The sequence below is a fragment of the Pseudomonas sp. G5001 genome, from assembly GCF_013385475.1.
Classification (GTDB): Bacteria; Pseudomonadota; Gammaproteobacteria; order Pseudomonadales; family Pseudomonadaceae; genus Aquipseudomonas.
Map to the genome: position 1 here is coordinate 119,569 of NZ_JACAPZ010000009.1, position 56,400 is coordinate 175,968.

The 56,400-nt window shown below is 59.9% G+C and carries 55 protein-coding genes and 1 pseudogene (1 of these 56 only partly in view); 17 read left to right on the forward strand and 39 right to left on the reverse strand.

Annotation, left to right across the window (positions count from 1 at the left end; translation table 11 throughout):
* Positions 1-135: 135 nt before the first annotated feature.
* From HX805_RS08685 to HX805_RS08810, 26 genes are all read right to left on the reverse strand, one after another.
* The gene (locus tag HX805_RS08685) at positions 136-483 is read right to left on the reverse strand and encodes an Hpt domain-containing protein (RefSeq protein ID WP_003214564.1); all 348 of its coding nucleotides are present in this window, start codon (positions 481-483) and stop codon (positions 136-138) included.
* Between the two features lie 30 nt (positions 484-513).
* A complete protein-coding gene (locus tag HX805_RS08690; protein ID WP_177116767.1) occupies positions 514-2,232 on the reverse strand; it encodes a fused response regulator/phosphatase in 1,719 nt (572 codons plus the stop codon).
* A complete protein-coding gene (locus tag HX805_RS08695) occupies positions 2,229-2,534 on the reverse strand; it encodes an STAS domain-containing protein (protein WP_003214569.1) in 306 nt (101 codons plus the stop codon). Before HX805_RS08695 ends, HX805_RS08690 begins: the two co-directional genes overlap by 4 nt.
* Before the next feature lie 88 nt (positions 2,535-2,622).
* Positions 2,623-3,072, reverse strand: a complete 450-nt coding sequence (fliJ, locus tag HX805_RS08700) for a flagellar export protein FliJ (RefSeq protein ID WP_008434833.1) — start codon at positions 3,070-3,072, stop codon at positions 2,623-2,625.
* 3 nt (positions 3,073-3,075) lie between these two features.
* A complete protein-coding gene (gene fliI, locus HX805_RS08705) occupies positions 3,076-4,434 on the reverse strand; it encodes a flagellar protein export ATPase FliI (RefSeq protein ID WP_087694334.1) in 1,359 nt (452 codons plus the stop codon).
* A complete protein-coding gene (gene fliH / locus HX805_RS08710; RefSeq protein WP_008434837.1) occupies positions 4,424-5,188 on the reverse strand; it encodes a flagellar assembly protein FliH in 765 nt (254 codons plus the stop codon). Before fliH ends, fliI begins: the two co-directional genes overlap by 11 nt.
* Positions 5,189-5,198: 10 nt before the next feature.
* Positions 5,199-6,218 carry a flagellar motor switch protein FliG gene (gene fliG / locus HX805_RS08715; protein ID WP_003214577.1) on the reverse strand — a complete coding sequence of 340 codons (1,020 nt, stop codon included), beginning with the start codon at positions 6,216-6,218 and terminating at the stop codon, positions 5,199-5,201.
* Positions 6,211-7,986, reverse strand: coding sequence for a flagellar basal-body MS-ring/collar protein FliF (gene fliF / locus HX805_RS08720; RefSeq protein ID WP_008434839.1), 1,776 nt, complete (start codon positions 7,984-7,986; stop codon positions 6,211-6,213). The genes fliG and fliF overlap by 8 nt, the downstream gene beginning before the upstream one ends.
* 14 nt (positions 7,987-8,000) lie before the next feature.
* Positions 8,001-8,333, reverse strand: coding sequence for a flagellar hook-basal body complex protein FliE (gene fliE, locus HX805_RS08725; protein WP_003214581.1), 333 nt, complete (start codon positions 8,331-8,333; stop codon positions 8,001-8,003).
* 129 nt (positions 8,334-8,462) lie between these two features.
* The gene (locus tag HX805_RS08730; protein WP_087694335.1) at positions 8,463-9,845 is read right to left on the reverse strand and encodes a sigma-54 dependent transcriptional regulator; all 1,383 of its coding nucleotides are present in this window, start codon (positions 9,843-9,845) and stop codon (positions 8,463-8,465) included.
* Positions 9,846-9,851: 6 nt separating this feature from the next.
* A complete protein-coding gene (locus HX805_RS08735) occupies positions 9,852-11,063 on the reverse strand; it encodes a PAS domain-containing sensor histidine kinase (protein WP_102604700.1) in 1,212 nt (403 codons plus the stop codon).
* A 110-nt stretch (positions 11,064-11,173) separates the two neighbouring features.
* A complete protein-coding gene (locus HX805_RS08740) occupies positions 11,174-12,649 on the reverse strand; it encodes a sigma-54 dependent transcriptional regulator (protein WP_003214588.1) in 1,476 nt (491 codons plus the stop codon).
* Positions 12,650-12,820: 171 nt separating this feature from the next.
* A complete protein-coding gene (locus tag HX805_RS08745; RefSeq protein ID WP_003214590.1) occupies positions 12,821-13,117 on the reverse strand; it encodes a hypothetical protein in 297 nt (98 codons plus the stop codon).
* 24 nt (positions 13,118-13,141) lie between these two features.
* The gene (gene fliS / locus HX805_RS08750; protein WP_003214591.1) at positions 13,142-13,537 is read right to left on the reverse strand and encodes a flagellar export chaperone FliS; all 396 of its coding nucleotides are present in this window, start codon (positions 13,535-13,537) and stop codon (positions 13,142-13,144) included.
* Positions 13,538-13,666: 129 nt separating this feature from the next.
* The gene (gene fliD / locus HX805_RS08755) at positions 13,667-15,058 is read right to left on the reverse strand and encodes a flagellar filament capping protein FliD (RefSeq protein ID WP_032899335.1); all 1,392 of its coding nucleotides are present in this window, start codon (positions 15,056-15,058) and stop codon (positions 13,667-13,669) included.
* Positions 15,059-15,138: 80 nt separating this feature from the next.
* Complete coding sequence (locus HX805_RS08760; RefSeq protein ID WP_008434852.1) at positions 15,139-15,498, reverse strand: flagellar protein FlaG; 360 nt, start codon at positions 15,496-15,498, stop codon at positions 15,139-15,141.
* 74 nt (positions 15,499-15,572) lie between these two features.
* Positions 15,573-17,030 carry a flagellin gene (locus tag HX805_RS08765; protein WP_008434854.1) on the reverse strand — a complete coding sequence of 486 codons (1,458 nt, stop codon included), beginning with the start codon at positions 17,028-17,030 and terminating at the stop codon, positions 15,573-15,575.
* Between the two features lie 266 nt (positions 17,031-17,296).
* Positions 17,297-18,226, reverse strand: coding sequence for a ketoacyl-ACP synthase III (locus HX805_RS08770; protein WP_003214601.1), 930 nt, complete (start codon positions 18,224-18,226; stop codon positions 17,297-17,299).
* Positions 18,227-18,529: 303 nt separating this feature from the next.
* Positions 18,530-20,113, reverse strand: a complete 1,584-nt coding sequence (locus HX805_RS08775; RefSeq protein WP_008434857.1) for a flagellar hook-associated protein 3 — start codon at positions 20,111-20,113, stop codon at positions 18,530-18,532.
* A gap of 14 nt (positions 20,114-20,127) precedes the next feature.
* Entirely contained in the window at positions 20,128-22,164 is a 2,037-nt protein-coding gene (flgK, locus tag HX805_RS08780; protein WP_008434859.1) for a flagellar hook-associated protein FlgK, read from the reverse strand.
* 10 nt (positions 22,165-22,174) lie between these two features.
* Positions 22,175-23,437 (reverse strand): flagellar assembly peptidoglycan hydrolase FlgJ, encoded by a 1,263-nt coding sequence (gene flgJ, locus HX805_RS08785; RefSeq protein ID WP_177116768.1) that lies wholly within the window; start codon positions 23,435-23,437, stop codon positions 22,175-22,177.
* A gap of 4 nt (positions 23,438-23,441) precedes the next feature.
* On the reverse strand, positions 23,442-24,530 hold the full coding sequence (locus HX805_RS08790; RefSeq protein WP_032899355.1) for a flagellar basal body P-ring protein FlgI: 1,089 nt from the start codon (positions 24,528-24,530) through the stop codon (positions 23,442-23,444).
* Between the two features lie 27 nt (positions 24,531-24,557).
* Positions 24,558-25,253, reverse strand: a complete 696-nt coding sequence (gene flgH / locus HX805_RS08795) for a flagellar basal body L-ring protein FlgH (RefSeq protein ID WP_003214607.1) — start codon at positions 25,251-25,253, stop codon at positions 24,558-24,560.
* Positions 25,254-25,306: 53 nt separating this feature from the next.
* Positions 25,307-26,092: a flagellar basal-body rod protein FlgG gene (flgG, locus tag HX805_RS08800; RefSeq protein ID WP_003214609.1), complete on the reverse strand. Its 786-nt coding sequence runs from the start codon at positions 26,090-26,092 to the stop codon at positions 25,307-25,309.
* 63 nt (positions 26,093-26,155) lie between these two features.
* Positions 26,156-26,896, reverse strand: a complete 741-nt coding sequence (locus HX805_RS08805) for a flagellar basal body rod protein FlgF (protein WP_003214611.1) — start codon at positions 26,894-26,896, stop codon at positions 26,156-26,158.
* Positions 26,897-27,203: 307 nt separating this feature from the next.
* Positions 27,204-28,769, reverse strand: a complete 1,566-nt coding sequence (locus tag HX805_RS08810; RefSeq protein ID WP_003214613.1) for a sigma-54-dependent phenylalanine hydroxylase transcriptional regulator PhhR — start codon at positions 28,767-28,769, stop codon at positions 27,204-27,206.
* 266 nt (positions 28,770-29,035) lie between these two features.
* Here HX805_RS08810 and phhA point away from each other — a divergent pair, with 266 nt between their 5' ends.
* The 3 genes from phhA to HX805_RS08825 all read left to right on the forward strand — a co-directional run bounded on the left by phhA (position 29,036) and on the right by HX805_RS08825 (position 31,484).
* Positions 29,036-29,827 carry a phenylalanine 4-monooxygenase gene (gene phhA, locus HX805_RS08815; RefSeq protein WP_177081031.1) on the forward strand — a complete coding sequence of 264 codons (792 nt, stop codon included), beginning with the start codon at positions 29,036-29,038 and terminating at the stop codon, positions 29,825-29,827.
* Between the two features lie 104 nt (positions 29,828-29,931).
* Entirely contained in the window at positions 29,932-30,288 is a 357-nt protein-coding gene (locus tag HX805_RS08820; RefSeq protein WP_010166022.1) for a 4a-hydroxytetrahydrobiopterin dehydratase, read from the forward strand.
* Positions 30,288-31,484 carry an amino acid aminotransferase gene (locus tag HX805_RS08825; protein WP_177081032.1) on the forward strand — a complete coding sequence of 399 codons (1,197 nt, stop codon included), beginning with the start codon at positions 30,288-30,290 and terminating at the stop codon, positions 31,482-31,484. The genes HX805_RS08820 and HX805_RS08825 overlap by 1 nt, the downstream gene beginning before the upstream one ends.
* A 141-nt stretch (positions 31,485-31,625) precedes the next feature.
* On the opposite strand, the gene HX805_RS08830 is transcribed toward HX805_RS08825, so the two are convergent.
* Positions 31,626-32,435, reverse strand: a complete 810-nt coding sequence (locus HX805_RS08830) for a UDP-2,3-diacylglucosamine diphosphatase (protein WP_003214618.1) — start codon at positions 32,433-32,435, stop codon at positions 31,626-31,628.
* Between the two features lie 133 nt (positions 32,436-32,568).
* On the opposite strand from HX805_RS08830, the gene HX805_RS08835 reads away from it, so the two are divergent.
* Both HX805_RS08835 and HX805_RS08840 read left to right on the forward strand, forming a co-directional pair.
* A complete protein-coding gene (locus HX805_RS08835; RefSeq protein WP_177081033.1) occupies positions 32,569-33,360 on the forward strand; it encodes an AraC family transcriptional regulator in 792 nt (263 codons plus the stop codon).
* A 154-nt stretch (positions 33,361-33,514) separates the two neighbouring features.
* On the forward strand, positions 33,515-34,405 hold the full coding sequence (locus HX805_RS08840; RefSeq protein ID WP_003214622.1) for a DMT family transporter: 891 nt from the start codon (positions 33,515-33,517) through the stop codon (positions 34,403-34,405).
* Here the strand turns inward: HX805_RS08840 and HX805_RS08845 are convergent.
* Positions 34,399-34,686 carry a SelT/SelW/SelH family protein gene (locus HX805_RS08845; protein WP_003214624.1) on the reverse strand — a complete coding sequence of 96 codons (288 nt, stop codon included), beginning with the start codon at positions 34,684-34,686 and terminating at the stop codon, positions 34,399-34,401. The two genes, HX805_RS08840 and HX805_RS08845, sit on opposite strands and share 7 nt — an antisense overlap.
* Positions 34,687-34,769: 83 nt before the next feature.
* Between HX805_RS08845 and HX805_RS08850 the strand changes: the two genes are divergently transcribed.
* Positions 34,770-36,959 (forward strand): patatin-like phospholipase family protein, encoded by a 2,190-nt coding sequence (locus HX805_RS08850; RefSeq protein WP_177027712.1) that lies wholly within the window; start codon positions 34,770-34,772, stop codon positions 36,957-36,959.
* A 132-nt stretch (positions 36,960-37,091) separates the two neighbouring features.
* On the opposite strand, the gene HX805_RS08855 is transcribed toward HX805_RS08850, so the two are convergent.
* The gene (locus HX805_RS08855) at positions 37,092-37,526 is read right to left on the reverse strand and encodes a MarR family transcriptional regulator (protein ID WP_004371158.1); all 435 of its coding nucleotides are present in this window, start codon (positions 37,524-37,526) and stop codon (positions 37,092-37,094) included.
* A gap of 121 nt (positions 37,527-37,647) precedes the next feature.
* Entirely contained in the window at positions 37,648-39,774 is a 2,127-nt protein-coding gene (gene recQ, locus HX805_RS08860) for a DNA helicase RecQ (RefSeq protein ID WP_004371161.1), read from the reverse strand.
* Between the two features lie 276 nt (positions 39,775-40,050).
* On the opposite strand from recQ, the gene HX805_RS08865 reads away from it, so the two are divergent.
* Together HX805_RS08865 and HX805_RS08870 are read left to right on the forward strand one after the other, a co-directional pair.
* On the forward strand, positions 40,051-40,638 hold the full coding sequence (locus HX805_RS08865; RefSeq protein ID WP_004371163.1) for a YecA family protein: 588 nt from the start codon (positions 40,051-40,053) through the stop codon (positions 40,636-40,638).
* 20 nt (positions 40,639-40,658) lie between these two features.
* On the forward strand, positions 40,659-41,051 hold the full coding sequence (locus HX805_RS08870) for a YbaN family protein (RefSeq protein WP_004371165.1): 393 nt from the start codon (positions 40,659-40,661) through the stop codon (positions 41,049-41,051).
* A gap of 117 nt (positions 41,052-41,168) precedes the next feature.
* Here HX805_RS08870 and HX805_RS08875 read toward each other — a convergent pair whose 3' ends face one another.
* Positions 41,169-41,855: an HAD-IA family hydrolase gene (locus HX805_RS08875; protein ID WP_177116769.1), complete on the reverse strand. Its 687-nt coding sequence runs from the start codon at positions 41,853-41,855 to the stop codon at positions 41,169-41,171.
* Positions 41,856-41,959: 104 nt separating this feature from the next.
* Positions 41,960-42,808, reverse strand: coding sequence for an oxidoreductase (locus HX805_RS08880; RefSeq protein ID WP_087692746.1), 849 nt, complete (start codon positions 42,806-42,808; stop codon positions 41,960-41,962).
* Between the two features lie 97 nt (positions 42,809-42,905).
* On the opposite strand from HX805_RS08880, the gene HX805_RS08885 reads away from it, so the two are divergent.
* Both HX805_RS08885 and HX805_RS08890 read left to right on the forward strand, forming a co-directional pair.
* The gene (locus tag HX805_RS08885; RefSeq protein WP_004371170.1) at positions 42,906-43,802 is read left to right on the forward strand and encodes a LysR family transcriptional regulator; all 897 of its coding nucleotides are present in this window, start codon (positions 42,906-42,908) and stop codon (positions 43,800-43,802) included.
* Positions 43,803-43,826: 24 nt separating this feature from the next.
* Positions 43,827-44,183, forward strand: a complete 357-nt coding sequence (locus tag HX805_RS08890) for a DUF2784 domain-containing protein (protein WP_177008389.1) — start codon at positions 43,827-43,829, stop codon at positions 44,181-44,183.
* On the opposite strand, the gene HX805_RS08895 is transcribed toward HX805_RS08890, so the two are convergent.
* The gene (locus HX805_RS08895; RefSeq protein WP_177035129.1) at positions 44,170-45,138 is read right to left on the reverse strand and encodes an SDR family oxidoreductase; all 969 of its coding nucleotides are present in this window, start codon (positions 45,136-45,138) and stop codon (positions 44,170-44,172) included. The genes HX805_RS08890 and HX805_RS08895 overlap by 14 nt on opposite strands.
* A 96-nt stretch (positions 45,139-45,234) precedes the next feature.
* On the opposite strand from HX805_RS08895, the gene HX805_RS08900 reads away from it, so the two are divergent.
* The 5 genes from HX805_RS08900 (at position 45,235) to HX805_RS08920 (ending at position 48,366) form a co-directional block, all read left to right on the forward strand.
* A complete protein-coding gene (locus tag HX805_RS08900) occupies positions 45,235-46,119 on the forward strand; it encodes a LysR family transcriptional regulator (protein WP_032899338.1) in 885 nt (294 codons plus the stop codon).
* Positions 46,120-46,173: 54 nt separating this feature from the next.
* Positions 46,174-46,752, forward strand: a complete 579-nt coding sequence (locus HX805_RS08905; protein WP_008434886.1) for a DUF4337 domain-containing protein — start codon at positions 46,174-46,176, stop codon at positions 46,750-46,752.
* 68 nt (positions 46,753-46,820) lie between these two features.
* A complete protein-coding gene (locus HX805_RS08910; RefSeq protein WP_177041414.1) occupies positions 46,821-47,483 on the forward strand; it encodes a M24 family metallopeptidase in 663 nt (220 codons plus the stop codon).
* Between the two features lie 17 nt (positions 47,484-47,500).
* Positions 47,501-47,854: a gamma-glutamylcyclotransferase family protein gene (locus HX805_RS08915; protein ID WP_177081034.1), complete on the forward strand. Its 354-nt coding sequence runs from the start codon at positions 47,501-47,503 to the stop codon at positions 47,852-47,854.
* A gap of 242 nt (positions 47,855-48,096) precedes the next feature.
* A complete protein-coding gene (locus HX805_RS08920) occupies positions 48,097-48,366 on the forward strand; it encodes a short-chain dehydrogenase (protein ID WP_087692753.1) in 270 nt (89 codons plus the stop codon).
* A 75-nt stretch (positions 48,367-48,441) separates the two neighbouring features.
* Here HX805_RS08920 and HX805_RS08925 read toward each other — a convergent pair whose 3' ends face one another.
* On the reverse strand, positions 48,442-48,900 hold the full coding sequence (locus HX805_RS08925) for a DUF2442 domain-containing protein (RefSeq protein WP_087692754.1): 459 nt from the start codon (positions 48,898-48,900) through the stop codon (positions 48,442-48,444).
* Positions 48,901-48,903: 3 nt separating this feature from the next.
* Positions 48,904-49,137, reverse strand: coding sequence for a DUF4160 domain-containing protein (locus HX805_RS08930; RefSeq protein WP_169385986.1), 234 nt, complete (start codon positions 49,135-49,137; stop codon positions 48,904-48,906).
* Positions 49,138-50,098: 961 nt separating this feature from the next.
* Between HX805_RS08930 and HX805_RS08935 the strand changes: the two genes are divergently transcribed.
* On the forward strand, positions 50,099-50,377 hold the full coding sequence (locus HX805_RS08935) for a hypothetical protein (protein ID WP_177116770.1): 279 nt from the start codon (positions 50,099-50,101) through the stop codon (positions 50,375-50,377).
* Positions 50,378-50,632: 255 nt separating this feature from the next.
* Here HX805_RS08935 and HX805_RS08940 read toward each other — a convergent pair whose 3' ends face one another.
* The 4 genes and pseudogenes from HX805_RS08940 to HX805_RS08950 all read right to left on the reverse strand — a co-directional run bounded on the left by HX805_RS08940 (position 50,633) and on the right by HX805_RS08950 (position 56,180).
* On the reverse strand, positions 50,633-52,567 hold the full coding sequence (locus HX805_RS08940; protein ID WP_177116771.1) for an ATP-binding protein: 1,935 nt from the start codon (positions 52,565-52,567) through the stop codon (positions 50,633-50,635).
* Between the two features lie 274 nt (positions 52,568-52,841).
* Positions 52,842-53,305, reverse strand: a pseudogene (locus HX805_RS32215) (Presumed portal vertex protein); the annotation flags it as partial.
* 65 nt (positions 53,306-53,370) lie between these two features.
* Positions 53,371-54,423 carry a phage portal protein gene (locus HX805_RS08945; RefSeq protein ID WP_177116772.1) on the reverse strand — a complete coding sequence of 351 codons (1,053 nt, stop codon included), beginning with the start codon at positions 54,421-54,423 and terminating at the stop codon, positions 53,371-53,373.
* A complete protein-coding gene (locus HX805_RS08950) occupies positions 54,423-56,180 on the reverse strand; it encodes a terminase ATPase subunit family protein (protein WP_177116773.1) in 1,758 nt (585 codons plus the stop codon). Before HX805_RS08950 ends, HX805_RS08945 begins: the two co-directional genes overlap by 1 nt.
* Positions 56,181-56,331: 151 nt before the next feature.
* Between HX805_RS08950 and HX805_RS08955 the strand changes: the two genes are divergently transcribed.
* Positions 56,332-56,400, forward strand: partial view of a GPO family capsid scaffolding protein gene (locus HX805_RS08955; protein ID WP_177116774.1) — the 5' end (the start) only. 810 nt of this gene lie beyond the right edge of the window; 69 of the gene's 879 nt are visible here — the first part of the coding sequence; the start codon lies at positions 56,332-56,334; its stop codon lies beyond the right edge, outside the window.

Consider the following 56,400-nt stretch of genomic DNA (forward strand, 5'->3'; position numbering starts at 1 on the left):
GCAGCTCTGCTTTCGCTCTGGTTTTTGATGGGGCAGAGCGCTTTGGTTACTGTGCCGCTTTTGCAAAATGACTCGCTGCAAGAGCGAAACCATAAGCCGCCGTTACCGAAGAAACGGATATACACACCAAAAGCGTCAGAGCTGAAACCGCCCCCGCTCATGCTCATACAACGGCCGCACCAGCGCGAATTCATGGTCAATCTCATCCACCAACTGCGCCAAATCCGCAACCACAGGCTTGGCGGACTTATCCTCGAGCAACTGACAAAGCTCAGCCAACCGCACCGCCCCAAGATTACCGCTACTCCCCTTGAAGCTATGCGCAATCCGCCCAAGCGCCTTGGCATCATCCCGAGCCCGGCGCAACGCCTCTACCCGCTTTTGCGAGTCATCGAGAAAAGTGTCGAGCAGCTTCGGATACTCGCCCTCCATGACCTCCTGCAAGCCAGTCAGCACATCGGGGTCCAGATGAATCTCTGCCACTTGTTCGCTCCTTGATCAAGAATCGGCGGATTATGCCAGAGCCTTCCATGAAAACTCCACGCACACACACCGCCCGCCGTCAGACCAGCCTACATCGCTGCTCAACTGGCGCACCAGGCTCAATCCCCTACCAGACAGACGGTCAACATCCAGCGGCCTGGCCAGCACCTTATCCACATCAAACCCGGCCCCACTGTCCTCGATCCGCAGCGTCAGACACCCCCCCTCCCCGGTCGGCACCACATCCAGGTGCACCCGCACATACCCGCTATCCAACCGCGCCAGCCGCTCATTACGCTCGCGGTAATACGCAGCAAACCCCTGTGCATCCCGCTTGAGCCGCGAATCCAGCCCCAGCACACCATGTTCAAGCGCATTGGAATACAACTCTGCCATCACGCTGTACAACGCCCCGCTCTGCTCCCGCAGCCCATGAATCTCCAACAGCAACTGCAACAAATACGGCAAAGGGTTGTAGGACTTGAGCGTCTCGGCACGAAACTCAAAACTTACCGACCAATCCAGCGGCGACGACTGCCCACTGTCGGAATACACCACCGACGACGAACGCAACGGCTCATCCGCCTGCAGGCTGATCTCCACCATGCTGATGTCATCGCGCACCTCACCGCGAAAACCCGCCAGGGCCTGTTCGATCTCCTCGAACAACCGGTCCGGCTCGCGATTGGCCGCAAACACCTGCTGCAACCGCTCGGCGCCAAACAACTGTTCATGGGCATCGGCGGTATCCAGCACACCATCCGACAGCAAAAACACTCGGTCACCCAGCGCCATCGGCCAGACTTCAGTGCAGTCATCAAACGCCTCGGCCGCCAGCACGCCCAATGGCAAATGCCGCGACACCAGCGGCGTGCGCTTGCCGGTGGTGACGTCATGCACGTAGCCGTCGGGCATGCCGCCGTTCCACACCTCTACCACCCGTCGCTGGGCGCTGAGGCACAGCAAGGTGGCACAACAGAACATGTCCACCGGCAGGATGCGCTTGAGCTTGGCGTTCATCTCCCGCAGGGTTTGCGCCAATCCGTAGCCCTTGGCAGTCATGCCGTAGAACACTTCCGCCAGGGGCATGGCGCCGACCGCCGCCGGCAAACCGTGGCCGGTAAAGTCCCCCAGCAGCACATGCATATCGCCCGACGGCGTGTACGCGGCCAACAGCAAATCGCCGTTGAACAGCGCGTAGGGCGACTGCACATAACGAATATTCGGCGCGGCGTTGATGCAGCCCGAGTGGGCCACCTTGTCGAACACCGCCTTGGCTACTCGCTGCTCCTGCAGCAGGTAGTCGTGGTGCCGGGCGATCAGGTCGCGTTGCTGCAAGACCGTGGCCTGCAAGCGGCGCAGGCGGTCCATGGCGTTGATCTTCGCGGCGAGGATCACTTGGTTATAGGGTTTGGCCAGGAAGTCGTCGCCGCCGGCATCCAGGCACTGGGCCAGGGCTTCGCTCTCGCGCAGGGAGGTGAGGAAGATGATCGGCACCAGCGCCTCCCCCGCCAGTTGCTTGATCTGCCGGGCCGCCTCGAAGCCGTCCATCACCGGCATCAGGGCGTCCATCAACACCAACTGCGGCCGTTCACGGGTAAACACATCGACCGCTTCCTGGCCGTTGCTGGCGGTCAGCACCTGGTGGCCCTGGCGGCGCACGATGGTCGACAGCAACAACAGGTCGGCGGCGCTGTCTTCGGCGATCAACACCGTCAGCGCCTCGAGGACCGGGGCCAGGACGCTCAAGTGAGGTCGAACAGTTTGTCGAAGTTGGAAATGGCCAGGATCTTGCGCACATCGGAGTTGGCGTTGACCACCTGCACTTCGGCATTGTCGCCTCCGGCATGGTCACGCAACAGCAGGAGCATGCCCAGGGCCGAACTGTCCATGTAGGTGGTTTCCTTCAAGTCCACCACGTAGATCTCGGGCACCTTGTAGAACCGCTCGTAGGCATCACGAAAGGCCTGGTGGCTACCGAAATCGAATCGCCCCCTGACGGTGATCGTCAACTTCGTCCCGTCCAGGGACACTTCTGATTCGACTGACATACGACTGCTTCCTTGTCATTGGCAATGTGCAACAAGGTGTAGCAGGTGATAGGGAAGTGGGCAAATCCGTGTAGGAGCGAGGCCGTGGTTAATAGGGGTTTTGGCGGGGAAGACGCTGGGACAATTCATCCAGCAGTTTCTGCTCGCGCTTGTCTTCCAGTGCACGGGCTTCGTCGATGTAGCGCTGCACCAGTTTGCGCAGGCCTTCGACCCGGGCATAGGCCTGTTGCCAGCTGTCGCGGGCCTTGTCGACGTTGGCCTGGTGCCAGGCCAGGCTCTGGCGCTGCTGGCCGACGGCGGTTTCCAACTGGTTGAGAAAGCCCTGGTAGCCCATCAGCCACTGCCCGGAGACGCCCTTGCTGCCACGCTCGATCCACTGCTGCTGATACTCGCCGCGAAAGCGCTCCAGGTCCCCCAGCTTGCTTTCCGCCAGGCGAACCTGGCCCTGGAAGTACCCCAGGCGCTGGACGGCGGTCTTTTCAGCTTTTTCGGCCATGTCCACCACCGGGGCAAGGCGCGCGGCGCGAGTGTTGGCCATGGTTTATCCGCCCGGCGCCGGCGCGAAGATGGTGCCCAGGTGTGCCTCGCTTTCACCCATGCTGATCTTGTCGTTGAGGCCCTGGCGCAGGTACGTCACCAGTTGCGGTTGCAGGGCAATCGCCAGGTCGGTCTCGCGATCGCCGCCGGCCACGTAGGCGCCGACGCTGATCAGGTCGCGGCTCTGTTGATAACGCGACCACAGTTGCTTGAACTGCTGCGCGCGCATCATGTGCTCCGGGGTGACCACCGACGGCATCACCCGGCTGATGGAGGCTTCGATGTCGATGGCCGGGTAGTGCCCTTCTTCGGCCAGGCGCCGGGACAGCACGATGTGCCCGTCGAGCACGCCCCGCGCCGAGTCGGCAATCGGGTCCTGCTGGTCATCGCCCTCGGAGAGTACGGTGTAGAACGCAGTGATCGAACCACCACCGGCTTCGGCGTTACCAGCACGCTCCACCAGCTTGGGCAGCTTGGCGAACACTGACGGCGGATAGCCCTTGGTGGCCGGCGGCTCGCCGATGGCCAGGGCGATTTCCCGCTGGGCCTGGGCGAAACGGGTCAGGGAGTCCATCAGCAGCAGGACGTTCTTGCCCTTGTCGCGAAAATATTCGGCGATGCGTGTGCAGTACATCGCGGCACGCAGGCGCATCAGCGGCGCGTCATCCGCCGGTGAGGCCACCACGACCGAACGCTTGAGGCCTTCTTCACCGAGGCTGTGCTCGATGAATTCCTTCACCTCGCGGCCCCGCTCGCCGATCAGTCCGACCACGATGATGTCGGCCTCGGTAAAGCGCGTCATCATCCCCAGCAACACCGACTTACCCACGCCGGTACCGGCAAACAGGCCCAGGCGCTGGCCGCGGCCCACCGTCAATAAACCGTTGATGCTGCGAATGCCCACGTCCAGCGGCACGCTGATGGGGTTGCGCTTGAGCGGGTTGATGGTCGGGCCGTCCATCGGCACCCAGTCTTCGGCCTTCATCCCGCCCTTGCCGTCGAGGGCGCGCCCGGCGCCATCCAGCACGCGGCCGAGCATGCTCATGCCCATCGGCAGGCGGCCGGTGTCGGCCAGCGGCACCACGCGAGCGCCGGGGGCAATGCCGGCAACGCTGCCGACGGGCATCAGGAATACTTTGCTGCCGGAGAACCCCATCACTTCGGCTTCGACCTGCACCGGGTGGTAGCTGTCGTCGTTGATCACCATGCAGCGGCTGCCCATGGCGGCGCGCAGGCCTTCGGCTTCCAGGGTCAGGCCCACCATGCGCAGCAGGCGGCCCTCCAGGATCGGCTGGCCGGGCAACTCGGTGACTTCGGCATAGCCACCCAGGCGCTTGGCGAAGCTGGTGCGGTCAAGGCGCATCGGGGGTGTCCAGCTCGACGCTCAAGTCCGGCTCTGCCGGGTGCAGCGCCTGCTCGTGCAACTGATCGAACAGCTTGGCCATAATCTGCGTGATGCGCGTCTCCACCGTGGCATCGATGCGGCTGTGCTCGGTCTCGACCCGGCAACCACCGGGCAGCAGCGCAGCGTCTTCGACGATGCGCCAGGTTTCTTCATGGCGCTCGCGCAGGGCTTTGACCTGTTCGAAATCCTGCGGGTTGATGTACAGCCGCACGTTGCCGACGCCCAGGGGCAGCAGCTTGAGGGCTTCGCGCATCACGCTTTCGATTTGCGTGGAGTCCAGGGCCAATTCGCGCTGAATGACCTGGCGGGTGATGTGCTCCACCAGCCCGACCATGGCTTTTTCAATCTGCGAGTCCTGCTCGGCGATGGGCTCGAACAGGCTGCCCATCAGGGTTTCCAGGCTGGCCAGCTTGACGCTCAGCGCGGCCTCGGCTTCCTGGCGGACCTTGAGGGTGGTGCTGCGAAAACCGTCCTTCTCGCCGGTGGAGAAACCTTCGTTGTAGGCTTCCTGGCGAATGCTTTCGAGCTCTTCCAGGGTCAGTGGCTGGACTTCCTCCAGCGGCACTTCTTCCATCTCGGCCGGGGGTTCTTCTACCGGCTCCGGCTCAGGCTCCGGGCGATGCGGGTCGAAACTGGGCAGCGACCAGACGTCGAACCCTCCGACGTCCCGTGCGCGAATCAGATCGCTGGGCGTCTCATCTTTGTTCGACATGCGCGGCGCCTTAAATCATTTCTTCGCCGCCCTTCCCACCGAGAACGATTTCTCCGGCTTCGGCCATACGGCGGGCAATGGTGAGGATTTCCTTCTGTGCAGTTTCCACGTCGCTGACGCGCACCGGGCCCTTGGCCTCGAGGTCGTCGCGCAACAGTTCGGAAGCCCGCTTGGACATGTTCTTGAAGATCTTTTCCTTGACGCCCTCGTCGGAGCCCTTGAGCGCCAGCACCAGTACGTCGGAGGACACTTCCCGCAGCAACGCCTGGATGCCACGGTCGTCGACGTCGGAGAGGTTGTTGAACACGAACATGAGGTCTTCGATCTGCACCGACAGGCTGTCGTCGATCTCGCGGATCGAGTCCATCAACTGGCCTTCCACCGAGCTGTCGAGGAAGTTCATGATGTCGGCCGCACGCTTGATGCCGCCCAGGGTGGTGCGCGAAGCGTTGGAATTGCCCGAGAACTGCTTCTCGAGAATCGTGTTCAATTCTTTCAGGGCCGCCGGCTGTACGGTGTTCAACGACGAGACGCGCAGGATGATATCCAGGCGCACCTTATGGTCGAAGTGGCCGAGCACTTCACCGGCCTGGTCGGGGTCGAGATACGCCACCACGATCGCCTGGATTTGCGGGTGTTCGTAGCGGATCACATCGGCCACGGCCCGCGGTTCCATCCACTTCAGGCTGTCGAGGCCGCTGGTGTTGCCACCCAGCAGGATGCGGTCGATCAGGCCGTTGGCCTTGTCTTCGCCCAGGGCCGAGGTGAGCATCTTGCGAATGTAGCTGTCGGAGCCGACGCCCAGGCTGGTCTGGTCGCCGACGATCTCGACGAACTCGCTCATCACCTGCTCGACTTGCTCGCGGTGCACATTGCGCATTTGCGCCATGGCCACGCCGACACGCTGAACCTCTTTGGGCCCCATGTGGCGCAGCACTTGGGCGGCGTCGGTTTCTCCGAGGGACAGCAACAGCACGGCGGCTTTGTCGACCCGGGAGAGTTTGGCTACTGCAGCTCGGCTATCACTCATCTGCGTTAATCCACTCTTTCACGACCTGGGCCACACGACCCGGGTCTTCGGCCACCAGGCTCTTGATTGCGTTCAACTGAGCGTCATACCCCTCGCTCGGGCTCGGCAACAGAATGCTTTGCGGGCCACCGAGGCTCACGCGGTCGTTGGCCAGTTCGCCATCGAGGCCGCCCATGCCACCCAGCTCGACGTCGCCGCCGGCCAGGGCCAGTTGCTTCTTGCCGTGGCCGGTGATGTTGTTGAGCACCGGGCGCAGTACGCCGAACACCAGCAACAGGATGAACAACACCCCCAGCACTTGCTTGACGATGTCCCAGAACCACGGCTGAGTATAGAACGCTGCCTCGGCGATGACTTCGCCACGCTCGGCGGAGAACGGCATGTTGATCACGCTGACGCTGTCGCCACGGCTGGCATCGAAGCCCACCGCGTCCTGCACCAGGCGAGTGAAGCGCGCCAATTCATCGGCGCTCCATGGGGCGCGGGTAATGGCGCCGTCTGCGGCATTGACCTTGACCTGGTCATCCACCACCACCGACACCGACAGGCGATTGATCCGGCCCTGTTGCTGCTTGGTGTGGCTGATCGAACGATCAAGCTCGAAGTTCTTGGTGGACTGGTTGCGCTTGTCGGCCGGGTACGGCGCGAGCATGGGCTGGCCGGTGGCCGGGTCCATGATCTGCTGGCCGTTGGCGTCCAACAGCGGCTGGCCAGGCTGCACCGCGCCTGCGGTAGCGGCAGCGCCACCGGTGGTTTGCGGGGCAGTGGCCGGGGTGGGTGGCTGGTTGCTCAGGGCACCCGGCACGCCTTGCGGGCCATTGCTGGCGGTACGTTGTTCGGTGGTCGATTGCTCGCTGCGCAAGGCCGGCTGGTCCGGGTTGAACTGCTCGGAGGTCGATTCGACGGCGCTGAAGTCGACGTCGGCCGACACTTCAGCCTTGTAGCGATCATTGCCCAACACCGGTTGCAGGATGTTGTGCACCCGCTGGGTCAGCATGCTTTCCATACGGCGGCTGTAGTCGAACTGCTTGCCGGCCATGGTCAGCGAAGAGTTTTCCGCGAGGTCCGACAGCAGGTTGCCCTTCTGGTCGACTACGGTGATCTGCGACTTGCTCAATTCAGGAACGCTGGTGGCCACCAGGTTGATGATCGCCAATACCTGGCCAGGCTCGAGGGAGCGGCCGGCAAAGAGTTCGACCAGGACCGAGGCGCTGGGCTTGCGTTCATCGCGCACAAACACCGAGCTTTTCGGAATCGCCAGGTGCACGCGGGCGCCCTTGACGTTGTTCAGGGCAGAGATGGTGCGCGCCAGTTCGCCTTCCAGGCCGCGACGGTAGCGGGTGGCTTCCATGAACTGGCTGGTCCCCAGGCCCTGGTCCTTGTCGAGGATTTCAAAGCCGATATTCGCGTCGGACGGGGTTACGCCGGCAGCCGCCAGCTTCATCCGCGCACGGGCCACATCGTCGGCCTTGACCAACAGGGCGCCGGAATTCGGTTCGACGGTGTAGCTGATGTCTGCCGCCGCCAGGGTTTCCATGATCTGCTTGGAATCCATGCCGGCCAGGCTGCCGTACAACGGACGGTAATCCGGTTGCTGGGACCACAGCACCACGGCAAAACCAATCGCCACGCTGGCAGCCAGGCCGACCATCAGGCCCACCTGACGCAACATGGTCATCTCGGAGAGGTTTTCCAGGAACGACAGGCCAAACAGCGGCGGCTTGCCGTCTGCCTTGGCGGGTGCGTTATCCACGAGTGCTTCTGCCATGACTCAAATCGTCCTTAAACCGGCATCTGCATGATGTCTTGATAGGCTTGAACCAGTTTATTGCGCACCTGGGTCAAGGCCTGGAATGAAACGCTGGCTTTTTGCGAGGCGACCATCACGTCGGTGAGGTCCACGCCGCTCTTGCCGATCTCGAAGGCGGTCGCCAACTGATTGGATGCCTGCTGGGTGTCGCTGACTTTGTTGATGGCCTGGCCGAGCATGTCGGCAAAGCTGCTCTGGCCCAATTCCGGTACGGCTTGCGCGGCGGATTTCGGTTGAGCCATGGCATCCATTTGCATGGACCGCATATCCAACATCAACCGATTGAACTCAACACCTTGGCTCATGAACTTTCTCTCCGACGACCCGCAATTTTTTGACACTACACAGCGATTACAGGGGTGGTAGCAACAAGGGTGCCAGCTCCGTGGCATTCTGTAAGAAAAGGCGACTGGCCCTGTCGGCTTTGAGAATTTTCAGGTGGCGTAGAGGTAGGCTTCCACGTCCATCCCGGCGTCACGCATCTGCGCCAGCTTGTAGCGCAGGGTGCGCGGGCTGATGCCCAGGCGCTCGGCGGCTTCTTTGCGGCGCCCCCGCTCGGAGCGCAGGGTGTCGATGATCATCTGGAATTCCCGGCGACGCAGGTCGTCGCCCAGGGCGCCGGCGGATTCGGCAGGCACGGCTTCGACCTGTGGCGCCGCAGCCAGGCTCGGCTGCGGGGCTGCGCCCGCGCCCATGGCCAGGCAGAAATCCTGGGGCTGGATCAGGCCGCCCTGCTGCAAAATCAACGCACGCTGGATCGCATTGTCCAGTTCCCGCACGTTGCCGGGCCACGGGTAACTGATCAGACAGGCCTGGGCCTCGGCCGACAAGCGCGCCTGGGCATGCTTCATTTTATTGACGTGTTTGCCCAGCAGGCGCTCGGCCAGCGGGATGATGTCGGCCGGGCGCTCGCGCAACGGGCGCCAGGCCAACGGGAACACCGAGAGCCGGTAGAACAGGTCCTCACGGAAGCGCCCCGCCGCCACTTCGCCCGCCAGGTCGCGGTTGGTGGTGGCGACCACACGGATATCCAGCTGGATCGGCTTGCGTGCGCCCACCCGCTCCACTTCGCGCTCCTGCAATACCCGCAGCAACTTGGCTTGCAGGCCCAGGGGCATTTCGGAGATTTCGTCGAGCAGGATGGTGCCGCCGTCAGCCTGCTCGAACTTGCCGGCCTGCGCCGCGATGGCGCCGGTGAACGAGCCCTTCTCATGGCCGAACAAGGTGGCTTCGAGCATGTTGTCGGGAATGGCCGCGCAGTTGATCGCAATGAACGGCTGGCTGGCACGATGGGATTGCTGGTGGATGTAGCGCGCCAGTACTTCCTTGCCGGTACCGGACTCGCCGGAGATCAGCACGGTGGAATCGCTGCGGGCAACACGGGCCGCCAGTTCCAGCAATTGCGCGCTGGCCGGTTCGAAGGCAATCGGACCTTCACCCTCGGCAGCGCCCAGGGTGCCAAGGGCATGCCGGGCGACCAGTTCGATCAAGGCTTTGGGTTCGAAGGGCTTGACCAGGTAATCCGCAGCGCCCTGGCGCATGGCGTCGACGGCACGCTCCACGGCGCCGTGGGCGGTCATCAGCAGCACCGGCAGTTGCGGCTGGCGCGCACGCAACAGGCCGAGCAACTGGTGTCCGTCCATGCCCGGCATGTTGACGTCGCTGACCACCAGGCTGAAGGACTCCTGCTCCACCGCGTCCAGGGCTTCTTCGGCAGAACCGACCGCCCGATAGTCATGGCCCGCCAGCAACAGCGTGTCAGCCAATGCTTCACGCAGGGCGCGATCGTCTTCAACCAATAAAACCTTGATAGCCATGACCTTTTACTCCGCGCTGACGGCGCATGAAAACAGCGGCAGCGTGATCAACGCGCACGTGCCACGACCCAACCGGGAATGCAGCTGCAATTCTCCCTGATGTGCACGGGCGACTGCCTTGACCACGGTCAGGCCCAGGCCGGTCCCGTTGGTCTTGGTGGTAAAAAAAGGCTCGCCGAGGCGCTGCAGCACTGCCGGGTCAATCCCGCTGCCGCTGTCGCTGATGCTCAGGCGCAGGGTCTCGCCACGGTTGTACAGGTGCACCTTGAGCCGCGCCCCGGGGCCGCTGGCCTGGGTCGCGTTTTCGATCAGGTTGAGCAGCGCGCCCACCAGGGTGTCGCGGTTGCACAGCAACTCGCCGTAATGGCTGTCGCACTGCCAACGGACTGACGCTTCCTGGATATGAGTGGCGGCCGCCGCTTGCAGGGACTGCATCAAGGCGGCCGGGGTGACGCGATCGGTCAGCGGCAATTCGCCGCGGGCAAACACCAGCATGTCGCGCACCTGATGCTCCAGTTCATGCAGGCGCTCCTTGAGGCGGCCGGCAAAACGCTGGTGGGTGGCGGCGGGCAATTGCTCATCAGTCAAATGACTGGCGTAAATCAGCGCGGCCGACAATGGCGTACGAATCTGGTGGGCCAGGGAAGCGACCATTCGCCCCAAAGACGACAAGCGCTCATGGCGGGCCAACTGGTCTTGCAGGTGCCGGGTTTCAGTCAGGTCGTTGAGCAACACCAACTGGCCGGGCTCGGCATCCAGGGAACGCGTGGCGATGGACAGGCGGCGCCCATCCTTGAGGGAAATTTCGTGGCCGTCGTCTTCCCGGGGGGCAAAGCAGCGGGTGATGACCTCACGCCACAGCTCGCCCTCCAGCGGCAGGCCAAGCATGTTGCAGGCCGCCGGGTTGGCTTCGCGCACACGGCCCTGCTCGTCGATGACGATCACGCCACCGGGCAACAGGTCGAGGAGGTTTTGCAGACGGTTGGCCAGTCGCTCTTTCTCGGCCAGCTCTTCCATGCGCTGGGCACTGACCACGGCCAACTCGCCCTTAAGCTCGGAAACCCGGGCTTCCAGCAGGCTGTAGGAGTCAGTCAACTGGCTCGACATCTGGTTGAACAGGGAAAAAGCCTGTTCAAGCCCGAGGCGGCTGATCTGCTCTACGGAGGGGGCCGGCCCCTGAGTGTCAGGGACCGAAGATAGTTGGGCGGCGTGGGGCATCATGCTCTCTCGCTTGGCTGACCGTCAGTTAAACGGAACGTTGCGAGTGCTGTAGCAATACCCGTGCCTAAAAAAATAGGCTTAGTTTTCAGTCAGTTGAAAAACAGGTGTCAATCATCCGCCTGTTCATCACCTTCCTTGCGGCTCATGCCGTACTTGCGCATCTTTTCCACCAGGGTGGTACGACGGATGCGCAGGCGCTCGGCGGCACGGGCGACGATACCGTTGGCGTCGTCGAGTGCCTGCTGGATCAGGCCTTGTTCGAGGCTGCCGAGGTAGTCCTTCAAGTCCAGGCCTTCCGGCGGCAGCATGGCGGTGGAGCCGAAGTCCGGCGTGTGGCCGTTGATGGCCACGCGCTCTTCCAGGTCGCTGCGCAGGCTGTCCACCAATTGCTCGTCTTCGTCGTCGACGTAGCGGAATTTCTTCGGCAGCTCGACCACGCCGATCACCCCGTACGGGTGCATGATCGCCATGCGCTCCACCAGGTTGGCCAACTCGCGGACGTTGCCCGGCCAGCCGTGGCGACACAGTGACATGATCGCCGCCGAGTTGAAGCGAATCGAACCGCGCTTTTCGTGTTCCATGCGCGAGATCAGCTCGTTCATCAGCAGCGGGATGTCTTCGACGCGCTCGCGCAGGGGCGCCATTTCGATCGGGAATACGTTGAGGCGGTAGTACAGGTCTTCGCGGAAGCTGCCGACCTCGATCATGCTTTCGAGGTTCTTGTGGGTGGCCGCGATGATGCGTACGTCGACGCTCTGGGTCTTGTTGCTGCCCACGCGCTCGAAGGTGCGCTCCTGCAATACCCGCAGCAGCTTGACCTGCATCGGCAGCGGCATGTCGCCGATTTCGTCGAGGAACAGGGTGCCGCCGTTGGCCAGTTCAAAACGCCCGGCACGGCTGGTGATCGCCCCGGTAAAGGCACCCTTCTCGTGGCCGAACAGTTCGCTTTCCAGCAGTTCTGCCGGGATCGCCCCGCAGTTGACCGGCACGAACGGCCCGTCACGACGCTTGGAATGGTAATGCAGGTTGCGTGCGACCACTTCCTTGCCGGTGCCCGACTCGCCGAGGATCAGCACACTGGCGTCGGTGTCGGCCACTTGCTGCATCATCTGGCGCACGTGCTGGATCGCACGACTGGTGCCGACGAGGCTGCGGAACAGGTTGGGTTCGCGGTGACGGCCGCGCTCGCGGGCCTGGTCGTACATCTCGCGGTAGACCTGGGCACGGTGCAGGGAGTCGAGCAATTTGCTGTAGCTGGGGGGCATTTCAAGGGTGGAAAGCACGCGGCGGCGCTGGTCTTCCGGAAGGTCCACGGAAGAAATATCGCCCATCAGCAACACCGGAAGGAACTCATCCCAGGTCGACAGTGTCTTTAACAAGCCCAGAACTGCACCAGGAGCGTTTACCGTCCCGATCAGCACACAAATGACTTCGCGGCTCGACGACAAAGAGCTGACCGCCTGCTGCCAGTCGTGGCTGCCACAGGGTAGATTTTCTTCGCCAAGAAAATTCAGGATCACCGCCAGATCGCGGCGCCGAACGCTATCGTCATCGATCAGCAGAATTTTGGTTTCACGCCACATGCAATAGCAACTTCCCTAGTAAAACTCTAATGCCCTCGAGTTGGGGCAATCTAGATTGCTGTAGGCATTTTCTGCGCTACGGCTTTCTGACGTCTGAAAATAGCACTAGTTAAGTCAAAAAATCGTGCACAGTCAAATTTATGACGCGCGGTGTTCGGATTAACTGAGCCTTCAGCCGAACATATGGTAAACCTTTGACGCATGTTTAGCTCGGTTGAACTGCGACATCTCTTCGAAAATAGCCTGTCGCTCCCCTGTCGTCGCCTCCAGCAACTGCTGGTAGACCGAAAGCAAGTCTTCCAGTTTTGCCCGAATGGCTGCCTCATCCGCCGATTCCTCGTTGAGCGCAGCATCGATCAACGCGCGGCAGCCCAAATCCAGTTCGCCGATCGCACCCCAGTTGCGTTCAGCCAACGCCTCGGACAGCGCCTCACGGGTCTCGTCGATTTTTTGCAATGCTTGGCTCATGACATCGTCCTCAGGCCTTACGGCCTACTGTACCTCTGTGGCAATACCGTCCCAGCCTTCCTTGAGCGTAATCATCAGACCTGCGACCTCATCGATCATCGCAGCGTCATTCTGACGGTTGGCTTCCAGCAGGCGCATGGTCATGAAGGCATACAGGTTATCCAACTGCTGCAGTGCAATCGGGTCCGGGGTCTTCTCGGGGTTCAGGCCGTCACGCAACCCGACGAGGATGTCCACCGCCTTGCCCAGCATCAACCCCTTCTGCGCGATATCACCGCGAGCCATCGCACCCTTGGCCTGCGCCATACGATCCAGTGCGCCTTCCATCAGCAACTGCACCAGGCGGTGCGGGCTGGCTTCGGAGATCTGGGCGTGGGTGTTGACCTTCTGGTATTGGCGAAGGGCTCTCATGGGATTCATGTTTCTACCTCGTGACAGGCGACAGCTAAAAGGGTGGACGCTGATTATTATGTCGACGGCGTTACACAAAACTTTAGCCCGCCTGGCGCTTTGACACAGCGCCTTCGGCGGGCTTTATCCATCCGCCAATCAGGTGGACTTCGGATTGTTCAGCGAGTTGAGCGTGGTCATGACGCTGTCGCCCTGGGCCTTGAGCTGCGCAACCAGGGAGTCCATGGCGTTGTATTTCAGGGTCAGGGAGGCCGTCAGGGCATCAGAACGCGTGTTCAGGGCGGTCTGTTGGTTGGTCAGGTCCTTGAGGTTATCCTGCAGGGTCGAGGACTTTTCGGCGAACACCCCGGTCTTGCTCAGCGCAAAGTTGGCGGTCGCATTGGTCAGGCTTGCCAACAGCCCGTTGGGGCCGGTGAAGATGCTGTTGATGTCGGAGCCGTTTGTGAGGGCCGCCTTGTCAAACGCCACATCACTGACGCTCAGGGTGCCCGCTGTCTGGTCCGTGGTCACGCCAAACTGCGCCAGGGATGAAAACGAGCCGCTACCGGTCACCGAGTTCATCACGTTGCGGATCGATGCCATCATGCTGCGCACCGAACTGTCCCCGGTCAACGGGCCTGGCGTGACGGAACCGTCGGCATTGGTGGTGACCTGAGTCTCGGCGTTCACAGCCTTGACCAACGCACTGTAGGTATCTGTGAAGCCCTTGACTGCCGACTTCAGGGTTGCGCTGTTCGCAGAGACTTTGATCGTCGAAGCGCCGTTAGGGCCGTCAGTAGCTGCCGAAACCCCCGTCAAGGTAATGCTCACACCACTGATTGCATTGGGCAGGGTATTACTCGTGGACTCTTGAGGGCTGCCATCAAGGTTATATATGGCGTTCTGCGGCGCCGAGCCCACAACCGTCGCACCCGTATCCAGGCCGGAGGAACCCTTGAAGGTGATGTCGCTACCGACACCGGTCGTCGATGATGTGACCACCAACCGCGAACCGTTGGAGTCAGTCAGGATGTTGGCACTCAAGCCCGCGTTGCCGTACTGCGAGTTGAGCGAATCGCGCACCTGCTGCAGGGTTCCGCCCGGTGGCACACTGACGCTGTAATTCTTGCCGGACTGGGAGACCGTAAACACCGTCGCCGAGACCCCGGAATTGACAACGGCCGTCGGCCCGCCAGGAATTACTGCGGTGGAGACCTTTGACGCCGTGGCCAATTGGGTGACACCCAGCGTAAAGTTGCCGGCGGCGGCACCTGGGCCCAACGTGACCGTCGCGAGCTTGTCGTTCGACAGCGTCGAACTCAAGCCGCTGAAGTTGACGGTCTTGGTCATGGTGTCCAGCGCGCCCCGGAACGCGTCCAGAGCCGCCTGGATCTTGCCGATTGAGGTCAGTTGCGCAGTGGATGTTTTGGTCTGGCTGTCGATCTGCGCTTGCTTGGGTGCGGTTTGCGCCCCCACCAACGACTTAACAAGACCTTGAACGTCGATGCCCGTACCCGGGCCGTTGACCGTTAGACCTGCTACGACTGTCATCGTCTTTCTCCTAATCCGGGGCTGATGCTTTATTGACGAATCACGCTCTAGGCAGTTTTCGCAACAAAGTTCATGCCAGTTTAGACCTTGGCGTCAAACAGCAAGCTGCTGGCGTCATGAAGGCTCTGGGCGAGTTTCAGGGCCAATTCCGAAGGAATCTGGCGAATGACCTCACCGCTTTCGGTCGCAATGACCTTGACCACAACCTGGTGGGTGGAGTCATCAATAGAAAAATCCAGTTTGCGCTGGGCAGCCTGGATGAATTCGTTTATGTCGTTGACCGCTTTTTTCAAGTCGGTGTGGCTCGATGGCTGCTGGGCATCTTTCGCGCCAGCAACGGCGTCCACCTTGGGCTTCTGCGGATCGGCACTGACAGGAGCGGGTGCACTCTGTGGCGCTGCCGCAGGGTAAGACAGGTTCAGTTTGACGCTCATGTCCATGACCAATCACCTCATTAGACAAAAGACAAAAGGGCACGTAAACGCGCCCTTCCGTCAGTTACCAAGTGCCGTTATTACTGAAGCAGCTTCAGTACAGCGGATGGCAGTTGGTTCGCCTGGGACAGGATCGCAGTCGAAGCCTGTTGCAGAGTTTGTTGCTTGGTCAGCTGAGCAGTTTCAGCGGCGAAGTCAACGTCCTGGATCACGCCACGGGCAGCGGTGGAGTTATCCGAGATGCTCTGCAGGTTGGCGATGGTGTTGTCGAAACGGTTTTGTACCGCACCGAGGTCAGCACGCTGAGAGTCGATGGTGGACAGTGCTTGGGTCAGCACGTCTACAGCCTTCTGTGCGTTGTCAGCAGTGGTCACGTCGGTATTGCTGACGACGACTTGCGCCGAGTTGACAGCGGTAGCAGCTGCAGCACCGAACACACCGGTAACGCCGTTGCCAGCCAGCGAGTAGCTGGAGCTGGAGTTCAACGAAACTTGGCCGGTAGCGGTCAGGTTGGTTGCGGCCAGGTTGGTCACGGTAGCATTGAACTTACCGTCGCCGCCTTTAGTGGCAATGCCGATAGTTTGGGCACCGGTGTCAGCATTGGCGAAGGTGAAGTTCTCACCCGAGTCGGATTTGATCGACAGGGCGCCGGTCGACTGGTTGAAGTTAACGCTGATACCCAGTTTGGCAGCGTTGGAGTTCAGTTGACCCGCCAGGTCGGCAGCGCTGGTGATACCCACGAACGAAACAGTAGAGGCAGTAGGACCGCTGCCGACTGTAAGGTCGAACTTACCGCTAGGAGTGGCCGCAGGAAAGCCACCAGCAGGAAGCGTGAACTGAAGCTCAGTGCTAGCAGTGGCCGCCAGACCGCCTACTGCGCCATTAAGCTGGGCAGCAATTTGCTTGGCCGACGCGCCTTGAGCGATGGTCAGAGCGTTCGACACCTGACCACCACCGGTCACAGTGATAGTGCCGCCCGCAACACCGTTAAGGCTTGGCGTCTGAGCGTTGGACAGCAGTTGCTGCGAACCGATGTTACTGGCCGCTACGTTACCCAGACTCATGTTGATGGTCTGGTTGGCGTTCGCGCCTACTTGGAAAGCGGTAGTACCGAAAGAACCGTCCAGCAGGTTACGGCCACCGAAGGTAGTGGTCGATGCGATACGGGTCAATTCCGAACTCAGAGCCGCGTACTGAGCCTGGTTCGACTTACGGTCGTCAGCGCTGAGGGAGCCGTTAGCGGACGACAGAGCCAGGGAACGCATGGTCTGCAGGATGTTGGTGGATTGCTGCATCGCGCCTTCAGCAGTTTGCGCGATGGAGTTACCGTCACCGGCGTTCTTGATGGCAACGCCCAGGCCGTTGATCTGGCTGGTCAGACGACCAGCGATTTGCAGGCCGGCCGCATCGTCTTTGGCGCTGTTGATACGCAGGCCGGAGGACAGGCGCTGCATGGAAGTTTGCAGGGCGCTGGAAGCCTTGTTCAGGTTGTTCTGAACGGTCAACGAAGCAAGGTTGGTGTTTACTGTTAATGCCATGACGAAATCCTCGTGGGTGGTGTACTGCGGCTTCCGGCCCTGGCAACCGCCGGGTGTGGCCTAGAGAACCTTCGTAATAGTTATCGTCGTGAAAGCAGGTTGCTTGAGGACTTTTTTGATTTTTTTTACTGGCGCCGTGCCACCCCTTTTAATTCAAGCATTTACGATAGCCCAAACCCCAGCAATTGTTGGCTTTCTGGCGCCAAATAAAAAACGCCCATGATCTTTCGATCATGGGCGTTTTTTTGTGCAGCGCCTTTAAGTCGTCAAGGGCGGTGCAAAATCGCCGAGCCCCAGGACAGCCCCACACCAAAACCACTGATGGCGACGCGCTTCCAGGTGGAGTCGAGCATGTGCTTTTCCAGCAGCAGCGGAATGCTCGAGGACACGGTATTGCCGGTCTCGACCATGTCCTTGATGAACTTGTCCACCGGCGCGTCTTCGAAACGCCGGGCCACGGCGTCGACAATCGCCGCACTGCCCTGGTGGATGCAGAACGCATCGATCTCGTCAGCCTTGAGGTCCGATTCGTTGAGCAGCTCGTGCAAATGCGCCGGCACCTTGAGCAAAGCGAAGTTGAACACCTGGCGGCCGTTCATGAAGAACACGCCATCGCTGACCTTCAAGTGCGGCGCACCGGAGCCGTCAGTGCCGAACTTGGACTTGCCCAACTGCCACGGCGCGTCTTCACCCATCCAGGTGGCGGTAGCGGCATCGCCGAACAGCATGGTGGTGTTGCGGTCTTCCGGGTCGACGATCTTCGAGTACGGATCGGCGGTCACCAGCAGGCCGTTCTTCAGGCCGGTGGCTTCCATGAAGCCCTTCATCGCATAGATGCCGTAGACGTAGCCCGAGCAGCCCAGGGAAATATCGAAGGCCGCCACGTGCGTCGGCAGGCCCAGCTTGTCCTGGACGATGGCGGCGGTGTGAGGCAAGCCCTCTTCGTCGCCATTCTGGGTAACGACGATCAGCGCATCGATGGACTCGCGCTTCAAATCGGGGTTGTTGGCAAACAAGGCGTTGACCGCCTCGACGCACAGATCGGAGGTTTCCTGCGCGGCATCCTTGCGCGGCAGGAACGCCGAACCGATCTTGCCAATGATGAATTCTTCATCCTTGGCGAATTTGGCACCCTGGGCGTAGTTATCAATCCCGTCTGCCGGCACGTAACTGGCGATGCTTTTTATGCCAATCATTGTGGCTTCCCAATACTAAATAGCTGGAGAACACCCCGCGAGACACGTCGCCGGGTGCTGACAATAATGGGGATGACCCCGCAAAAAACTCGCCGAAAACCGCCTTTGTACCCTGGCGGCAGGCCCTCGCAGAGACCTGGCGACGACCTATCCTTTTCACACGATACAGTGAAGATGCGCTTTATGACTCACAGGTCACTCAATTTTCTGCGCTTTGTGCGAAACACGGGGACATACAAACGCCAAAAACCACAACGGCCCACCCCGTTTCCAGGGTGAGCCGCCGGTTTGTAGCTGCGGACATCACATTTTGTTGAACAGGCTCAACTGAGAGATTTTCACAAAGGCCAACTGAGAGGCCTGCAACATGGTTTGCTGAAGCTGCAGGTTGATCGCCGCCTGGCCCATGTCGACGTTGCCCAAGGAACTCATGGTGTTGGTATTGGCAGTCCCCAGGCTGGTGTTTTCATCCGTTTGAAGATCCAGGGCATTCTGGCGAGCACCAATGGAGCCGCGCACCTGGTCAATCTGTGAACTGGCGTTGTTCAGGTTGCCGATGGTTTTGGCCACCACATCCTTGAGGTTGTTCTGCGCGACCAGGTTGCCGTCAGCCGGCGTTTCCAGGGCTTTGCGCAATTGGCTCAACGTGTCCAGGGCGTTTTCGTTCTTGTTGCTGACGGCGCTGACCGCAAACTGGTCGCCCGCCCCTGGCGCACCACTGATATCGAACGTCACGCCGGCCGCGTTGATCGAGGTGGCACCGGCAGCCATGGTGCCGGTCGCGATGGTCTTGCTGTTCGGACTGTAGGGCTGCGCATACACCTCATACGTGGTGCCGCTGGTGAATTTGATCACCGCACCGGTATCAGGGAAGGTGCTGGCGTAGGCCGCCTGATCCGTCACCTGGCCACCGGTGACTTGTGCAGTCGACGCGTTGCCTGGCGAACGCGAAGCACTGAAGGTGTCCGGCTTGGATTGCAGGGTGAACGCCTTGCCCGCCACCAGTGCGTCGGAGTCAGCGCCGGGCGCAACGTCCGCGCCGAGCGTCAGGCTGATGTCGAACTTGACGCCGCGCAGGTTGACGCTGGATGCGCCCTCTTTGGTCGCGTCGAAAGTGCCGTTGCCGGGAATCTCCGAGGTAACGTCGTTACCGTCCTTGTCGGTCACGGAATACTGCGTGCTGCTGCTGAAGGTCAGCTTGTAGGGCTGGCCGTCGGTAAAACTTTTGGTGTAGGTGACACCGGAGGTCACCGTGCCCGCCGATACCGCGACCTTGCCGTCATTGACCGCAGGCGGCAACAACGTAGCCTGGGTGCGACCGGTGTTGGTCGAACTTTCCATCATCGACTTTCCGGTGTCGCCCCCCGCCATCGACAGATTGTCCGAGATCTGCAAGCTCAGCGGCGTCTCGTCACCCTGATACGTGTAGGTGCCGTCGTTATTGCGGATGTAAGGCGGCGTGTCGGTTTTCGACCCGGAAAACATGTAGTTGCCGTTGGCATCCTTGGAGTTGAGCAAGCCCAGCACCTGGTCCTCAAGCGCGCCCACTTCGCTGGCGATGGATTTACGATCGTCATCGCTCAGGGACTGGTTGGCCGCACGCAGCGCCAATTCACTGCCGCGCTGCAAGGCGGTGTTGATGCTCTTTAACACCGATTCTTCGTTGGTCAGCGAGTTCTGCAGGGTGTTGATGTTGCCGTTGAACTGGCCAAGCATGTCTTTCTGTTGCTGCAATTGCAGCAAGCGCGCGGCGGCGACCGGGTCATCGGAGGCGGTCTGCACCCGGATACCGCTGCTCGCCTGGTCCTGGGCTTTCACCACACCGGAATAGTTCGTCTGGTACTTGCTGGCGCTGGTGTCGAAATACTGCTGTGTAGAAATACGCATCGTCCCAGACTCCTTTAAAGGGCATTAATCAGTGTGCTGAAAGTTTCTTGCGCAGCCTTGATGATCTGCGACGACGCGGTGTAGTACTGCTGGAACTTGATCATGTCACCCGCCTCTTCATCCAGGTTGACCTGAGACACCGAGTTGCTGGCCGCCTTGTTCGCTGCCAACAGCGCACCCGTCGCAGTGGAGTCGGTAGCGGCCTGGCTGGCTTTGGAGCCCACCTGCGACACGAGTCGGGCGTTGGCGCTGACCAGGCTCACACCCGGGCTGCCGTCGCTGGCGCCCACGGTGGCCTTGGTCTGCAAGTCCAGCAATTGCTGGGCGTTGCGGTTGTCGGAGGTGCCCGAAGCGTTGAACGAGAAAGTCGTGCTGTCACCATTGGCAGGCGAGCCGCCGACCGTGGTATCGAAGCTGAAGCTTTTGCCCGGGATCAACGCACCCGAGGCATCGCGCATCGGTACGTTGATGCTGATCTTGTTGCCCTGGCCCGGGATGATGGTGCCACTGCCGATCGGATTGCCTTGCGCGTCGCTCACCGTATACGACTGGGTGCCGTCGGCGGCCGGCTTGCCAAAGAGCATTTTTACCGGCATGGAGTTTTCGATGCCGGCGCGCAACTGGGCGGTATCAGCGCCGCCATGAATATCCAGCGGCACAGTCAGTTGAGGCGGTGTGAACGTACCGGTGCCGGTGTTGGTCTTGCTTGCGTTCCCCGCCAAGGGGCCCGCGAAGGCGAGCTTGTTGACGTCCTTCAGGTCGACACCGATGCCCGTGGCCCCGTTGGCCGTGGGGCTGACCTTGAAGCTGTCACCGGCAGCCATGGGCCCTTTGCCGTCCAGTGCCAGGGTAAAGCCATCAATCACCGGCGGCGGCGTGGTGGTGGTGTCGAACGAACCCATGGCCTTGCCGTCGGAGCGGACGACGTTGTACTGGTTACCACTGGTAAACGTGACTTTGTAGTCGTAGGTCGTCAGCTGGCTGCTGTCCTTGATCGTGACATTCAGGTTGCCAGACCCCGCGCTATTGCCGGCGGCCCCTTGGCTACGCTGGGAAATCGCCGCCGCGCTGTTGATATCGGTGAACAGCGACGAACCGAATTCGCCGTTGAGGTCCAGGCCCTGGCCCAACTGGTTGTTGATCGTGTCTGCCGTGGCAATCGCGATGCGCCCCAGATCATTGATGGCCGGCATCAGCACGTCACTGCGATAGCGCAGCAAGCCACCGATACTACCGCCGGTGACCACATTGCCAAGGTCAATGGACGAGTCGCCCATCGAGAGCTGGATGGTGTACTGGCTATTGTCGGTGCTACTCGGTACCGCAGAGATATTATTGGATATCCCGCCTTCCACCAGCGACTGCCCCGTACCGGTCGTAATACTGAACTGTCCGTTTTTTTCCGTGGCCGTAACGCCGATCAGCTCGTTGAGCGAGCGCACCGCTTCGTCACGCGAGTCCAGCAGGTTGGCCGGCGCACTGCTGGAAGTCCCCTGGGCCTGGGCAATCTGCTTGTTGAGCGAGGCGATCGAGGACGTCAGCTTGTTGACCTGGTCCGTCATGGTGCTCAACTGACTGTTGATCGTTTGTTTCTGCTGGTTCAACTGGCCGGAAATGGAGTTGAAGCGGTTGCTCAGGGTCTGGGCGCTGGTCAGCAGCAATTGGCGCGCGGACACGTCGCCCGGGGTGGCAGAAGCCGTCTGCGCCGCCGCGAAAAAGGCACTGAGCACCGAAGACATGCCGGTGTTGGAATCCGACAAGGTCTTGTCGATGGCACTGGCCTGATCCAGGTAGGCGTTGGCGTCGCTGTCGAGTGCCGTGCTGTTCTGGTAAGCCGTGGTGAGGAACTGGTTGTACACCCGACGCACGTCCGCCAGGGTCGTACCGGTGCCGATAAATACGCCGCCGTAGGCGTTCGACGCATTCGCGGTCTGAGCGCTCTGTTGACGCGAGTATCCCGGGGTGTTGACGTTGGCGATGTTGTTACTTAAGACCGACAACGATCCCTGGGCGGCATTGAGCCCCGACATCCCGATATTGAGCAAACTCATGATTCAGACCTTATAAATGAGTGGAAGCGCCCGCGGCAGCGTAGTTCTGGTAGCTGTTCATCGTTTTTGCGATCTGCGAAATCTTGCTGGCGTAATCCGGGTCGGTTGCATAACCGGCTTTTTGCAACTCGCGCACAAACTGTTCCGGGTTGTCGGCTGATTTCACAACTTCTTTATAGCGATCATTGCTTTGCAGCAACGTGACCAGGTCATGGAAGCTGTCCTGGTAGGAATTGTAGGAACGGAACTGCGCCGTCTCCTTGACCATCGCGCCATCGCGAAACTCGCTGGTGATCGCCCGGGCCCGTTCGCCCTGCCAACTCTGGCCGGCCTTGATACCGAACAGGTTGTGGCTGCTGGTGCCATCCTCGGCACGCATCACCGATTTACCCCAACCGGTTTCCAGGGCGGCCTGGGCCACCAGGTAGCGTGGGTCGACGCCAATCCTCGCAGCGGCCTGCTTGGCCATCGGCAACATGGTGGCGACAAATTCATCCTGCGAGCTGAAGGCTTTCTTCGCCGGTGCCAGCGGTGGCTGGGCTACGGCGCGGCCGTAAACCTGCATCTGCCCGCGAGGCGGTATGGCGGCAAGGCTGCGGGCGGTGCTGTTGACCACGCCATCATCGGCAGCGCTGTTGCGCAGCGGCGCGGCCTTGGCGGCAGTGGTAGCCTCGGCACCCGGCACGATGCCGGCCAGCAGGCGATCCGTCAGCTTGCTCGGCAACGAGATGCGTCGCTGGTTCATCAGCGCCATGTCGTTGGCGTGGGAGTTGGTGCCTTCAGGCACCGCCACGCGGTACGCCCACAATGGTCGCTGACCATTGCTGCGGCCCAGCGGGCCATCGGCCTTGGTACCGGCGGCAATTTCAGTCGGCACATCCGCCTTCTTCGCGGGCGCAGCCGGGCCTTGCAAGGTGGCCGCCTGGGCGTCCACCGGTTTGTTCTTCTGCATCTGGCGCAGCAGCACGTCCGCCAGGCCGATACCACCGCCCTCGCGAGACAGGGAAACCGCCAACTGCTGGTCGTACATTTCCTGGTACTGCTTGGCCGCCGGGGTATTCAGCGGGTTGTCCTTGCCCAGGGCTTCGGTGGCCGAACGCATGGACTTGAGCATCTCGCCGAGAAACAGCGACTCAAATTCCTGCGCGACCTTGCGCATGTTGCCGTCGCTGTTCTTGTCGCCGACCTTCAACTGGTTAAGCCGGTTGAGGTCGGAATAGGAACCCGAATCCGCCGTGCTGGTCAGGCCGCTCTTGCGCATGTCCATGGCCATGGCGTCAGATCACGATCAGGTCGGCTTGCAAGGCGCCGGCCTGTTTCAATGCTTCGAGGATCGCCATCAAGTCGCCGGGCGCTGCGCCCACCTGGTTCACCGCACGGACAATCTCGTCCAGGGTGGTGCCGGGGCCGAACTTGAACATCGGCTTGGCTTCTTGCTGGGCATTCACCCGCGAACGGGGTACCACGGCAGTCTGGCCGTTGGACAACGGGCCAGGCTGGCTGACGATCGGGTCTTCGGTGATGGTCACGGTCAGGCTGCCGTGGGTCACGGCCGCTGGCGAAACCTTGACGTTCTGGCCGATCACGATGGTGCCGGTCCGCGAGTTGATGATGACTTTCGCCACCGCCTGGCCCGGGTCAACCTCAAGGTTTTCCAGCAGAGACAGGTAGTCCACACGCTGGCTTGGGTCCAGCGGTGCCGTCACACGAACCGAGCCGCCATCGATGGCCTGGGCCACGCCCGGGCCGAGCAGCTCATTGATCTTGTCGACCACGCGCTTGGCGGTGGTGAAGTCAGAGCGGTTGAGGTTCAGGGTCAGGCTGTTGCCCTGGTTGAAGCCGCTGGGCACGGTGCGCTCCACCGAGGCACCACCGGGAATCCGCCCGGCCGACGGCACGTTGACGGTAATCTTCGAACCGTCGCGGCCTTCGGCATCAAAGCCACCCACCACCAGGTTGCCCTGGGCAATGGCGTAGACGTTGCCGTCGATACCTTTTAGCGGCGTCATCAGCAAGGTGCCGCCCCGCAGGCTTTTCGAGTTACCCATGGACGAGACGGTGATATCGACCACCTGCCCCGGCTTGGCGAACGGCGGCAAGTCAGCGCTGATGGACACCGCCGCGACGTTCTTCAACTGCACGTTGCCCGAGCCCGGCGGTACCTTGATGCCGAACTGCGAGAGCATGTTGTTGAAGGTCTGCAGGGTGAACGGGGTCTGGGTGGTCTGGTCACCGGTGCCGTTAAGCCCCACCACCAGGCCGTAGCCGATCAGCTGGTTGGACCGCACGCCGGAAATGCTCGCGATGTCTTTCAAGCGCTCAGCCTGGGCGCCTGCGCTCAGGGCCAGCAGCAACATCGCAGCCATCAGCTGTTTGAAGTTCAAAGTGATCACCTAGAAAGGGAACAGCGGGCTAAGGAAGAAACGGTCAAACCAGCCCGGCTGACTGGCGTCAGCAAACGAACCCGTACCCGAGTAGGTGATGCGTGCATCGGCAATCCGTGTCGACGGCACGGTGTTGTCGGTGGAAATATCGTCGGCGCGAACCATGCCCGCAATGCGCACCAGTTCGTCACCGGTGTTGAGGGTCATCCACTTCTCGCCGCGTACGGCGATGATGCCGTTGGGCAGCACGTCGGCCACGGTCACGGTGATCGAACCGGTCAGGCTGTTGCCCTGCCCTGCCGCACTCTTGCCGTTGGTGGCGCGGTCGCCGCTGTAGCCGGCGTCCAGGCTCAGGTCACCGCTGCCCAGCGGGTTGTTGGTGTTCGGTACACCGCCAAACAATGAAGTCAGGCCGATGCTGGTCTTGCTGGTCTTGCCGATCTGCGAGTTGGCGTTCTTGCTCGCCTGGGTCTTCTCGTTCAGCGTGATGGTGATGATGTCACCGACCCGGAAGGCCTTGCGGTCGCTGTACAGGTTCTGTTCGAACCCGGCCTGGTAGATCGAGCCATTGTTGGCGGCCGCCGGCAACGGCGTGCGCGGCAACACCGGCGCATAGTACGGGTCATTGGGCTTAGGCGTCGGGGCGACACAGCCCGCGAGCACAGCAATCCCACTCAATGCCAGAACAGAAACATAGCGATTCATGACCCATACCTCACGGTGTTGCAGGCGCCTTCAAGGGCGCCCCATAGACTTGATTACAGATTCTGCGTTACGAACGAAAGCATCTGGTCGGCGGTGGAAATCACCTTGGAGTTCATCTCGTAGGCGCGCTGAGTGGTGATCATGTTGACCATCTCTTCAACGGTGCTGACGTTGGACGTTTCCAGGGTGCTTTGCAGGGTGGTACCAAAACCGTTGAGGCCCGGGGTGCCGATTTGCGGCGCGCCGCTGGACGCGGTTTCCAGGAACAGGTTGTTACCGATCGCCTGCAGGCCGGCTGGGTTGATGAAGTCGGCGGTTTGCAGGTTGCCGATCACCTGGGACGCCGGGTTGCCGGCCACGGTGATCGACACGGTGCCGTCGTTGCCGACGGTGAAGGTCTGGGCGTTGTTCGGCACGACAATCGCCGGCTCCAGCGCGAAGCCATTGGCGGTCACGACTTGGCCGTTGGAGTCCAGGTGGAACGTACCGTCACGGGTGTAGGTGGTGGTGCCGTCCGGCTGCAGGATCTGGAAGAAACCCTTGCCGTTGACTGCCAGGTCCAGCGGTTGGCCGGTCTGCTGCAGGTTACCGGCGCTGAAGTTCTTCTGGGTGCCAACGATTGCCACACCGGTACCCAGTTGCAGGCCCGACGGCAATTCGCTGTCCTGGGTCGACTGGGCGCCAGGCTGCTTCTTGATCTGATAGAGCAAGTCCTGGAACTCGGCGCGGTCACGTTTGAAACCCGTGGTCGACACGTTGGCCAGGTTGTTGGAAATGGTGGTCAGGTTGGTGTCCTGGGCGGACAGGCCTGTCTTGGCAACGTATAGAGCCGGAAGCATGTTCTTCTCCTTCGTGCGCCTGTTTTATGGCGCCGCGCTACAAAAATTAGTGTGTGGCTGCTATCAGCTCATCGCCAGGACGCGGGTCATGGCCTGGTCGTCTTCTTTGGCGCTGTTCATCATCTTGATGTGCAATTCGAACTGCTTGGACAGGGCCAGGACTGCCGTCATTTCTTCGACGGCGTTCACGTTGCTCGCCTGCAGGAAGCCCGACGTCAGCTTGACGTTGGCATCGGCCTGGGCCGGCTGGCCATCCTTGGTATGGATGGTGCCGTCGAGGCCCTTGGTCATGTTCTTGAGGTCGGGCTGCACCAGCTTGATCCGGTCCACTTCAGCCATCACCCGCGGGCCTTCGCCCATGGCGCGGATGCTGATGGTGCCGTCCTGGCCGACTTCGATCTGCTGCTGGGGCGGCACGGCAATCGGGCCGCCGTTGCCCATGATCGGCATACCGTTGCCGGCCCGCAGCACACCCAGTGCATCGACGTTCATGCTGGCGCTGCGCACGTAGGATTCGCCGCCATCCGGGTTTTGCACGGCCATCCAGCCGTCACCGCTGACGGCCACATCGAGGTCACGGCCGGTTTCAATCATCGCGCCAGGGGAAAAGTCCGTGCCTGGGCGCTCGGTCAAGGCAAAGGCTCGCGCCGGAAAGCTGTCACCGAACACCGGCATCGAGCGCGCCTGTTCCAGGTCACGCTGGAAACCATTGGTGGAAACGTTCGCCAAGTTGTTGGCGTGGGCCTTCTGCGCCAGTGCATTCTGGCTGGCGCCGGTCATTGCCACGTAAAGGTACTTATCCACGCTCTTTCCTCTTTCTGACGGACGCTTGCCGCCCACCGCTGTACTGATGAGGCTTAAGCAATTTGCGAACCAACTTTTTGAAATGAGGGAAAGTCCAGGCGGGGCGGGGGTTTGCCGGCAGGTGGCAGCTGAGGGCAGCAGGAAGAGAGTCGAAAAAACGGCGGACTTATGCCGCTAACGGCAAGTGCAGGTATCAAGACCGACAAAGAACCCATGTGGGAGCGGGCTTGCTCGCGAATGCGGAGTGTCAGTCACCGGATAATTCGACTGACCCACCGCATTCGCGAGCAAGCCCGCTCCCACAGGTTTAACCGCGTTCGGCTTTGACGACTTCGTAGTCCCGCAACTTGTTGGCAATAGTGGTGTGGGACACGCCCAGCCGCTTGCCCAACAGACGGCTGCTGGGATGTTCGGCATACAACTGCGCCAGCACGGCCTTTTCAAAGCGCCCGACGATCTCCTCCAACCCGCCTTCCAGGGAAAAATCCCCCAGCGGCTGGCGCACGCCATAGTCCGGCAGGCGAATGTGCTCGGCCTTGACGGTGCCGCCCTCACACAGCGAAACCGCCTGGAACAGCACGTTCTCCAACTGCCGCACATTCCCCGGCCAGTGGTAATGGCTGAGGCGTTCCATCGCCGCCGGTGCGAGCTTGGGCAGCGGGCAGCCGATCTGCCGGCTGGCCTGATCCAGGAAGTGCTCCACCAGCGGCGGCAAACCGTCGAGGCACTCGCGTAGCGGCGGGATATGCAGCGAGAGCACATTGAGACGATGGTAAAGGTCCTGGCGGAATTCGCCCCGGGCGCACAGTTCGGAAAGGTCCACCTGGGTCGCGCAGATCACCCGCACATCCAGGTACACCTCTTCATCACTGCCTACACGGCGAAAGCAGCCGTCCTGCAGAAAGCGCAGCAACTTCACCTGCAACCGCGCGCTCATTTCGCCGACGCCGTCGAGAAACAACGTACCGCCCGCCGTCAGCTCCAGCAGTCCCAACTTGCCCTCCGCCCTCGCCCCTTCAAAGGCGCCGGGACCATAGCCGAACAACTCGGTCTCGGCCATGGACTCGGGCAAACCGGCGCAGTTGAGCGCCATCAACGGCGACTGGCCGCGTGGGCTGGCCAGGTGACAAGCGCGGGCCAGCAACTCTTTGCCGGTGCCGGTTTCGCCTTCTATTAATAGAGGCGCATCCAACGGCGCCATGCGCCGAGCCTCACGCACCACGGCGGCCATGACCCTGGAGCTTTGGAAAATGCTGTCGAAGCCGCGCAGTTCCTGCTTGCGCACATTGTAGATACGCTCACCCACCCGGTCGGCGCGGTGCAGGGTCAGTACGGCGCCGGCCATGGCTTCGCTGTCGTCATGCTCGGAGGATTGCAGCGGCGCAATATCGGCCAGGAATACATCGCCCTTGACCTTGACCCGCAGGCCGTTGATTCGCGATTTGCTGGCCCGTACCAGTTCCGGCAAATCGAAATCTTCGGCGTAGCGCGACAACGGAATGCCCGGCACCTCATCCACCCGTACTCCGAGCAACTGCGCCGCCGCGCGGTTGGCCGCGACGATGGAGCCGCCCATGTCGATGGACAGCACCGGAAACTCCAGCGCCCCCAGCAGCGCGTTGAGCTCCATATGCCGACGCTCGCTGGGCATCAGCCCTACCCGCTTGACACCAAATACCCCGGCAATCGCCTCGAACTGCGGGCGCAATGCCTGGAACTGCAGGTTCACCAGGTTCGGGCAATAGAGGTAAATGGCGTTGCCGTGCTCGCCACCGACCTCGCCCTTGGCAACGTTCACGCCGTACTCCACCAGCAGGTTGAGGATGTCCCGCAGGATGCCGATGCGGTTCTGGCAATGCACTTTGATACGCATGAGAAGGCCCGAAGAGGTGGAGTCGCTGCGTCTTTTTGCCGCCGGCCGCAGATAATCGTCAAGATTATGTGACAGCTGCGAGGCGATTCACACCCAAAATACGCCACAGGGAGCACGAATCGCCTCAGCCGTAACGAAAACTTTACGAATACCGGTAACTTTTCCTACAAAAGCGTGGCGCAGGAGGATGGCTTCCTGGCCCAGGCGGCGTATCAATAGGCTCATCCCAGGACATAACAAGAACGAATGCCTAGCAGGAGAGCAGTATGAAGCAGACGCAGTACGTGGCCCGCGAGCCCGACGCGAACGGTTTTATCGACTACCCGCCCGAAGAACACGCGGTGTGGAACACCCTGATCACGCGCCAACTGAAAGTGATCGAGGGCCGCGCCTGCCAGGAATACCTGGACGGCATCGACAAGCTCGGCCTGCCCCACGACCGCATTCCACAGCTGGCGGAAGTCAACAAAGTGCTGGCCGAGACCACGGGCTGGCAAGTCGCCCGGGTGCCGGCGCTGATCCCCTTCCAGACTTTTTTCGAATTGCTCGCCAACAAGCAGTTTCCGGTGGCGACGTTTATTCGTACCCGTGAAGAGCTGGATTACCTGCAGGAACCGGACATTTTTCACGAGATCTTCGGCCATTGCCCACTGCTGACCAACCCCTGGTTCGCGGAATTCACCCACACCTACGGCAAGCTCGGCCTGGCCGCCACCAAGGAACAGCGCGTGTACCTGGCGCGCCTGTACTGGATGACCATCGAGTTCGGCCTGGTGGACACGCCCGAAGGCCGGCGCATCTACGGTGGCGGCATCCTGTCTTCGCCCAAGGAGACCGTGTACTGCCTCTCGGACGTGCCCGAGCATCAAGCCTTCGACCCGCTCGAAGCGATGCGCACGCCGTATCGCATCGACATTCTGCAACCCGTGTACTTCACCCTGCCCAACCTCAAGCGCCTGTTCGAAGTGGCGCAGGAAGACATCATGGGTATGGTCGAACGCGGGATGCAGCTGGGGCTGCACGCACCGAAGTTCCCGCCCAAGCCAAAAGCTGCTTGAACTGCGGCTTTTAGGGCCAGGTGAGTCTGTTCCCTGGCCCCGCGTTGCTTTAGGGTGACGCTACTGACGACCGTTTCCAAATACTCGATTTCAGGAATACCCACATGACCACGTTGAACCAAGCCCACTGCGAAGCCTGCCGCGCCGACGCCCCGCAAGTCAGCGACGAAGAGTTGCCGGTGCTGATCAAGCAGATCCCCGACTGGAACATCGAAGTACGCGATGGCGTGATGCAGCTGGAAAAGGTCTTCCTGTTCAAGAATTTCAAATTCGCCCTGGCCTTCACCAACGCCGTGGGCGCGATCTCCGAAGCTGAAGGCCATCACCCGGGCCTGCTCACCGAATGGGGCAAAGTCACCGTGACCTGGTGGAGCCACTCCATCAAGGGCCTGCACCGCAACGACTTCATCATGGCCGCGCGCACCGACGAAGTGGCCAAGGATGCTGAGGGCCGCAAGTAATGCATTTCGACGCAATTGGCCGGGTGCCCGGAGACCCGATCCTCGGGCTGATGGAGCTGTATGCCCAGGACCCGAACCCGCTCAAGTTCGACCTCGGCGTGGGCGTGTACAAGGACGATCAGGGCCTGACGCCGATCCCGCATTCGGTGAAACTGGCCGAGCAGCGCCTGGTGGAGCAACAAACCACCAAGACCTACATCGGCGGCCATGGCAACGCCGCGTTCGGCTCGCTGATCAGCGAGCTGGTGCTGGGCGCCGGTTCGCCACTGCTGAGTGAACGCCGCGCCGGCGCCACCCAGACGCCTGGCGGCACCGGCGCGCTGCGCCTGAGCGCCGACTTTATCGCCCACAGCCTGCCCGGCCGTGGTGTATGGCTGAGCAACCCGACCTGGCCGATCCACGAAACCATCTTCGCCAAGGCCGGGCTCAAGGTCAGCCATTACCCGTACGTGGGCAGCGACAATCGCCTGGACGTAGCGGCGATGCTGACCACCCTGTCCACCGTGCCAAAAGGCGATGTGGTGCTGCTGCACGCCTGCTGCCACAACCCGACCGGTTTCGACCTGTCCCACGATGACTGGCGCCAGGTGCTGAAGATCGTCCAGGAACGTCAGTTGCTGCCGCTGATCGACTTTGCGTATCAGGGTTTTGGCGATGGCCTGGAACAGGATGCATGGGCCGTGCGGCTGTTCGCGGCTGAGCTGCCCGAAGTGCTGATCACCAGTTCCTGCTCGAAGAACTTCGGCTTGTACAGCGACCGTGTCGGCGCGTTGATTGTGTGCGCGGCGGACGCCGAGAAACTGACGGATGTGCGCAGCCAGCTGGCGTTTATTGCGCGTAACTTGTGGTCGACGCCGCCGGACCATGGTGCTGCTGTGGTGGCGACGATTCTCGGTGACGCCGGGCTGAAAAAGCAGTGGGCCGAGGAAGTGGAAGCGATGCGGGCGCGGATTGCGCAGCTGCGTTCCGGGCTGGTGGAGGCGTTGGCGCCCCATGGGTTGTCGGAGCGGTTTGCGCACATCGCGGCGCAACGCGGGATGTTTTCCTATACCGGGTTGAGTGCGGAACAGGTGAAGCAACTGCGGGACAAGCACAGCGTGTATATGGTCAATTCCGGGCGTGCGAACGTGGCGGGGATTGATGCGACGCGGTTGACGCTGTTGGCAGAAGCCATCGCGGATGTTTCCCACACCTGACTGAACAAACCGGATCCAAGTGTGGGAGCGGGCTTGCTCGCGAATGCGGTGGGTCAGTCGAATTATCTGGTGACTGACCCACCGCATTCGCGAGCAAGCCCGCTCCCACATTTAGACCGAGTGAGTCTGTGGGTTTGAGGCTTAGCCCGCGACCATCTCGGCTTTGAGCTGTGCCTCTTTCGCCTGGGCATCCGCCAATCGATACAGCTCGATATGCCCGTCCCAGTGCTCGATCAGCGCCGTGCACGACTCCACCCAATCCCCGCAATTGAGGTAGTCCACCTCGCCCACCTTGCGAATCTCCGCATGGTGGATGTGCCCGCACACCACGCCGTGCAATTCGCGCTTGGTCACTTCATGGGCAATCGCTTCTTCAAAATCACTGATAAAGCTCACCGCCGTCTTGACCTTGTGCTTGAGGTACGCCGACAACGACCAATAGCCGTAGCCATAGCGCGCCCGCCAGTGGTTCAACCAGCGGTTGAGTGTGAGGGTGAATTCGTAGGCCGAATCGCCGAGGAACGCCAGCCAGCGGTGGTACCGGGTGATCACGTCGAACTGGTCGCCATGGATCACCAGCAAATGCCGGCCATCGGCAGTCACGTGCACCGCTTCGTCCACCAACTGGATATTGCCAAGGATCAGCTTCGAATAACGCCGCAGGAATTCATCGTGGTTGCCGGTGACGTAGATCACCTCGGTGCCGCGCTTGCTCATGGTCAGCAGGCGGCGGATCACGTTGGTATGGGCCTGGGGCCAATACATGCCGCTGCGCAGCTTCCAGCCGTCGATGATGTCGCCCACCAGGTAGACCTTGTCGGCGTGGTAGCCCTTGAGGAAATGCGAGAGGTGTTCGGCCTGGCAATCCCGGGTGCCCAAATGCACGTCGGAAATCCACAGGGTACGCACGCGTTGCTTGCGGCTGGGTTTGGCGAGTTCGGCGCTGGTCATGGGCATGCCTCACGGTGTTTTCGCGAGCTTGCGCCCATGGGATTAATAGCCCATGACAGTGTTGCGTCAGTCTGATGACAGCGCCCACAGGCGGCGAAGCGATGTAAACTGCGGGCCTGCCCAGGAGACTGCGATGAGACCCAACCTCACGCTACGCCACTACCCCGATGCGCCTATCGCCCATAGCCACGACCATGCACAGCTGGTGTTTGGCCTGTCCGGGCACCTGGACTTCGAGGTGGATGGCCGGGGCGGCCAGGTGCAGCACAGCAGTGTGATGGTGCTGCCCTACTCCGCCCATCACGCGTGCCGCAGTCGCGATGGCAGCCGCTGCCTGGTGCTGGACGTGCCCGATGAGCACTGGCTGGCGCAGTCCCTGGGCGAGCATGCCGACGCCAGCCGCCGCTTGCTCGACCGGTGCGCACACCTGACCCTCGACAATCGCCAAAGCCAACTGGTGCAGTGGTTGGCGAGCAGCCCGGTGGACGATCCGCTGATCGCCCAGCAAGGCGCCGTATTGCTGCTGGCCAGCCTTAACCTTGCGCAGCCGCCGGTGGGCAAGCGCCTGCCCTATGCCGCATTCGATGCGCATATCCAGCGGCACGCCGCGTACCCACTGCAAGTGGCGGACCTGGCGAAGCTCGCCGACCTGTCCGTCGCCCGCCTGCATGCACGGTTTATCGCGGAAAGCGGGCAGACGCCGATGGACTACATCCGCACCCGGCGCTTGCAGATGGCCCGTGGCCTGTTGCGCGACAGCCAGCTGCCGATCGGCGAGATTGCCGCGCGGGTGGGCTATGGTTCGCAAAGTGCATTTGCTGCGGCGATGCTGCGCGAGTTTGGCCTCTCGCCCCGAGCCTTCAGACGAGCACCGCCCGGTGCAGGAGCTGGCTTGCCTGCGATAGCATCACCGCGCGCTATCTGAACGACCGAGTTGTCTGCATCGCAGGCAAGCCAGCTCCCACAGGGATCTTCACCAAGCAAGAGTCCTGCGACAAAAGCCGCGAGCCCAACGACAGACGCGAACGCCTGCAACCCTCTAGACTGCGATCCTGTAAACCCGTCGTTTAAGGATCGCAATGACTCCCCGCACAGCCCTCGGCGCCCTGCATATCGGCGCATTGATGTTTGGCCTCACTGGTGTGTTCGGCAAACTGGCGGCCGCTTCGCCGGCGATTATCGTGTTCGGCCGCGCCGCGTTCGCGGTCATTGCCCTGGCGATCTTTGCGCGCTTTGCCAGCAACACGCCCTGGCAGAAGCTGCAAGCCCGCGACTGGCGCCGCCTGCTGGTCAGCGGCCTGCTGCTGGCCGGGCATTGGGTGAGTTTCTTTATTGCGGTAAAGGTCGCCGGTGTGGCCATCGCCACCCTGGGCTTCGCCACCTTCCCGGCGTTCACGGTGATTCTCGAAGGCTTGATTTTCCGCGAGCGGATTCGCGCCAACGAGATCCTGCTGGTGGTGCTGGTGAGCATCGGCCTGGTGCTAGTCACGCCGGATTTCAATCTCGCCAGCCAGGCCACCAGCGGCTTGCTGTGGGCGGTCGGCTCCGGGTTGTTGTTCTCGCTGCTGTCGTTGAACAACCGCGCCAGTGGGCGCATCCCGCCGGTGCAGGCCGCCTTGTGCCAGAACGTGGTGGTAGCGCTGTGCCTGTTGCCCGTCGCCGCGCCCGGGCTGGCCGAAGTGCGACCACTGGACTGGCTGTGGATCGGTCTGCTCGGGGTGTTCTGCACCGGCTTGGCCCATAGCCTGTTTGTCGCCAGCCTCGCGGTGCTCAAGGCGCGCACGGCGGCGGTGGTGTTCGCCATGGAGCCGGTGTACGGCATCACCGCGGCCTGGCTACTGTTTGCTGAAACACCAACCCTGCGCATGCTGATGGGCGGCGCGCTGATCATCGTGGCCATCGTGGTGTCCGGGCTGATGGGCGGCGCCAAACCGGCCAAGCAGCCGGCCACCACGGCCGAGGTTCACTGAGTACGGTCGTTATGCCCCAGGTCCCGTTGCGGGTCGATCTGGTCACGTACCCGTTGCTTGAGCACCTTGGCTTCCGGGAAGCCGCCATCGGCCTTGCGTTCCCAGATCTGCACACCGTCGCAGGTAATCCGAAACGCACCGCCGGTGGCCGGCTCCAGGGCCACTTTGCCGAGGTCATCGGCGAACGTGCTCAGCAGTTCCTGGGCCAGCCAGGCGGCGCGCAGCAGCCACTGACACTGGGTGCAATAGGTGATGACAATCTCGGGCTTGGCCGCTGACATGAATTGACTGGCTCCTGCTTGGCGGGTTGAAAGGATCGAGTGGCTATAATACCGGCCTTTATCGTCCTGCCTTGAGATTGATGATGCGCCGCCTGTTGTCCTGCCTGTTGCTGTGCCTGTTCCCTGTCCTCGTCCAAGCCGTCGAAAACCCGCGCCCGAAGATCGGCCTGGTGCTCTCCGGCGGTGCCGCCCGTGGCCTGGCGCACATTGGCGTGCTCAAGGCCCTGGAAGAACAGGGCATCCACATCGATGCGATTGCCGGCACCAGCATGGGTGCGGTGATCGGCGGGCTGTACGCCTCGGGCTACAAGATCGACGAGCTGGAAAAACTCGCGCTGAACATCGACTGGAAGCTCGCCCTGTCTGACGCGCCACCGCGGGAAGACGTGCCATTCCGGCGCAAGCAGGATGACCGGGATTTCCTGGTCAAACAGAAACTCAGCTTCCGCGACGACGGCAGCCTCGGCCTGCCACTGGGGGTGATCCAGGGTCAGAACCTGGCCTTGCTGCTGGAAAGCATGTTCGCTCACACCAGTAACGTGCGGGATTTCGACAAGCTGCCGATCCCCTTCCGCGCCGTGGCCACCGACATCACCAGTGGTGAAAAAGTGGTGTTCCGCAAAGGCCACCTGCCCCAGGTGATCCGCGCCAGCATGTCGATCCCGGCGGTATTTGCCCCGGTGGAACTGGATGGCCGGCTGCTGGTGGACGGCGGCATGACCGATAACATCCCGCTGGATGTGGCGCGGGAAATGGGGGTCGACATCGCCATCGTCGTCGACATCGGCACCCCGCTGCGCTCACGCAAGCAACTCAACACCGTGGTGGACGTGCTCAACCAGTCCATCACCCTGATGACCCGGCGCAATTCCGAAGAACAACTCAAGGCCCTGGCGCCCCGCGACGTGCTGATCCAGCCGCCCCTGGCCGCCTACGGGGTGACGGATTTCGGGCGCGCCAAGGACATGATCGACGCGGGCTACCGCGCCACCCGCGCACTCGACGTGCGCCTGGCGCACCTGCGCCCGGCCGAACCGGTGGACCCGTCGCTGGTGGCCGCGCGAACGGCCGGCGAGCGCAACCCGGTGATCACCGCGATCAAGGTGGAGAACGACTCCAAGGTGGGCGACGAGGTGATCCGCTACTACATCCGCCAGAACCTCGGCGAGCCCCTGGACCTGGCCCGCCTGCAAACCGACATGGGCACTCTGTACGGCCTGGATTACTTCGAACAGGTGCAATACCGCGTGGTGAAAAAGGGCAAGGACAACACCCTGGTCATCAGCGCCCGGGGCAAACGCAGCGGCACCGACTACCTGCGCCTGGGCCTGAACCTGTCGGATGACATGCGCGGCGACAGCGCCTTCAACCTCGGCGCCAGCTACCGCATGAACGGCATCAACCGCCTCGGCGCCGAATGGCTGACGCGGGTGCAGATCGGGGACAAGCAGGAGCTGTACAGCGAGTTCTATCAGCCGATGGACACCGGTTCACGCTACTTCGTCGCGCCCTATATCAGTGCCCAGGCGCAGAACGTCGAACTGATTGAAGACAACAACCCGATCTCCGAATACCGCCTGGAACGCTACGGCTTCGGCCTGAACGTGGGCCGGCAGATCGGCAACAGCGGCGAGATTCGTTTCGGCGTCGGCGAGGCCTGGGGTAAGGCGGATGTGCGCATTGGCGACCGGAATTCACCGAGCATCAACTTCAGCGAGGGTTTCTATGAGCTGAAGTACTCCTTCGACTCGTTCGACAACGTGTACTTCCCCCATACCGGCGAAGACATTGGCCTGGCCTTCCGGGAGTTCGAACCGGGGCTGGGTTCGGACCAGCGCTATCGCCAGTGGGAGTTCAAGCTGGACAAGGCCATGAGCAGCGGGCCGGACACACTGATCCTCGGCGGGCGGTATGGGCGCACCCTGGATAAGTCGGACGTGGTGATTTCCAGCTTCCTGCTGGGGGGCGCGCGGCAGCTGTCGGGCTTCCGGGAGGATGCGATTGCCGGGCAGAACATCAGCCTGATGCGCGCGGTCTACTATCGCCGGCTGACGCCGCGGTCTTATCTGCCGCTGGATTTCCCGTTGTACCTGGGCGCATCACTGGAGCGAGGGCGGGCTTGGAACAACGACAATGAATACGACAGCGGGTACATCAACGCCGCCAGTATTTTCCTGGGGTTTGATACGCCGCTGGGGCCGTTGAATTTCAGTTATGGGTTTAACGATGACAGTCAGCAGGCGGTGTACCTGAACCTGGGGCAAACCTTCTAACTACGCCGCAAAACCCATGTGGGAGCGGGCTTGCTCGCGAAGGCGGTGTGTCAGTCAGCACATGTATTCACTGACACTCCGCCTTCGCGAGCAAGCCCGCTCCCACATTTTTGATCTTCTGTGTACCTGGGGTCAGGACTTCTCGAGATTTCCGAGGATGTGTTCATGCACCCGCATGCACACCCGCAGATCCTCTTCATCGACACCCACAAACAGCTCATGGCGCAAGGCCGTGGCGATGGTCTCGATCTGCTCGATCAGCGGCTTCGCGGTGTCGCACAGCACAATGCGCTTGGCGCGGCGGTCTTCCACCACGGCCTGGCGTTGCACCAGGCCCTGGCTTTCCAAGCTGTCGAGCAAACGGGCCAAGGTGGGCCCCTCTACCCCGACGCTCTGCGCCAGCTCACGCTGGGTAGGCGGTTCGGTAAAACGGGCCAGGTGCAGCAGCACCAGCCAGCGTGCCTGGGACAGTCCCAAACCTGCCAAGCGGCGATCCAGCTCGGCACGCCATCCTCGGGACATATGCGCCAACTGCATGCCAAAACGGTGTTGATCGGTTAACGGCATAAAAAACTCATGGATTAGACTGAAAATAAAGTGTGGCTAATTATTAGTCAGCTAAGCATGACCCATGCCAGTAGGCAAGACCCGGTATGTACTGATTCGTTACATTGTCGTAATTGGCACATCAAATCTCGAATTCCGACTGCAAAGCGGCCCTTACGCAGTACAAAACGCCCTCGGGAACGCGGCCGGTAAACAGCGGCGCAATCTCGGAAACGGGTGGCAATTCGCCTTCTCCATCCAGGAATGCATCCTGGATTTCACCGAGCAAATCTTCCGGCAGATCAAGGGCCTGCTCCAACGACAACTGCTGCTTGCCAATGGACTCGGCGAGCAAGGTGTAGACGTTCTTTTCCGAGCACTGCAGCTGCCCGGCAATCTGGATCGGGGTCATGCCGGCACGGGCGAGGCTGATCAACTCGTGGCGGATATCGGCGACCTCTTTCGGCGCCTCGACCTGGCCGCCGAGCACTTCGAGGAAGGCCTGGCCATAACGCTCCAGCTTGCGCGCACCGACGCCGCTGACCCTGGCCATCTCGCCGAGGGTAGTGGGATGGTCGCGGAGCATTTCCAGCAAGGTGGAGTCCGGGAAGATGACGTAAGGCGGCACGCTGTGTTCCTGCGCCAACTTCTTACGCAGCGCGCGCAGGGCTTCCCACTGTTCGCGCTCTTCGAAACGCACCAGTTGGCTGGCCTGGCTGGTGCTGCTCTTGGCGGTGGTTTGCGGCTTGAGGTCGCGGCGCAGCTCCAGGCTGACTTCGCCCTTGAGCAGCGGCCGGCAACTGTCGTTCAGGCGCAGGCCGCCGTAGCCTTCCAGGTCGATGTCCACCAGGCCACGGGCGACCATCTGCCGGAACAGCGAGCGCCACTCGCCTTCGGCGCGGGCCTTGCCCACACCATAGACCGAGAGTTTTTCGTGGCCGAAGCTGCGAATCTTTTCATTGTCCTTGCCCAGCAACACGTCCACCAGGTGGCCGACGCCATAGCGCTGACCGGTGCGGTAGATCGCCGACAACGCCTGGCGCGCCGGCTCGGTGGCGTCCCAGGTCTGCACGCCGTCCACGCAGTTGTCGCAGTGGCCGCAGGGCTTGGGCATGTCTTCGTCGAAGTAGGCGAGCAAGGTCTGGCGACGGCAGCGGGTTTCTTCACACAGCGACAGCATCGCGTCGAGCTTGTGCTGTTCCAGGCGCTTGTGGCGCTCGTCGCCTTCGGAGTTCTGCAGCATCTGCTTGAGCATCACCACGTCTTGCAGGCCGTAGACCATCCACGCATCCGCCGGCAGGCCGTCACGGCCGGCACGCCCGGTTTCCTGGTAGTACGCCTCAAGGGATTTGGGCAAATCCATGTGGGCCACGAAGCGCACGTTGGATTTGTCGATGCCCATGCCGAACGCGATGGTGGCGACCATGATCAGGCCTTCCTCGTTGAGGAAGCGCTTCTGGTGGTAGGCCCGCAGTTCGTTGGGCAAACCCGCGTGATACGGCAGTGCCGGGTAGCCTTGTTCACTGAGGAATGCGGCGACCTCATCGACCTTCTTGCGCGACAGGCAATAGACAATGCCGGCGTCGCTGCGCCGATCGGAGAGGAACGCCAGCAACTGCTTGCGCGGCTGTTCCTTGGGCACAATGCGGTAAAAGATATTCGGCCGGTCGAAGCTCGAGAGGAAGCGCTCGGCGTTCTGCAGGTGCAGGCGCTCGACGATTTCTTCGCGGGTCCGTTTGTCGGCGGTGGCGGTCAGGGCGATGCGCGGGACGTTGGGGAACAGTTCCGCCAGTTGGCCCAGTTGCAGGTATTCACGACGGAAATCGTGGCCCCATTGGGACACACAGTGGGCTTCGTCGATGGCGAACAGGGCGATTTCCAGGCTCTGCAGGAACGCCAGCATCCGTGGCTGCACCAGGCGCTCGGGGGCGAGGTAAAGCATCTTCACTTCGCCGCGCTTGATCCGGGCGGCGAGGTCACGCTGCTGTTCGGCGCTGAGGGTGGAGTTCAGCGAAGCAGCCGCCACGCCGAGCTCTTCAAGGGTGGCCACCTGGTCGTCCATCAGAGCGATCAACGGCGACACCACCACCGCAAGCCCTTCCCGCAGGAGTGCCGGTACCTGGAAGCACAGCGACTTGCCGCCACCGGTAGGCATCAGCACCAGGGCGTCACCGCCGTTGGCCACGCGCTCAATGATCGCACCCTGGCGGCCACGAAAACTGTCGTAGCCGAAGATGTCCTTGAGGACGCGTTGAGCCTGCTCGAGCATGAAAAACTCCAAATATCGCCGAAATCCCTCTGTACAGGCTGGTCGAAAAAGCACGCTTGAGCGGGAAATAATCCGTAAGCGAACTTTTCCCGCGACTGGCGCTTGGCCTGCAGGGGCATCACAAAACGCGGCAGTATACCCGAGCGTTACCCGGCAAAGGGTGCCGTTGGTGAATTGCCGCCGGGCTCAAATACCTCTCAAATCTGTGCTGCGGCTGGCCTGGCAGCTCAAGAAAGCCTAGAATTGCCCATCGTTTATTCCCAAGGTAGTCCGTCAATGTCCTTCGCTGAGCAACTAACCCGCCTGCAAGCCTTCCTCGATGCCGATGAGCTGCACGACGAGGCGCTGGACTACGTGGCCGCCCACGGCTATCTGACCGCGCTGTCGATCTGCTCCGATGTCGTTCCCGACCGTGAATGGATCGACGCCCTGTTCTCCGAAGAGCCTCACTACAGTGATGCCGCCCAGCGCGAAGAAATCGAATCGACCCTGCTGGCCCTCAAGGCTCACATTGGCCGCCAACTGGCTTCCGATGAAGAGTTCGAACTGCCTTGCGACCTGGACCTGGGCGAAGACCCGGACGACTCCGAACTGCGCGGCTGGTGCATCGGTTTCATGGAAGGCGTGTTCCTGCGTGAAGAGGCCTGGTTCGAAACGGCTGAAGAAGAAGTCAGCGAAATGCTGCTGCCGATCATGGTCGGTTCCGGCCTGTTCGACGAACAGCCTGAGTTCTCCGACATCGCCGCCGACGCCAACCTGATGGACGACATGATCGTTCAGATCCCGGAAGCGCTGACCGCCCTGTACCTGCTGTGCAACGCACCTGACGAAAAGCCGGCGATCCTCAAGCCTCGCCACCACTAAGACCGTTGCCCGTGGCGCCCATGGGCAACCGTTCCGTGATCCTGCGTTACGTTCTGCTGGCCATCGGCTGGTTGAGCGTGGCGCTCGGGGTAATCGGCATCTTCCTGCCGGTGCTGCCCACTACCCCCTTCCTTCTGCTGGCTGCCGCCTGCTTTGCCCGTAGCTCCCCGCGCTTCTACCACTGGCTGGTGGAACACCCGCGCCTGGGGCCGTGGATTCGTGACTATCTGGATGGCAACGGGATTCCGCTCAAGGGCAAGGTGTATGCCATTGGGTTGATGTGGGTGAGTATCGGGTTTTCCTGCTACCTGGTGCCGCTGATCTGGGCGCGAGGGTTCATGCTGACCAGTGCGGTGTTGGTGACGGTTTATATTTTGCGGCAGAAGACCTTGCCCAAGGCACCGCAGGACTAAATGTGGGAGCGGGCTTGCTCGCGAATACGGTGGATCAGTCAGCACATGTATCGGCTGACACACCGTATTCGCGAGCAAGCCCGCTCCCACATTTTTAATCCAGTCGCTTCAGAGGGATCAACGCATCGGCGGCAAGCCATACGCCGCCAAATCAAAGTCAGCCAACTTGCGAATAATCTGGTCAGCATGGTGATACTTGCTGTCCGCCATCGCCTCATCCGGCACCGCAATCGCGGTCATGTGCGCAGCCTTCGCCGCTGTCACGCCAAACGGCGAATCCTCAAACACCAGGCAATCCTCCGGTGCCACACCCAAGCGGCGCGCCGCCGTCAGGAAGATATCCGGCGCCGGCTTGGCCGCCCCGACCTCCGGGTCATCCGCCGTGACGATAGTGTCGAACAGCCCAAACCACTCACGGTGCAACGTGGTCTTGTGGCCAAACGAGTTGCGCGACGAACTGGTGCCCACGGCAATCGGAATGTTATGCGCCTTCAAGTGCCGCAGCAGCGCCTCAGCACCCGGCATGCCCAAGGCCTTGGGGAAACGCTCGCTCATCAGCGGCTCGCGGATCACCAGGAATTCTGCGGGTGTAATCGGCAGGTCCAGCGCCTTGACCACGTAATCCGCCAGGTCCTGGGCGCCGCGACCAATGATGTGCTGCTTGATCCCCCAGTCATAGGTACGGCCATAGCGTTCGGCGATGATCTGTGTGACTTCGGTGTAGATGCCTTCTGTGTCCAGCAACAACCCGTCCATATCGAAAATGACAGCCTTGATCGGGACAGCGGTACGCGGTGCATTCATCACTACAGATCCGTGGGCAAAAGGACTAAAAGGATTCAGCACAATAACGGCCAGCGTTACCTGCAAGCAACCGTTACGGCCTTGTGCCGAATCCAGTCAGTGCTTCACTCGGGAAAATCCGCCCCCTCAGTTACCTCAGCCCACGCATCAAAATCCGCACTCAGCGCCTTCACCTTGGTCCGCGCAAAGGTCAACGCAGCCTTGCCCAGCAACAGGCGCAATGGCGGTTGCTCAGCCTCCACCGCCTTGACGATGGCAATCGCCGCGCGCACCGGATCACCCGGCTGCTTGCCGCTGTAGTTGCGAACCATATTGGCCCGTGCCACCGCCGTTTCCTTGTAGTCGGCAATCCCGTGAGCCGCCTCGTTGGCCGAACGCCCGGCCCAGTCGGTGCGGAACGGGCCCGGCTCGACCAGCAACACCTTGATCCCCAACGGCGCGACTTCCTGGGACAGCGCCTCGGAAAGGCCCTCCACCGCAAACTTGGTCGCATTGTAGAAACTCAGCGACGGGAACGCCGCCACACCGCCCACCGAGGAAATGTTCACGATGCTGCCCGAGCGCCGGGCGCGCATGCCGGGCAAGGCCGCGCGGGTCATGGCGCTCAAGCCCCACACGTTGATTTCGAACATGTTGCGCACGTCATCCAGGTCGCTTTCTTCGAAGGAGCCGAAGTAGCCGACACCGGCGTTGTTGACCAGTACGTCGATATGGCCGAAACGTTCTTCAGCCGCTTTGACAGCCGCCTCGACCTGGGCCTGGTCGGTAACGTCCAGCGTCAGGACCAGGGCGTTTTCTTCGTGACCGGCAACGATGTCTTGCACCTGCTGCGGATTACGCGCGGTGACCACGGTCGGGTAGCCGAGGCTCAGGGTGTGCAACGCCAGCTGGCGGCCGAAACCGGTGGAGCAGCCAGTGATGAACCAGACGGGTTTTGCGGTGGAAGTCGTCATAAAGGGCCAATCCTCGTGTGTGTAGGAAAAGTATGCGCGCCGCTGTTCTTGCTAAAAAGATGCATAATCCACAAGGCCCTTTCGGAAATACCACACAATGGACACGCCCGATTTTCAGCAGTTGCGACTGTTCCTGCAGGTCGCCCGCTCGAAAAGCTTCACCCAGGCGGCCGACGCCAGCAGCCTGTCGGTGTCGACCGTCAGCCATCGCGTGCGCGCCCTCGAGAAACAGTTGGGTGTGCAACTGCTCAACCGCACCACCCGCAGCGTCAGCGTGACCGAGGCCGGCGAGCAGTTGATCCAGAAGATCACGCCGCTGCTGGAAGAACTGCAAACCAGCCTGCACAGCGTAGCAGCGGCGACGGTCGACGCCGCCGGCACCTTGCGCCTGAACATTCCCTCCACCGCCAGCCGAATGGTCCTGCAACCGTTGCTCCAGCGCTTCCTGCGCAAATACCCGGGCATCAACCTGGAAGTGGCGGTGGACAACAGCCTGGTGGACATCGTCGCCCAGGGTTTTGACGCGGGCATCCGCTACGACCATGTGCTGGCCGAAGACATGGTGGTGGTGCCGGTGGCGACGCAGTTGCGATTCGTCATCGTCGCCACGCCGCAGTATTTGCAGGGGCGCAAACTGCCCACTCATCCCCACGACTTGCTGGAGCATGAGTGCGTCAACTACCGCAGCGCGCAGACCGGCTCGCTGCACCGCTGGGACTTTGAAAAAGCCGGCAAGCAGATGCGGGTTACGGTAAAAGGCCGGCTGGCGACCAACGATGTTGAATTGATGGTGCGCGGTGCGCTGGACGGGTTTGGCTTTGCCTACGTGGCGCGCTCCAGCGTCGAGCAGTACCTGCAACGCGGTGAGTTGGTGGAGGTGCTGGACGACTGGATTGCCCACAGCGCGCTGTATTTGTATTACTTCAACCGTACGAACACGCCGAAGAAATTGCGGGTGTTTATCGAGTTCCTGAAGGAAGAATTCGGGACCTGATCCATTCAAAAAGCGAACCCCATCATGCTCTACCGTTTCGCCGCCGACGGCCTGGTGCTGTTTCATTTGTCGTTCATTCTGTTCGTGCTGTTTGGCGGTTTGCTCGCCCTCAAATGGCGACCGGTCATGTGGCTGCATTTGCCTGCCGCCGCGTGGGGCGTTGCCGTTGAAGTGTTCCATCTGCCCTGCCCGCTGACCCGCTGGGAAAATCTGTTTCGTCATTTGGCCGGGCAGGACGGATATGGCGGCGGCTTTATCGAGCATTACATCCTGACCCTGATCTACCCGGCCGGGCTGACGCCGCAGATTCAATTGGGGCTGGGCGCGCTGGTGCTGTTGATCAATATCGCGGTGTATGTACGGCTGATCAGGCGCGCTTAGGCAAGCAGCCGATACCCACCAATGTCGCCTCAACCGCCTCGTCCAAAGGCGTGTGCGGTTCACTGCCCAATATCTGTACGAGACGGCCGTTATCCATGCGCACCTCGGTTTGCCACAGGTAACGCATTTCCTGCATCTCGCGGAAGGTGGTGACAAAGGGCGCGGCCAGTTTCAGCAGCCACCACGGGAAAGCACGTACAGAAGGCTGCTGGCCGGTCCTGCGTGACACCACCCGCTGAATCGCCTGGCTCATCTGCCGACCATCGGCATCTATGTGCCCCGCCATATGAAAGCGGGCGAAGGCATCAAGGCTGTCGCGGCGTGCAATCAACTCGACCATGGTCCTCGCCACATCAGGCAGGTAAGCCCACTGATGCCCCACGCCTGGTGCTCCCGGATAACTCACGCTGGCCACCGGTTTTGCGGGTTTGACCAGGCCTTGGGAAAACCAGCTGCTGCCGGCCTTGGCGCCGAAAAAATCGCCTGCCCGCACGATCAGCGCTCGTGCGCCCTGCCGGGTCGCCTCAAGCAAACGCTGCTCCAGCTCTACCCGGATCGCGCCCTTGCGGGTAAGGGGATGCTGCGGCGAATCTTCCTCCAACCGCGCGAATGCATCAGGCCCGAAGTTGTACACCGTGCCCGGCAAGACAATCGTCGCCCCTTCCGCGACTGCCGCCGCGATGCTGTTGTCGATCATCGGCAGCACCAGCTCCGCCCAGCGCTGGTAACCGGGCGGATTCACCGCATGCACGATCACCGAACAACCCCGGGCCGCTGCGACGACTTCCCCACGGTTCAGCGCATCACCTTTTATCCAGGTGAAATCGGCATTCTGCTTGTGAGCCTTATCCACATCCCTCGTCAGGGCGCACACCTGCCAGCCCGCAGCGAACAACTGCCGCGCCACCTCGCCACCAATCCCGCCTGTCGCGCCCATTACCAGAACCTTGTTCATGCTTTTTCCCCTGAGGGTTGTGTGATGGGGCGATTCTGTTCGCCGGCGAGCTATAGAGGAATTGCCGAAGATCATCCAGACGCTATACATTTATGCATGGCATCAAATATTGGTTGGGAGCTTTACCGGTCGTTCCTCGGGGTACTCAAGGAAGGATCGTTGTCGGGGGCCGCACGGCAGCTCGGCATCACGCAGCCCACGGTCGGGCGGCACATCGCTGCGCTGGAAAAATCCCTCAACGTGGTGCTGTTCACCCGCTCCGCCAGCGGCCTGTTGCCCACGGCGGTCGCCCTCACCCTGCGCACCCATGCCGAAACCATGGAAACCACCGCCGCCGCACTCGAGCGCGCCGCGTCGCCCCAAGGCCCCGAAGTGCGCGGCGTGGTACGAGTGTCTGCCAGCGAAGTGATCGGCGTGGAAGTCCTGCCGCCGATCATCACCCGCCTGCGCCAACAGCACCCGCACCTCAGGGTCGAACTGGTGCTGAGCAATCGCCTGCTGGACCTGCTGCAACTGGAGGCCGACATCGCTGTGCGAATGGTCCGACCCAGCCAGGAACAACTTCTGGCGAAAAGGATCGGCGTTATCGAAGTCGGCCTGCATGCGCGCAACGACTACCTGCAACAACATGGCACACCCCAGAGCCTGAATGATCTCTCAGCTCATTCAGTCATCGGCTACGACCAGGAAAGCGCCTTCATCCGCAGCCTGGCCGTCAAAGGCTTCGACCGCAGCGCCTTTTCCCTCAGCAGCGACAGCGACCTCGCACAACTGGCCCTGATCCGCGCCGGCGCCGGCATCGGTGGCTGCCAGGTCAAACTGGCCCGGCAAGACGCCCGCCTGAGCCGAGTGCTGCCGGACGCATTTGCCCTGCAACTGGACACCTGGGTCACCATGCACGAAGACCTGCGCAACAGCCCGCGCTGCCGCGTCACCTTTGACGCCCTGGTGGCCGGTTTGCAGCATTACGTACAGGATTGAGACAGCTTCGCTGGTGAAGAATCAGAGTCCCTCAAACCCTTCATAGACGCCCCCATGTCCGAAGCCTTCGAAGTCCCCAGCCCCCACGAAAAACACGTCGAACACGCCACCGAACATGCCCACCGCAGCGGAGACAATTTCGCCAGCCGCATCGCCGTGATGACCGCCATCATGGCCACCGTCGGCGCCATGCTCAGCTACCAGGCCGGCTCCACCGAAAGCGAAGCGGCGATGGACAAAAACAACGCCGCCATCTTCAAGACCGAAGCCGCCAACCAGTGGAACTACTACCAGGCCAAATCCAGCCGGCAGAACCTTGCGGAGCTGGCAACGCATATTCCGGGTGTTGACGCCAAGCACTACACCGACGAGATCGAGCGTTATAAAACCCAGAAGGAAGACGTGCGCAAACAGGCCGAAAAGCTCGAGGCCACATCGAAGGAATGGGATGAAAAGTCAGAGCAGGCATTGCATCAACATCACCGCTGGGCACAGGCGATGACCGCGATTCAGATCGCGATTTCATTGGCTGCGATCACATTGCTGACAAGGAAGGAATGGTTGAAGCGCATGGCGTATACCGCCGGTGGTGTGAGTGTGGTGTTGGGTGGGATGGCGTGGTTGCATATTTAGGTTCCATCCTGCCATCGCTATATAGTAAAACGCATAACGCCTGACACTATAAAGCCGAGGAAAAGCCGGTGACCGCACAATCATCCAAGGAAGCTGTGGGCGTCGCCTACAGCATCGACTCAATGCGCTACGCCCAGGCCATGACTTGGCGCGCGATCGAAGCACTGTCCAAACTCATCCGCCCCGGCATGCTCGAATCCGAAGCCCGCGAGCTCGGCAAAAAGGTCCTCGCCGACCTCGACATGCAGCGCATCTGGCACCCGCTGCTGGTGCGCTTTGGCGCCAACACCCTCAGGACCTTCAAGGAACGCTCCGACGGCGACCCGGTGCTGGGGGAAAACGACATCTACTTCATCGACATGGGCGCCGTTTGGCAAGGCCATGAAGGTGATGCGGGGGCGACCTTCAGCACTGGCAACAACCCGGAGATGGCCGCGTGTGCGCGCGCAGCGAAAGAGTTGTTTGACCGGGTGGAACAGCGCTGGAGGAACGATAAAGTCGTCGGCCTGGAGCTGTATCGTTTTGCCGAAGAGCAAGCGAAGGAAATGGGTTGGGTGCTGAACCTCGACATCAAAGGGCACCGCGTCAGCGATTTCCCCCATGCGATTTACCGTGGCGGTGATCTTGGGGATTTTGACCAGTATCCGAATGAAGGGCTGTGGATCCTGGAGATCCAGATTGCGCACCCGAGCGCGGCTTATGGTGCGTTTTACGAAGATTTGCTGGCTTAATTTTTCAAGGAATAAAGATGGAACGCTCGACCGAATTTCCCGTGCTGTTGTTTTCCTACGGCACGCTGCAGGACAAGGCTGTGCAACTGTCCAACTTTGGGCGGGAGTTGGTGGGTCAGCAGGATGCGATGCTGGGGTATTCAAAAAGCTGGGTGGAGATTACCGATCCTGAGGTGTTGACGGCCAGTGGCAAGACCCATCATCCGATTGTTTCGCCGAGCGGGCGGAATGAGGACAGTGTTGAGGGGACGGTGTTTCAGATTACCGAGAAGGAGCTGGCGGCGGCGGATGCGTATGAGGTATCGGACTATAAGCGGGTTTCGGTGGGGTTGGCTTCGGGGTTGACGGCTTGGGTGTATGTGCAGGCTTGAGAGCGTGCAGTTGATCAATCGGAGTGATTTCCTACAGATCAATCTGAAAGTATGCCCTGCCCGCTTCGTAATGCCAGGTCTATAGTCTTTCGGTCGCCGTCATGGCGACCGAGTTTGGCGACTCGAAGACAAATCTGAAAACTAAAACTCTGCGATCCAGTTTTTCAGGCGACGGCTGTTTTATGAAGGTCTAACTTGAAAAAGGTTAGCTATTTTTCTATTTGTCTCAGATGGACTCCCGTATGAATCAATATATGGCACTCACCAGCAACGACTGCACCACACCCGCCCTTTTCGTAGACACCACAGCACCGCTGGATGTCCTGCTTGATGCTGCAAACTATCGGATTCGCGCCGTAACCCAAGTTCTAGAAAACCTGGCGCTGCGTGCAGAAATCAGTAGTGATACGGTCGTGCTGGGCGACTTTTCCTTGCTCTGCGCAATTCCGTTACGCGATGGATGCGATCTGCTGGATGTCATAGGTCGGAGGATGGCAGCGCAGTATTCCTGAACCCATTGGCTTGACCCCGCAAAAAGGAAAAAGGGACGACCTCTCAGTCATCCCTTTTTGCGAACATTACCCAACCTAAACGCAACGTGTGCCACGAGCCTTATGCTCGTACTCCCACCCCTTACACGCCAACCCTACATGCTTGGGAATCAGAGCGGCCCCGCTGCTGTAGGAAGTAATGGTCCTACGAGTGAAGCCTAGTTCCACAGCCGCAGCGGAGAGCGACAGATTGTTGCTGAGCATCCACTTTCTGAAGTCCTGCGTCAGCATGACCTCGCCGGACTGTTCCAGCGCCAAACGATGCAAGGTGACGGAGGACAACTCCAGGTCATTGCCCCAAGTCACGTCAAAGCCCCACTCACCGACTTCAACCCGACCAAATAGAGCCAAGTCCTGAAGGGGTTTTAGAATCGGGAAGGTATTTATGTGATCAGTGAGATCAACGGTGTGTCGCTTACCGTTATTCCACTCAATTTCGATGGCATGCTTGCCGGCAACTGGTTGCACAGCAGAGATGCGAAGCTTGCTGGTCATAAGTCAGTTCCTCCGGTTTTGTTCATTCCATACGCGCCAAAGATCAGTGGTATGGACTCTTGCCCAAAGCAGGGCAGCTTTCAAGGCCTTGGTTTCGGCACCTTTGCCGAGAACCACCAGCCCTTCTATCTGAACCAACGACTCTCCGTCCGGCGTTTGCACGTGAAAGTGCGGCGGCGCGTGGTCGTCGGGATAGATTTTTATTTTCCAGTTTCGTTCACTGTGAAGGGTAGCCATGGGGACAGATGCTAGAGAAAATTTTTCTCTAGCACAACCCTGTATTCAAACCCCAGAAACCACAAAACCCCTGACTTCTTTCGAAACCAGGGGTTTTGTTTACATCGAATTTGGCGGTGAAGGAGAGATTCGAAAGTACCCGCACCCTCGATCGCTCAGCCAAGGCCCCGGAATACAAGGGCTCCAGCGGTGCCGGTTGCGCGAAAGCGTTCCCACGCCATTCCCACGGACCTCAGATTGCACCGAGTTACGCGTGCGCATCACACGTGTAGGGGGCTGAGATTCAAAATCTAGAGGGGGGCAGAAAAAAGAGTAACATAAGTAATCTTGACCGTTTTTCACGCTCAACACATTGAAATTAAAGGACTTTGTGTTTCGACCAAAAGGTAATCTTTAAGTAATATTGAAGTAATCTGATTACTCTTTATAAACGTAATTCTCACCCTTACAAAAAACCTTTAAAAACAATAGCTTGCAAAATAATTACCTTTTCAATTACTTCTTTGTTACTCCTTTTTGTAATACCGAACCCCACGGAATACGCGGCCTCCAGCCCAATACCTATACGTGGTTACTGAAATTACTCTTTTTGAAATACCCCCCCTCCTACCGCCATAGCAAAGCTTCCAGTCCTTTCGAAGAAATACCCACCTGGTGCAGGGTTCCGCAGGCTTTCAACCTCCCCACAACGCCAAGCAAGCGCCCAGCCTGAGCCGCCGGAAGTGGTCCGCAGGGGCGCAGAAAAAACGACCCATTTAGCCCGCAGGCGAGGTGGGGGGACGACGGCGCGCGCCAGGTTGAAGCACGCCATTTCCCCACATTTTGTAGCACGTCAGATCCCCTGACTTCACTAGGCACCCTGCTCGAGACAGCTGCGGGCGCATCACAGCCTATGCTTCTCGCAAATATGGCTGGGAAGGAAGGTAGGGCTTGGTAGACGGGAAGGCGTTGTGAATCGCCGATGGACGCCGCTACTATCGGGCATCCTCGATATCGGCAGGGAGTCTCCAAAATCTACGCTGCTTGCGTTCGCCTTGAAGAGATTGCGAAGCAGTTCGAAGCGCATGGCATCACCATCAACCTAGACGCCGCAATGATCAAGGCAATGAAGAGCAGTTCGTCTCAGCGCTACATTAACCATAACCGCGCCGTTCATAGCCCTATCGAGCGCAACACCATAAAATGTTGGGTGTTCGAAGCTCTTCCCAGGATCGAAACTAACGTCGGCTACCAGGCATAGACCAAGCTTCGGGGCTTAGCTCCGTATCCTTGGAGGATACGCAGGACAAGCGACCTATTTAGGACACTAGCGTGGCGGGGGAGAAAGTGGCGCCCGCTAGAAGGCAGGCGTCGAATGCTCAAGCGCTAAAAAATGCCGTACGTGGCGGCTTGCAAACCTCATATATTCATGAACATAAACTTAAACAGCAATATGTCGCTATCCTCCACTTCCCTCACTACCCAAAAGACTAAAAAATCAAAAAAACAAGCACAGTCATCTTCGACGCGATAATTGCAGCTCTTTAAACAAGTGAGCGAATTGAATAGGAATAAATCTTCCCCCCGACATCTTTAACATAGACTTAGTAACAACTGTGTATTTGAGATCTTTCTTAGGTCCATTTCCAATATAAGATTTCAGTCCATTGTATGCAGCGATTACGCGCTTCTCTAACCCCTCACCCATAAGCAAATATTGCTTATCCGTTCGCAACTGCACTCCTGAGATGTAAGTTAGCTCTGCGTCCTTACTATTCTGACACCCTAATATTCGCTCCAAATAACGATCTAAAGAAATTTGAAGCAGATCTGGGCGTCCCATCCAATCGGTCCAGGAGACATTTTCACCACACAAATTGAAAATCGAATATTCGCTCTCTTTATCCATATGAAGTAGCAACAGAATGGAAATCGGATCTAAGGCAACATTCTCGGTAGTATAGGCATAATCCTTGGCAAAGACTATTACTCCGGGCTCTGGCTTGTTTTTTAGATCCCAATCAACGACGCCTCTGACATATTTGCTACTGGGATCAGTAAAGCTATTAACGGCTCCGTAGACATGCGCACAACTACCAACACCATTTATCGCCGCAACGACGTTCGAGATCAACTCTTCATCACTCGAAACTAGACTTTTCATCGCCTCGACAATACGCGAAATAGGAACTTTTTCTCCCGATGGAGTAAAGCTTAAAGAAACCTTAGAGTCGATCGCATTCTCTGTACCTCGAAGATACGTATAAAGTGCGCTGTACAAGTTTGCATCATATAGACTCTCTACAAACACATGAAGTCTATTCTCAGGGTCTATAGATATCTGATCAACACCGTCCAGCAGATCAGATATCGCCAAGTCTTTTTCCACCGGTTTCACATCACCATCACATACTACGTAAACACTTTTATCTGGAGCCAATGCAACTGTCGTTGGAGAATGCGTAGTTATAATCACATACGTCCCAAAGATGGTCGTAAACAAACTCAGAACCGTGTACAGCTTTTCTACCATTTTCGGATGCAAAAACGCATCAGGCTCATCAATAAGTAACAGTTTTGGAATAGATGACGTCAACGTATTTTGATACTGAGTATTAAACAATGTCAAAGCGAGCCATAATAAAGTTCTCTCACCAGATGACAATGATTCCGGAGATATGAACTCCTCACTTCCCTGCAGCTTTAGCTGTGCAACATAATCAAAAACCTCATACTCTTCATCAGGAACAGAAATAATAAACTTATCATCAAATACCGACTTTAATATTGAGTTAATCAAACTCCAGGGCTCAGGACCAAAAACCTCGCTTATCTTATCCACATCAATGAAACTTATTTTTTTATTCCTTTTTGAAGCGCGCCACGAGTTAAACTCATTTTCATAAATACGCCGCATGTAAGAATTACTTATTAAAGAAAGATTGCTAACCCCCAAAGGTGTATCTAGAATATCAGAATAGTTAACTCTTATATTTTCACCATCCAACTCAGAGACAGGAATATTTAGTTTTTTTGATATTATCTGACACAACTCATACAACTTACTATAACTAAGACCCGGATTACTATCTAGTCCTCTTGAATGCATCATACCTAAACCTGACTTACTTAGATCATACGGATCTACAAAATCTTTTTTGCATCGAACAAAATAATCTACGGTTCGATCAACTCTCAAAACATACGAAGCGTCATCAATTATTTGACCAAACGAAGGAACCAAGGAAGATTGAGCCAAAAAAACCATATTTGCTCTTTCTACCTTATCTCCAGCGCAATAAGTCTCTGACTTTCCCTCAATAATACTTTCTAGAAACCGCGTCTTGCCTACACCGTTCTTACCTGTCAATACTAAAATTCGCCCATCTGCTTCGAAGGACTGCTGCAAAAAAAAACCTTTATGCTCCGCACCACCAACAAACTTCAACATTGATCCGCTCCTGCGAAAATTACTACATCAATAAATTACAGAACCACTCACATCTAACCATTTAAGCATGAATCTTAAAGTTTAACTCCAAGAAGAAGTGCATGTTATGTACTTCCTCTTATAATAGCCCAAATAGCAAAAATTTTTCGTCATTCTAAAATTAGAGAAAAGCACTCCAATGAATCACTAATATTTAGGTGGATTGCAGTTCGTAGAACCTATCGAAACGGTGTTAAGGCACCGGTGCGTTATATCTTTATCTGCGGAGGGAGTTTTATGCCTCGATAGGAGTTTCATAAGGTTTGAACCGCACGACTTCCTCCCCAAGCGATTCATTCACCTCAGCCATACGCGCCTGAATCGGCTCCAGTTCAGTGGCCGTATAGATCTGCGCCGCCTCTGATCGATCCAAACCCACCCGCGTTCTGCGGCACGATACCTATCAACTACGGCGGAATGCGCAACCTGGCCAGTACGTCGTCGCGTGTCTGGTTTTTGATCGAGTTGAATTCGTCCTTAGCCTTCATTTCGCTGACCGGGATGATCTGCACCCGTCCTTTTGCCATTCGGTGAGTACACGAACAGGTTGTGGAAGTTGCCTGGCCCCTCGGAGTCCTTGAACGCCTTGCGCAGAGAACCGACGTCCGCTTAGTTTTGCGCGGAGTCGGTCATGTAGAGGGATGAAGCCGGCATGCTCCTGTTTTCGTAATACTTACGACGGTAGCACTCGGCGTGTTCGAGTGTTTCAGCGTCGAACCGGTGTTGACGCACCGGTTCGTCGCATCGTTTATTGCGCGGGAGTACTACTTCTCCCCTGTTGGAAGCTCAAACTCCTTGAAGCGGACAACCTGCTCACCCAGCCACTCATTTACCTGAGCCAGCCTCGCCTGCAACGGCTCCAGCTCGTTGACCGCCCAAACCTCAGCAGCCTCCCGCAACGACCCAAAACCACCCGCGTTCTGCGGCACGATGCCCATCAACTGCGGTGGAATGCGCAACGCCGCGAGCAGGTCGTCGCGGCTGATGTTTTTGATCGAGCTGAATTCATCCTTGGCCGCAACTTCGCTCACCGGGATAAGCTGAATACCGTCCTTCTTCCCGGCCGGGGCGTACACGAACAGGTTGCGAAAGTTGCCTGGCCCTTTCGAGTTCTTCAGCGCGGTGCGCAGTGAGTCGATGTCCTCCTCCTTCTGCGCCGCGTCGGTCATGTACAGGATGAAACCGGCGTGACTGCCGTTGTTGTAGTACTTGCGCCGGAACAGCGTGGCACTCTCGTTGAGCAGTGCGCTTTGCAGCGCAGCCAGCCACTCCGGTAGGCCGTAGATCTCCTGGTTGATATCGGCCTCGCGCAAGTGGCAGATCGAACCAGGGGCAAACTCGTGCTCGTCCTTCCAGCCACGCACCTGGTAATAGGTCTCCATGTCCACGCCCCGGCGCATGTACTTCGCCAGTGGCGGCAGCAGGCCCATGGTGTTGCGGAGCATGTTGTTGCGCTTTTCCAGGTAGCAGTTGCCACACCAGAGCCAGTCCAGTGCGAATTGCTCAAAGGCTTGGCGACTCAACAGCCGGTGGGGAACGAACGTGCGGGCGAGCATGTTGCGCTTGAAGTTCAGCCCCGACTGGAGGTACACGCTGGCCCGGGTCGTTTTCGCCAGGCCGTCCATGGACATCGGTGTTTCAAACCAACGCCCATTGGCCCAGCACTCCAGGTAGTCGAGGATCTCCCGGCTATCCAGCACGGGGGCGGGATCACCGAAAGTGAACGCTTCAACCGGCCCGGACTCAGGCGGCAGCAAGTCCCCTTCAACGGGTGGCTGAGCGGTGGCCAGCTGGGTTCCGCGCTTACGTCTGCTCATCAGTAGGACTCCATAAATCCGGTATTCGCCGTGGTCTGCCCTTCAAGGGGTTCGTTGTGCAGTGCGTGGAACAGCGCCCACGCCAGGTCGGCATGGCCCGTCTCGTCTGTGCGACCGGCCGTGTAAGTGAACATGCGCCCGGAGGCGGTGATTGTTTTGCGGATAGCCATCAATGACTGCGCCATATCCGTCCAGCCTGCATCGAACTCCAGCCGGCCGTTTTTGATGACGTCGTATGCCTTCAGCACCAAGCGGGTTTTGACTTCGGGCGAGTAGCTGAACGTGGTGATGTTCGGGAAGAACTGCTTCACCAACTGCGCCACGCCGGAACCCATGCCGGTGATATCGATCCCGATGTAGGTCACCCAGTAGCGTCGGGTGACCTGGCGAATCGCTTCGGCCTGGGCGGCAAAGTCCATGCCGCGGAACTGGTGTTTCTCCAGCACCCTGAACTTGCCGCCAGGCACCATGGGCGGGCCGATCACCACCAACCCTGCGCTATCACCATTCTCTGCAGGGTCGTAACCAACCCAGACCTGCCTATCCCCGAACGGCCGCGCGGCAAATGGTTTGTAGTCCTCGGCCCAAAGGTCCCAACTGTCCACCATGCACGGCTGCAACATCGCAAGCGGGAAAATGCTCGCCCCGTCGTCGATGAACTGGCACATCAGCAGGTTCTGGAATGCCTCGGCGTCGTACTCCTGGCGCAGCTCGTCGAGGTCGAACAGGTCGCAGCCACGGTCCTCAGCGTCGAGGATGGTGACGATCTGCCGCCAGACCCGGTCCTCACACAGCCGCCCCTGCTGCAGAGCGTCATGGGAGACGTCGATTTTTACCCGTTGCGCCGCCGGTTTGCCCTTGTTGAACCGCTCGCCCGTCCAGAACGTATAGGCCTCGTGCGCCATGCTGGAAGGCGTCGAAAAGTAGGTCCGGCGGTACTGCTTCTGCATCGCCATGCCGCTGGCGACTTTGTTGAGTTCCTTGAACTTGAACGTCCAGAAGAATTCGTCGAAGTAGAAATTGCCGTGGTAACCCTGCGCAGTCCGGGCGTTGGTGCCCAGGAAGTGCAGCTCCGCACCATTCCCCAGAATGATCGGATCGCCCGTCAGCTCGACACCCACCACCTCGCGGGCAAAGGCCTGGATGTAGGCCTTGAAGATATGCGCCTGGTTTTTCGACGCCGACAGGAATATCTGGTTGCGGCCAGTCGTCAGCGCATCGATCAGCGCTTCGCGGGCGAAGTAGTATGTCGCGCCGATCTGCCGTGACTTGAGGATCGCCCGGGTCCGCTGGTTACCCGCCTTGTACCAATCCAGCTGATAACCAAAACAGCCATCAATGAACGCCTCAGTCAGCTTTTCGATATGTTCTTCGTCGAACTCGTTGCGCTTCGGCGCCTTCTTCGGCCCCTCGTTGCGCTTGACCAAGTTCGGATTCAGCTCGGTTTCAGTACCGCCGTCGTTGAAGCGCTGAATGCGGGCTTGCCGCTCCAGCTGGCGGTGCAGCAGATCAATTTCCTTGTAGTCCGATCCTGACTTGGGGTCCTTGAGGATCAACTGCACCAGGCGGGCCTCGGTCGCCGCCTGGATACGCTCCAGAGGTGTCGCCCGGTCCCATTCGTCGCGGGCCTTCCAGCTGTGCAGGGTCTTTTCTTTCTCCCCAATAAGCTCTGCGATCTCGCACACGCGATAGCCCTGCCAATACAGGTGCTTGGCATGGCGGCGGTGATCAGTGGGCAATTCGACGATGGCATTCATGGCGCAGATGCTGCCGCCCGCGCGCGTACAGTTCTCGCTCCGGTCCTTGTAGCCCCTCGATCTACAACAGCGCCTCGTTGCCCGTCGCGCTCGCGCTCAACAACATGCGCTCATCGCCAAGGCACACAGCCACCGCTCTGAGGATCCACGCATGGCCGGCAAAACCGACAACCCAGGCAAAAAACAGCTCTCCAAGTTCTTCCGCGTCGCCGTCGAAGGC

Excerpts from the sequence above, each read along its gene's own strand:
- fliG (WP_003214577.1), bottom strand. The coding sequence starts at position 6,218 with ATGAGTGATAGCCGAGCTGCAGTAGCCAAACTCTCCCGGGTCGACAAA.
- HX805_RS08885 (WP_004371170.1), top strand. The coding sequence starts at position 42,906 with ATGGACACGCCCGATTTTCAGCAGTTGCGACTGTTCCTGCAGGTCGCC.
- HX805_RS08730 (WP_087694335.1), bottom strand. The coding sequence starts at position 9,845 with ATGGCTATCAAGGTTTTATTGGTTGAAGACGATCGCGCCCTGCGTGAA.
- HX805_RS08870 (WP_004371165.1), top strand. The coding sequence starts at position 40,659 with ATGGGCAACCGTTCCGTGATCCTGCGTTACGTTCTGCTGGCCATCGGC.
- fliF (WP_008434839.1), bottom strand. The coding sequence starts at position 7,986 with ATGGCAGAAGCACTCGTGGATAACGCACCCGCCAAGGCAGACGGCAAG.
- HX805_RS08835 (WP_177081033.1), top strand. The coding sequence starts at position 32,569 with ATGAGACCCAACCTCACGCTACGCCACTACCCCGATGCGCCTATCGCC.
- HX805_RS08905 (WP_008434886.1), top strand. The coding sequence starts at position 46,174 with ATGTCCGAAGCCTTCGAAGTCCCCAGCCCCCACGAAAAACACGTCGAA.
- HX805_RS08820 (WP_010166022.1), top strand. The coding sequence starts at position 29,932 with ATGACCACGTTGAACCAAGCCCACTGCGAAGCCTGCCGCGCCGACGCC.
- HX805_RS08865 (WP_004371163.1), top strand. The coding sequence starts at position 40,051 with ATGTCCTTCGCTGAGCAACTAACCCGCCTGCAAGCCTTCCTCGATGCC.
- HX805_RS08855 (WP_004371158.1), bottom strand. The coding sequence starts at position 37,526 with ATGCCGTTAACCGATCAACACCGTTTTGGCATGCAGTTGGCGCATATG.
- HX805_RS08950 (WP_177116773.1), bottom strand. The coding sequence starts at position 56,180 with ATGAATGCCATCGTCGAATTGCCCACTGATCACCGCCGCCATGCCAAG.
- HX805_RS08830 (WP_003214618.1), bottom strand. The coding sequence starts at position 32,435 with ATGACCAGCGCCGAACTCGCCAAACCCAGCCGCAAGCAACGCGTGCGT.
- phhA (WP_177081031.1), top strand. The coding sequence starts at position 29,036 with ATGAAGCAGACGCAGTACGTGGCCCGCGAGCCCGACGCGAACGGTTTT.
- HX805_RS08900 (WP_032899338.1), top strand. The coding sequence starts at position 45,235 with ATGGCATCAAATATTGGTTGGGAGCTTTACCGGTCGTTCCTCGGGGTA.
- HX805_RS08790 (WP_032899355.1), bottom strand. The coding sequence starts at position 24,530 with ATGGCTGCGATGTTGCTGCTGGCCCTGAGCGCAGGCGCCCAGGCTGAG.
- HX805_RS08890 (WP_177008389.1), top strand. The coding sequence starts at position 43,827 with ATGCTCTACCGTTTCGCCGCCGACGGCCTGGTGCTGTTTCATTTGTCG.
- HX805_RS08745 (WP_003214590.1), bottom strand. The coding sequence starts at position 13,117 with ATGAGCCAAGCATTGCAAAAAATCGACGAGACCCGTGAGGCGCTGTCC.
- HX805_RS08775 (WP_008434857.1), bottom strand. The coding sequence starts at position 20,113 with ATGCGTATTTCTACACAGCAGTATTTCGACACCAGCGCCAGCAAGTAC.
- HX805_RS08840 (WP_003214622.1), top strand. The coding sequence starts at position 33,515 with ATGACTCCCCGCACAGCCCTCGGCGCCCTGCATATCGGCGCATTGATG.
- fliJ (WP_008434833.1), bottom strand. The coding sequence starts at position 3,072 with ATGGCCAACACTCGCGCCGCGCGCCTTGCCCCGGTGGTGGACATGGCC.
- flgK (WP_008434859.1), bottom strand. The coding sequence starts at position 22,164 with ATGAGTTTGCTCAATATCGGGATGTCGGGGCTCAATGCCGCCCAGGGA.
- HX805_RS08695 (WP_003214569.1), bottom strand. The coding sequence starts at position 2,534 with ATGTCAGTCGAATCAGAAGTGTCCCTGGACGGGACGAAGTTGACGATC.
- fliD (WP_032899335.1), bottom strand. The coding sequence starts at position 15,058 with ATGACAGTCGTAGCAGGTCTAACGGTCAACGGCCCGGGTACGGGCATC.
- HX805_RS08760 (WP_008434852.1), bottom strand. The coding sequence starts at position 15,498 with ATGGACATGAGCGTCAAACTGAACCTGTCTTACCCTGCGGCAGCGCCA.
- HX805_RS08810 (WP_003214613.1), bottom strand. The coding sequence starts at position 28,769 with ATGCGTATCAAAGTGCATTGCCAGAACCGCATCGGCATCCTGCGGGAC.
- HX805_RS08945 (WP_177116772.1), bottom strand. The coding sequence starts at position 54,423 with ATGAGCAGACGTAAGCGCGGAACCCAGCTGGCCACCGCTCAGCCACCC.
- HX805_RS08765 (WP_008434854.1), bottom strand. The coding sequence starts at position 17,030 with ATGGCATTAACAGTAAACACCAACCTTGCTTCGTTGACCGTTCAGAAC.
- HX805_RS08875 (WP_177116769.1), bottom strand. The coding sequence starts at position 41,855 with ATGAATGCACCGCGTACCGCTGTCCCGATCAAGGCTGTCATTTTCGAT.
- HX805_RS08735 (WP_102604700.1), bottom strand. The coding sequence starts at position 11,063 with ATGCCCCACGCCGCCCAACTATCTTCGGTCCCTGACACTCAGGGGCCG.
- flgH (WP_003214607.1), bottom strand. The coding sequence starts at position 25,253 with ATGAATCGCTATGTTTCTGTTCTGGCATTGAGTGGGATTGCTGTGCTC.
- fliE (WP_003214581.1), bottom strand. The coding sequence starts at position 8,333 with ATGAGCCAAGGTGTTGAGTTCAATCGGTTGATGTTGGATATGCGGTCC.
- HX805_RS08925 (WP_087692754.1), bottom strand. The coding sequence starts at position 48,900 with ATGACCAGCAAGCTTCGCATCTCTGCTGTGCAACCAGTTGCCGGCAAG.
- HX805_RS08940 (WP_177116771.1), bottom strand. The coding sequence starts at position 52,567 with ATGTTGAAGTTTGTTGGTGGTGCGGAGCATAAAGGTTTTTTTTTGCAG.
- HX805_RS08850 (WP_177027712.1), top strand. The coding sequence starts at position 34,770 with ATGCGCCGCCTGTTGTCCTGCCTGTTGCTGTGCCTGTTCCCTGTCCTC.
- HX805_RS08880 (WP_087692746.1), bottom strand. The coding sequence starts at position 42,808 with ATGACGACTTCCACCGCAAAACCCGTCTGGTTCATCACTGGCTGCTCC.
- HX805_RS08770 (WP_003214601.1), bottom strand. The coding sequence starts at position 18,226 with ATGATTGGCATAAAAAGCATCGCCAGTTACGTGCCGGCAGACGGGATT.
- HX805_RS08895 (WP_177035129.1), bottom strand. The coding sequence starts at position 45,138 with ATGAACAAGGTTCTGGTAATGGGCGCGACAGGCGGGATTGGTGGCGAG.
- HX805_RS08845 (WP_003214624.1), bottom strand. The coding sequence starts at position 34,686 with ATGTCAGCGGCCAAGCCCGAGATTGTCATCACCTATTGCACCCAGTGT.
- fliS (WP_003214591.1), bottom strand. The coding sequence starts at position 13,537 with ATGAATCCCATGAGAGCCCTTCGCCAATACCAGAAGGTCAACACCCAC.
- HX805_RS08935 (WP_177116770.1), top strand. The coding sequence starts at position 50,099 with ATGGACGCCGCTACTATCGGGCATCCTCGATATCGGCAGGGAGTCTCC.
- HX805_RS08825 (WP_177081032.1), top strand. The coding sequence starts at position 30,288 with ATGCATTTCGACGCAATTGGCCGGGTGCCCGGAGACCCGATCCTCGGG.
- flgJ (WP_177116768.1), bottom strand. The coding sequence starts at position 23,437 with ATGGCCATGGACATGCGCAAGAGCGGCCTGACCAGCACGGCGGATTCG.
- recQ (WP_004371161.1), bottom strand. The coding sequence starts at position 39,774 with ATGCTCGAGCAGGCTCAACGCGTCCTCAAGGACATCTTCGGCTACGAC.
- HX805_RS08915 (WP_177081034.1), top strand. The coding sequence starts at position 47,501 with ATGGAACGCTCGACCGAATTTCCCGTGCTGTTGTTTTCCTACGGCACG.
- HX805_RS08930 (WP_169385986.1), bottom strand. The coding sequence starts at position 49,137 with ATGGCTACCCTTCACAGTGAACGAAACTGGAAAATAAAAATCTATCCC.
- HX805_RS08740 (WP_003214588.1), bottom strand. The coding sequence starts at position 12,649 with ATGTGGCGTGAAACCAAAATTCTGCTGATCGATGACGATAGCGTTCGG.
- fliI (WP_087694334.1), bottom strand. The coding sequence starts at position 4,434 with ATGCGCCTTGACCGCACCAGCTTCGCCAAGCGCCTGGGTGGCTATGCC.
- flgG (WP_003214609.1), bottom strand. The coding sequence starts at position 26,092 with ATGCTTCCGGCTCTATACGTTGCCAAGACAGGCCTGTCCGCCCAGGAC.
- HX805_RS08920 (WP_087692753.1), top strand. The coding sequence starts at position 48,097 with ATGAATCAATATATGGCACTCACCAGCAACGACTGCACCACACCCGCC.
- fliH (WP_008434837.1), bottom strand. The coding sequence starts at position 5,188 with ATGTCGAACAAAGATGAGACGCCCAGCGATCTGATTCGCGCACGGGAC.